Source organism: Micromonospora sp. NPDC048999, assembly GCF_040649295.1.
Taxonomy (GTDB): Bacteria; Actinomycetota; Actinomycetes; order Mycobacteriales; family Micromonosporaceae; genus Micromonospora.
Map to the genome: position 1 here is coordinate 57,672 of NZ_JBEZFI010000003.1, position 56,184 is coordinate 113,855.

The window sequence follows — 56,184 nt, forward strand, 5'->3', positions numbered from 1 at the left end:
AGTGGCCTCGGCGGCCAGGTGCCGGTCGGCGCGGCGATGGTGGCGCACTGGGACCCGCAGCATGCGTTCCTGCTGCCCCGCGACTCCGGTGAGGACGATCAGACCACGCCGCTGCTCGACCAGGTGGCGGCATGACCGCGCTGGCGCACGTACCGACCGGGTCGGGGCAGCCGGCTGCGCCGCCGGCGTCCCGGCGGGGGCGGTCCCGGCTGCTGCCGTACCTGCTGCTGCTGCCCGGCGCGGCCTGGCTGGCGATCTTCTTCGCCCTGCCGCTGCTCCAACTGGCGGCGGCCAGCCTGTACGACTCGGACGGATCGCTGGCCACCGGTTACGACATGACCTGGGCCTTCGGCAACTACCCGGAGGCGTTGCAGGCGTACTGGCCGCAGTTCGTCCGGTCGTTGGTCTACTCGGCGATCGCGCTGGCGCTGGCCCTGCTGATGGGCTACCCGCTGGCGTACGCGATCGCGCAGAAGGCCGGCCGCTGGAAGAACCTGCTGCTCGTCGCGGTGGTCGCGCCGATGTTCACCAGCTTCCTGGTCCGCACGCTGGCCTGGAAGACGATCCTGTCGGACAACGGCTGGGTGGTCGAGCTGCTGCGCGACGTGCACCTGCTCGGGCCGGACGGCCGGCTGCTGGCCACCCCGGCCGCGGTGGTGCTCGGCCTGACGTACAACTTCCTGCCCTTCCTGGTGCTGCCGCTGTACGCGAACCTGGAGCGGCTGGACCCCCGGCTGTTGGAGGCGGCGAGCGACCTGTACGCGAGCCCGCTGCGGGCGTTCCAGAAGGTCACCCTGCCGCTGTCCATGCCCGGGCTGATCGCCGGCACGCTGCTCTTCTTCATCCCGGCCACCGGTGACTACATCAACGCCCAGCTGCTCGGGACCCCGAACGAATACATGATCGGCAACGTAATCGACTCGGCGTTCCTGGTCCGGCTGGACTACCCGCAGGGCGCGGCCCTGTCGTTCCTGCTGATGGCGGCGATCCTGGCGATCGTCTTCGTCTATCTGCGTAAGGCCGGCACGGAGGAGGTGCTGTGAAACTGTCCCGTTGGCTGGCCGACCGCTGGGTGATGGGGGTCGCCCTGCTGGTCCTCGGCTACCTGTCGCTGCCGATCATGGTGGTCGCCGGTCTCTCCTTCAACCGGCCGGCGAACCGGCTGTCCTACGACTTCAACGAGTTCACCCTGGACAACTGGCTCCAGCCCTGCGCCACCTCCGACATGTGCGACGCGGTGGGCCGGAGCATGCTGATCGGCCTGATCGCCACCGTGGTCGCCACCGTCCTCGGCACGCTGATGGCGTTCGCCCTGGTCCGGCACGGCTTCAAGGGGCGGGCCGGGATCAACGGCCTGATCTTCCTGCCGATGGCCACCCCGGAGCTGGTGATGGGCACCTCCCTGCTCGCTCTTTTCGTGGCCGCCGGGGTGCCGCAGGGCTTCTGGACCATCGTCATCGCGCACGTGATGTTCTGCGTGTCGTTCGTGGTGGTCACCGTGAAGGCCCGGCTCGCCGGCATGGACCGGCGGCTGGAGGAGGCCGCCATGGACCTGTACGCCAGTGAGTGGCAGACCTTCCGGCGGATCACCCTGCCCCTGGTGCTGCCCGGCATCGTGTCAGCCGCGCTGCTCTCCTTCTCGCTGAGCTTCGACGACTTCATCATCACGAACTTCAACGCCGGCACCACCGTCACCTTCCCGATGTACGTCTGGGGTGCCGCCCAGCGGGGCATCCCGCCGCAGGTCAACGTCATCGGCACGGCGATGTTCGCGATCGCGCTGCTGCTGGTCGGGGCCAGTTCGCTGCAGGGCCGGCGGGCCCGACGGGCCGCCCTCGCGGCCACCGTGCCGGCCAGGCAAACGGCGAAGAGCGGGTCATGAAACTCCCGCATACCGGCCGGGCGCTGGCCGACGCCGCGCCCGTCCCGTACTGGCTGGACCGACCGGAACGCCCCGACCCGCTGCCGCCGCTGACCGGTACGCACGACGCCGACCTGCTGGTGGTCGGCGGCGGGTACTCCGGGTTGTGGACCGCCCTGCTCGCCAAGGAGGCCGACCCGGACCGGGATGTGCTCCTGGTCGAGGCGGGCACCTGCGGCTGGGCGGCGTCGGGGCGTAACGGTGGGTTCTGCGCCGCCTCGCTCACCCACGGCCTGGCCAACGGCGTCGACCGGTTCCCCGGCGAGATCGACGAGCTGGAACGGCTCGGCCGGGAGAACCTGGACGCCATCGCCGACACGATCGACCGGCACGGCATCGACTGCGACTTCGAGCGGACCGGCGAGCTGGCGGTGGCCGTGGAGCCGTACCAGCTCGCCGGGCTCGCCGAGGATGCCGAGTTGGCCCGCCGGTACGGCCACGACGTGCGCCTGCTCGACCGGGACGAGGTACGCGCCGAGGTGGACTCGCCGACGTACCTCGGCGGGATGTGGGACCGGGATCGGGTGGCCATGCTCGACCCGGCGAAGCTCGCCTGGGGGCTGCGCCGGGCCGCCCTCGACCGGGGCGTACGCCTGCACGAGCACACCCGGGTCACCGGCCTGCGCCCCGACGGCGGCGCGCTACGCGCGACGACGGCCGGCGGCCCGGACGGGGCATCCGGCACGGTCCGGGCCCGGCAGGTGGTGCTCGGCACCAACGCGTTCCCGCCGCTGCTGCGCCGGCTGCGCGCCTGGCTGGTGCCCGTCTACGACTACGCGCTGATGACCGAGCCGCTGTCGGAGGCGCAGCGCAAGGCGATCGGCTGGGCGAACCGGCAGGGGCTGGCCGATCTCGGCAACCAGTTCCACTACTACCGGATCACCGCCGACGGTCGGATCCTCTTCGGCGGGTACGACGCGGTCTACCACTACGGCAACCGGATGGCTCCCGGGCTGGAGCAGCGGGAGGCCACCTTCACCGCCCTGGCCCGGCACTTCTTCACCACGTTTCCCCAGCTGGACGGCCTCCGGTTCAGTCACCGCTGGGGCGGCGTCATCGACACCTGCACCCGCTTCTGCCCGTTCTTCGGCACCGCCTACGACGGTCGGCTGGCGTACGCGGCCGGGTTCACCGGGCTCGGCGTCGGGGCCACCCGGTTCGGTGCCCGGGTGATGCTCGACCTGCTCGGCGGCGAACACACCCCGCTGACCCGGCTCGACCTGGTCCGCAGCAAGCCGCTGCCGTTCCCGCCGGAGCCGTTCCGGGCCACCGGCATCAATCTCACCCGCTGGTCGCTGGCCCGCGCCGACGAGCGTGAAGGCCGGCGCAACCTGTGGCTGCGTACTCTCGATCGTTTTGGTTTGGGGTTTGATTCCTGATGCGTATCCTGCTCGTCGGCGCCGGTGGCGTCGGTTCCGCCGCCGTCGCCATCGCAGCCCGCCGTTCCTTCTTCGAGACCATGGTGGTCGCCGACCACGACCCCGCCCGCGCGTCGCGGGCGATCGCCGGGCGCGATTCCCGCTTCGTCGCCGCGCAGGTCGACGCCTCCTCGACGGAGGCCGTCGCCGCGCTCTGCCGGGAGCACCGGATCACCCACGTGTTCAACGCGGTCGACCCGCGCTTCGTCATGTCGATCTTCGACGGCGCCTTCGCCGCCGGGGCCGACTACCTGGACATGGCGATGTCGCTGTCCCACCCGCACCCGACCGCGCCCTACGCCGAGACCGGCGTGAAGCTCGGCGACGACCAGTTCGCGGCGGCCTCCGCCTGGGTGAAGGCCGGTCGCCTCGCGCTCTGCGGCATCGGCGTCGAGCCCGGCCTGTCCGACATATTCGCCCGCTACGCCGCCGACGAACTGTTCACCGAGATCGACGAGATCGGGGTACGCGACGGCGCCAACCTGACCGTCGACGGCTACGACTTCGCCCCGTCGTTCTCCATCTGGACCACCATCGAGGAGTGCCTGAACCCGCCGGTGATCTGGGAGGCCGACCGGGGCTGGTACACCACCCCGCCGTTCTCCGAGCCGGAGGTCTTCGAGTTCCCCGAGGGGATCGGCCCGGTCGAGTGCGTCAACGTGGAGCACGAGGAGGTGCTGCTGATCCCGCGCTGGGTGAAGGCGAAGCGGGTCACCTTCAAGTACGGCCTCGGCGACGAGTTCATCGAGGTGCTCAAGACCCTGCACAAGCTGGGCCTCGACGCTGTTTCCCCGGTGCGGGTGCGGGGCGTCGAGGTCTCCCCGCGCGACGTGGTGGCCGCCTGCCTGCCCGATCCGGCGACCCTCGGCGACCGGATGCGCGGCAAGACCTGCGCCGGCACGTACGTGACCGGCATCGGCGTCGACGGTCGGCCCCGAAAGGTCTACCTCTACCACGTGGTCGACAACGAGTGGTCGATGCGGGAGTACGGCCACCAGGCGGTGGTCTGGCAGACCGCGGTCAACCCCGTCGTCGCGCTGGAACTGCTGGCCACCGGCGCCTGGTCCGGCGCTGGCGTGATCGGCCCGGAGGCGCTGCCCCCGGTGCCCTTCCTCGACCTGCTGACCGACTACGGCTCGCCGTGGGGGATGGAGGAGCGATGACCCGCTACGGCCCGATGTTCGGCCCCGACGTCACCTTCCTCGGGGTGGACCGCTGTGCGCTGGACGAGCCGTCCTCCTTCGCCGACGCGGACGTGGTGATCGTCGGTGCGCCCTTCGACGGTGGCACCTCGCACCGGCCGGGCACCCGATTCGGCCCGTCCGCGATCCGCCAGGCCTGCTACCTGCCGCACGACGGCTCCCGCCTCTCCCTGGCCCTGCGCGTCGACGGACTGCAGGACCTGCAGGTGTACGACGCCGGCGACGTCGAGATGTTCTCCGGCGACATCGAGCGGTCGTTGGCCGCCCTGGAAGACGCCGTGCACACGGTCGCATCCGCCGGGGCGATCCCGATCGTGCTCGGCGGCGACCACTCCATCGCCCTGCCCGACGCCACCGGGGTCGCCCGCCACCACGGGCTCGGCCGGGTGTCGCTGGTGCACTTCGACGCGCACGCCGACACCGGGGACATCGAGTTCGGCTCGCTGCACGGCCACGGCCAGCCGATGCGCCGGCTCATCGAGTCCGGCGCGGTACGCGGCGACCGCTTCCTCCAGATCGGCCTGCGCGGCTACTGGCCCGGCCCGGAGACGCTGTCCTGGATGGCCGACCAGCGGATGCGGTCGTACGAGATGACCGAGATCGTGGCTCGCGGCCTGGATTCCTGTCTCTCGGAAGCGTTCGGGATCGCCACCGACGAGTGCGAGGGCGTCTTCCTCTCCGTCGACGTGGACGTGGTCGACCCGGGCATGGCACCCGGCACCGGCACCCCCGAGCCGGGCGGTTTCACCTCGCGGCAGCTCCTCGACGCCGTGCGCCGCTGCTGCTACGAGCTGCCCGTGGTTGGGGTGGACGTGGTCGAGGTCGCGCCGCCGTACGACCACGCCGACATCACCGCGTACCTGGGGAACCGGGTGGTCCTGGAGGCGTTGTCCGCGATCGCCCGCCGCCGCCGGGACGCGGCCGGCGGCCCACCCTGGGACCCGCGCCAACCTCTCCTCGACGATCGCTGATCGGGCCGGATGATCCTCGCCTTCCTGGGCTTCGCACGATTGAGGTGGACCACCACCGGCTGACCCGGAATCGTGACGGGCAGAGCGTCAGCCCAGGGAGAGGTGGTCCGTCATGCCGCCGGAGGAGACCGCCACGTGGACCGACGGGCCGGTCTCCGGCGCGGTGCGTGCCCCGCGCCGGCTGCGCCACCCGGGCCGGTTCCGCGCCCGCTACGGCCCCTGGGCGCTCGTCACCGGCGCGTCGTCCGGCATCGGGCGGGAGATCGCCGGGCTGCTGGCCGGTGCTGGGCTGCACCTCGTCCTCGTCGCCCGGCGGCGGGACCTCCTGTGCGCCCTGGCCGACGAGCTCACCGCCCGGTACGGCGTACAGGTCCGGGTGGTCGATGCCGACCTCGCCACACCGGCCGGGGTGGACGCCGTCGTCGCCGGCAGCACGGATCTCGACGTGGGGCTGCTGGTGGCCGCCGCCGGGTTCGGCACCTCCGGGGCCTTCCTCGACGCCGACCCGGCGGTTGAGGCGGACATGCTGGACGTCAACTGCCGGGCGGTGCTGGCACTGACCCAGCGGTTCGGGCGGCGACTGGCCGCGCGCGGTCGCGGGGGCGTGGTGCTGCTGGCCTCGCTGATGGGCTTCCAGGGCACCCCGCACGCCGCCTCGTACGCGGCCACCAAGGCGTATGTGCAGGCGCTCGCCGAGGCGCTGCACGTGGAGTGGAAACGCCTCGGCGTAGACGTGCTGGCGGCGGCGCCCGGCCCGGTACACACCGGCTTCGCGGCCCGCGCGGGGATGCGGATGGCGCTGGCCGCCCGCCCCGCCGACGTAGCGGCACCCGTCCTCAACGCGCTCGGCCGTCGCAGCACGGTGCTGCCCGGCGGCCTGGCGAAGCTGCTCACCTGGTCGCTGCGGCCGCTGTCGCGCCCCCTGCGGGTCCGAATGATGAGCGTGGTGATGCGCGGGATGCTCGACGAGGGTCAGCCGAACGCTGCCTCCAGGATGTCCAGGCCCCGGGCCAGTTCGTCGTCGGAGATGACGAGCGGGGGCAGGAAGCGCAGCACATTGCCGTAGGTGCCGCAGGTCAGGGTGAGCAGGCCGGCGGCGTGGCAGGCCGCCGAGATCGCCCCCGTGGCGGCCGGGTCCGGGGTCAGCGTCCCGGGCTGCACGATCTCCACGGCGAGCATGGCGCCGCGACCGCGTACCTCGGCGATGCGCGGGTCGCGGGCGGCGATCGCGCGCAGCCGGTCGCCCAGCACCGAGCCGATCCGTCGGGCGGCGGCGGCCAGGTCCAGCTCGTGCATGGTCTCGATCGCCGCGAGCGCGGCCGCGCAGGCGATCGGATTACCGCCGTACGTGCCGCCGAGGCCGCCCACGTGCACCGCGTCCATCAGCTCCGCCCGCCCGGTCACCGCGGCCAGCGGAAGCCCGCCGGCGATGCCCTTGGCCAGGGTGATCAGGTCCGGCTCGACGCCCTCGTGCTGGCAGGCGAACCAGTCCCCGGTCCGGCAGAAGCCGGTCTGGATCTCGTCGGCGATGAAGACCACCCCGGCCGCCGTCGCCCACTCGCGCAGCGCCGGCAGGAACCCCTCGGCGGGTACGACGAAACCGCCCTCGCCCTGGATCGGCTCGATCAGCAGCGCGGCCACGTTCTCCGCGCCGACCTGCTTCTCCACCATCTCGATGGCCCGGGCGGCGGCGGTCGCCCCGTCCAACCCACCGTCGCGCAGCGGGTACGACATCGGCACCCGGTAGATCTCCCCGGCGAACGGCCCGAACCGGTGCTTGTACGGCATGTTCTTCGCGGTCAGCGCCATGGTCAGGTTGGTCCGGCCGTGGTACGCGTGGTCGAAGACCACCACCGCCGGCCGCCCGGTGGCGTGCCGGGCGATCTTGACGGCGTTCTCCACCGCCTCGGCACCCGAGTTGAACAGCGCCGAGCGCTTCTCGAAGCTGCCCGGGGTCAGCGCGTTGAGCTGCTCGCAGACCGCCACGTACGACTCGTACGGTGCGACCATGAAGCAGGTGTGAGTGAAGCGCTCGACCTGCGCCCGGACCGCCTCGACCACCTTCGGCGCGGAGTTGCCCACGTTGGTGACCGCGATGCCGGCGGCGAAGTCGATCCACTCCCGCCCGTCGACGTCGGTGATGGTGCCGCCGCCCGCGTGGTCCACGTACGCCGGAATGACGCTGCCCACGCCACGGGCGACCGCCGCGCCCCGCCGCTTGTGCAGCTCGTCGGAAGAAGTCATCGGTATCAGCCCTCGATGTTGTGCATGACGTGCTTGATCCGGGTGTAGTCCTCAAGGCTGTAGACCGAGAGGTCCTTGCCGTGGCCCGAGTGCTTGAAGCCGCCGTGCGGCATCTCGGAGATGAACGGGATGTGGGTGTTCACCCAGACGCAGCCGAAGTCGAGCCGGCGGGTCATCCGCATGGCCCGGCCGTGGTCCCTGGTCCAGACCGAGGCGGAAAGACCGTAGTCGACGCCGTTGGCCCAGCGCACCGCCTCGTCCTCGTCGGAGAACCGCTGCACGGTGATGACCGGCCCGAACACCTCCTGCTGGATGACCTCGTCCTGCTGACGCACTCCGCTGACCACGGTGGGGGCGTAGAAGTAACCCCGCGTGCCCTGCTGGGATCCCCCGGTCTCGACGTTCGCGTGGTCCGGCAGGCGGTCCACGAAGCCACGTACCCGGGCGAGCTGGTTGGCGTTGTTCAGCGGGCCGTAGAGCACGTCCTCGTCGTCCGGCGCGCCGGTCTTCGTGTTGCGGGCCTGCTCGGTGAGGGCGGCGACGAAGTCGTCGTAGACGCCGGGACCGGCGAGCACCCGGGTGGCGGCGGTGCAGTCCTGGCCGGCGTTGAAGTAGCCGCCCACCGCGACCGCCTCGGCCGCCGCCGCGATGTCCGCGTCGTCGAAGAGCACCACCGGGGCCTTGCCGCCCAGCTCCAGGTGGGTCCGCTTCAAATCCGGGGCCGCCGCCGCGGCGACCTCCATGCCGGCCCGGGTCGAGCCGGTGATCGACACCAGCTGCGGGGTGGGGTGGGAGACGAGGGCACGTCCGGTGTCCCGGTCGCCGCAGACGACGTTGAACACGCCCGGCGGGAAGAACTCGGACGCGATCTCGGCCAGCAGCAGCGTCGAGACCGGGGTGGTGTCCGACGGCTTGAGCACCACCGTGTTGCCGGCCGCGAGGGCCGGGGCGATCTTCCAGACCGCCATCATCAGCGGGTAGTTCCACGGGGTGACCTGGGCGCAGACGCCGATCGGCTCGCGCCGCACGTACGAGGTGTGGCCCGCCAGGTACTCGCCGGCCGAGCGGCCCTCAAGCAGCCGGGCGGCACCGGCGAAGAAGCGGAACTCGTCGACGGCCGGCGGCAGCTCCTCGTCGGCGGTGAGCTGGCGGGGCTTGCCGGTGTTGCGCACCTCGGCGTCGACCAGGTCGGCGGCGCGGGCCTCCACCGCGTCGGCGAGCTTGAGCAGGGCTTTCTGCCGCTCGGCCGGGGTGGTGTCCCGCCACGTCTCGAACGCCGTGGCGGCGGCCTTCATCGCCGCGTCCACGTCCGCGGCTCCGGAGACCGGCGCCTGGGCGAAGACCTCGCCGGTGCACGGGTCGATCAGGTCGGCGTAGCCGCCGTCCACCGGGTCGACGTACTCGCCGTTGACGAAGTTGCGCAGCTGCTGCTGATCACTCATCAGAATGTCTCCGAGGGTGGCCGGGGGGAAGGTCTGCGGAGGTTATCGCAATCTGACTGCCATCTTGGCCACTGAATCCGTAACAGACAAGGGTTGAAGCAACTGTTTCCGCGCGGGCCTGCGTCGTCTACGCTGCCGATCGTGGAGCCGAGAGCCTTCTTTGTCGCCGGTCGCCCCGCCCACGGCGAGGGCGAGCTGACCGTCACCCACCCGTACGACGGCCGGACGGTGGGGCGTACCACCCTCGCCACGGCCGACCAGGTCGAAGCCGCCGTCGCGGCAGCCACCGGCGTCGCCGCGGCGGCCGCGGCCCTGCCCGCGCACGCCCGGGCGGCGGCCCTGGACCACGTCTCCCGGCGGCTCGCCGAACGTGCCGACGAGGTCGCGGCCCTGATCACCGCCGAGAACGGCAAGCCGGTCAAGTGGGCGAAGGCCGAGGTGGGCCGGGCAGTCTCCACGTTCCGGTGGGCGGCCGAGGAGGCCCGGCGATTCTCCGGCGAACTGCAGCGGCTGGACACCGACCCGGCGGCCAACGGGCGGATCGCGCTGGTCCGGCGGGTGCCCCGGGGCCCCGTGCTGGGGATCGCGCCGTTCAACTTCCCGCTCAACCTGGTCGCGCACAAGGTCGCCCCGGCCATCGCCGTCGGCGCGCCGATCGTCGTCAAGCCGGCCCCGGCCACCCCGCTGTCCGCGCTGCTGCTCGGCGAGATCCTCGCCGAGACCGAGCTGCCCGAGGGGATGTTCTCGGTGCTGCCGCTGCCCAACGAGCGCGCCGCCGAGCTGGTCGCCGATCCCCGGCTGCCGGTGGTGTCGTTCACCGGCTCCGGGCCGGTCGGCGCGGCCATCCGCCGGGCCGCCCCGGACAAGCACGTCACCCTCGAACTGGGCGGCAACGCGGCGGCGGTGATCTGCGAGGACTGGTCGTCCGACGAGGACCTGACCTTCGCGGCGCACCGGATCGCCACCTTCTCCAACTACCAGGCCGGGCAGTCGTGCATCGCCGTGCAGCGGGTCTACGTGCACGAATGGCTCTACGACGGCTTCCTGCCCCGACTCGTCGCCGCAGTGCAGGAACTGCGGACCGGGGACCCGGCCTCGGAACTGACCGACGTCGGGCCGCTGGTCTCCGTCGAAGCGGCCCAGCGCGTCGAGGCGTGGGTCGACGAGGCGGTCGCCGCCGGTGCCACCATCGAGGTCGGCGGACGGCGGGAGGGCGCTACCTACCCGCCGACGGTGCTGTCCGGCGTGCCGTCATCCGCGAAGGTCTGCCGGGAAGAGGTCTTCGGGCCAGTGCTGGTGGTCAGCCCGATCGCAGACGACCAGGCCGCGTTCGCCGCGGTCAACGACTCGGCGTACGGGTTGCAGGCGGGGATCTTCACGCACAACCTGCAGACCGCCTTCCTCGCGTCCCGCACCCTGGAGGTCGGCGGGGTGATCGTCGGGGACGTGCCGTCGTACCGGGCCGACCAGATGCCGTACGGCGGGGTCAAGGGTTCCGGTGTCGGGCGGGAAGGGCTGCGCAGCGCGATGGACGACTACACCGAGCCGCGCGTCATGGTGCTGACCGGGCTGGTGCTGTAGCCGCCTGGCCCGTTCGACAGGCTGGGCCGATGGAGTCAGCGTGGGATGAGGTAGCGGCGGCGGTCGCCGCCGCGCCGTACCTGGTCGAGGTACTGCCGGCCGAACCGGCCCGAGCGGCCGCCTGCCTGGCTGCCTTGGAGATCACCACCCGGTCCTGGCTCGGCGCGGTGGCCGCCAACACCGGTGGGCTGTAAATCCGTCGCGAAAGCTACAGAGGTTCGAATCCTCTACGCGCCACCGGGTGCGACAAGGCCCGTGACCAGCAGAGATGCCGGTCAGGGGCCTTTGTCGGCTCTTCGAACTTGAGCGGGGTTCGCGGCTGAGTCGACCCGAGAGTGAAGCGCTCGCAGCTCGTCAGTGATCATCTGAGTGTCTAGTTCGGATGGTCACAAGTGAAGAGCTGCGAGCATGGTCAACGATACGACCCGGCTGCTGGGCCTGGACGGCCGCCGCCGCATGACCCTGACCCAGCGGGGGCGCCGCGGTCGCGGCAGCGACCCGGAATGGGGATGCGTAACCGGCTGACCCGCTCGGCCGCCCGCATGCCCGGCAAGCACGTCGACCACCTCGTCGACACCCTCGAAGCCCTACCCGCGGCGATCGGCGCTCCGATCCTGACCGCGTGGAACGCGAAAGAAGACCTGCTTGACCTTCTCGCGACCGCCCGCACTCAGCCCAACCGGGAAGACGTCCACCGGCTGCTGCACCGCTTCTACACCCGCTGCGCCGCCTCTGACCTGCCCGAACTCCACCGGCTCGCCACCACGATCGAGACTTGGTGGCCACAAATACTGGCGTTCCTGGCCACCGGCATCACCAACGCCGGCTCGGAAGGAACCAATCGGGTTATCGAGACCATCGCCCGCGACGCCTACGGCTTCCGAAATCCCGAAAACCAACGCCTACGCACCCGCACCGCCACCACCCGACGACACCGCGGACACCTCAACCCCGCTTAAGTTCGAAGAGCCCCTTTGTCGTGGGTCTCGCTGAATCTCAGGTTTAGCCACTTAATCCCGCGCCGCGGAGTCCATGGGCCACGTCATCGGGAAACGGCCAGGATGGTTGACGGCTTTGCGGCTCTGGGCGCCACTCGGCGGAGTAGGCGAGGTGGGACCCCGGAAGCACGTTGAAGTGCACCAGGAAATTGATGCAGGAATCGCAGGGCAGCCCCGCCAGCATGCCATCCGAGGAATCAGCGGAATCTAGCGAGGAATCCCGGCCGTTTAGGTTTAGGGCCGGGAGGAATCGCGTTACGGACCTGGACGCTTCTGGTTGGCGATGTATTGCTTGACGGTTTCCAGCGGGGCTTCGCCGCAGGACGCGGCGAAGTGGGACGGTGACCACAGGCGGCCGTGCATGAGGTGCCGGTTGATGTGGCCGGTGAACTCTTTGCGCAGGTAGTGGGCGGACACGCCTTTGAGGGAGTTGACGAGTGTGGAGATCGCTAGCTTCGGGGGGTGGCGCACAAGCAGGTGCACGTGATCGTCCTCGCCGTTGAACTCGGCCAGGTCAGCCCCCATGCCGGCGCAGACGTCGGCCATGACCTGCTCGCACCGGGTGAGCATCGCGTCGTTGAGTACGTCGCGACGGTACTTGGTGATGAAGACCAGATGCACGTGCAGATCGTGGACAACGCTGCGGCCCCGCCGAATATCCGGGTCCGAGGTCCATCCCGGTGACACAGGCCGGACGGTAGACTGTGGACGGTGAAGATCGTTGTGCAGGTGCGCCTGTTTCCTGACGTCGGCCAAGAGGCGGCGTTGCGGGACACGCTGACCTTGTGCAACGAGGCCGCGAACCTCGTCTCCGCCGAGGCGTACCGGACGCGGGTGTACGGCAAACAGTCGTTGCAGCGGCTCACATACGGGCGGCTGAAGGGAATGGGCCTGTCGGCTCAGCCAGCGATCCACGTCGCACGCAAGGTCGCTGGCACGTACACCGCCCTGAAATCCAGCATCCTCGCCGGGAACCTCGGCAAGCCCGGGTCGAAACGCCGCCGCAAGGCCGAGGCAAAGCCGATTGCGTTCCGCCGGGATGCCGCACAGCCGTTCGACGACCGCTGCCTATCGTGGCAGATAGCCGACCGCACGGTGTCGATCTGGGCCGTCGGCGGCCGGTTGAACCGAGTTCGGTTTGCTTGCTCCGAGCAGCAGTACTCCACGCTGGTCACCCACCGTAAGGGCGAGTCCGACCTGGTGCACCGTGATGGCAAGTGGTACCTGTACGCCACCTGCGACATCCCTGACGCCCAGGTGAAGCAGCCTGACGGGTTCCTCGGTGTGGACCTGGGCATCGCGAACATCGCCACCACCAACGACGGCACCCGACACAGCGGCAAAGGCTTGAACCGGGTGCGCCACCGTAACCAGCGGCTGCGGGCAAAACTTCAGCGGATCGGCACCAAGTCCGCCAAGCGGCTGCTGAAAGCCCGCCGACGTAAGGAAGCCCGGTTCGCGACCGACACCAATCACCGCATCGCCAAGCAGATCGTGGCCGAGGCCGAACGCACCGGCCGCGGGATAGCCCTGGAAAACCTCACGGGCATCCGCGACCGGGTACGGCTCCGACGGCCCCAGCGGGTCACACTGCATTCGTGGGCGTTCCACCAACTCGGCCAGTTCATCGCCTACAAAGCGAAACGGACCGGAGTGGCGCTCGTCCACGTCAACCCGGCGTACACCTCGCAGGGCTGCTGCGCCTGCGGGCACATCGCAAAGGCGAATCGCCTCAACCAATCCACCTTCCGATGCACGTCGTGCGGCTTCGCTGAGCACGCCGACGTCAACGCAGCCCGCAACATCGCCACCCGCGGTGCCGCGGACTGGGCAGCCGTCAGCCTGCCAAACGCGGCGTGACCGATGCAGCCAGCACCGAGCACGATCTGCAAGCTCGGCCCCCTCGGGGCGGAGAAGTTGACCTGTCTCGACTGCACCGCTTTACGACACCTGGACGCACGGCTGGCCGCAGGTCTCCGCGTCGCGTACCTTCGACGGCTACCTCCACGGGGACGTCCGCAGTCCCGTGAACGGCGAGGAGGACGGGCCGCGCCGGGTCGAGGAGGTCCCCGGCGGGCGGTTCCAGAAGCTCTGCGCCGACGTCGACCCGGCAACCGACCTCGGGGCAGCAGCTGGTCGAACGCGGCTACCCGGACCTGCACGGGCAACTGTTGGCGGGTGGCCACGGCTGCTACGCCTTCCTCATCACCGCTTGGCTGGGCGGCGCATCACACGCCTGGGTGGCGCTGTGCGCCGGACGTTCGTGATGTTCGAGGAGCAGTTGCGGCAGGCCGGCGACCCCGGCGCCGACCCGACCATCGCGACCGGCTGACGGCGGGAGGACGGATATGCGTTGCGAGCGGCGGGGCGGTGGGCGAGGGTCCCGGCATGACTGACGCGCGTACCAGCACCGACCACCCCACACCCCAGTTCGCCTGGTCGAACATGTTTGTCACGCCGGAGGACGATCCGCGCTCCGACGGCGGCTTCGACGACGAGCGGTCCACCCTCGTGGGATATCTCCGGGATCAGCGCCTCACCGTCGAGCTCAAGTGCGCGGATCTCGACGCCGAGCAGTTGGCCCGCCGCTCCGTACTCCCGTCGAAGATGTCGCTGCTTGGCCTGGTGCGGCACCTCGCGGAGGTGGAGCGCAGCTGGTTCCGTCGGGTGCTGGCCGGCCAGGACGTGCCGAAGCTCTACTCGCCCCCGGGCGAGCGGGACGGCGCCTTCGACGGAGCGGTCGCGGATCCGGCGGTGGTGGCGGAGGCGTGGGCCACCTGGCGGGCGGAGATCGCCTTCGCCGACGAGTTGGTGGCGGCGACGCCGGACCTGGGCATCCGGGCCCGGATGCCCGACGGGGAAGAGATCAGTCTCCGCGAGTTGCTGGTGCACATGATCGAGGAGTACGCCCGACACAACGGCCACGCCGATCTGCTGCGTGAGCGGATCGACGGCCGGGTGGGCCAGTAGCCGAGGACGGTGACCCGGGTGATGCCGTACCAGCCGCCGGCCGACGTCGCGGAGGCGATGCGCGTACAGGAGGAGCTGCGGTCACGGGTGGATCTGGTCGGGCCGGGTCCGACCGCGCCCACGACGGTGGCCGGCCTCGATGTCGCGTACGCGGAGAGCGGTGACCGGCTCGCGGCGGCCGTCACGGTGCTGGACGCCACCACTCTTTCCGTGGTCGACGAGGCGGTCAGTGTCGGGCGACCCGCCTTCGGGTATGTGCCAGGGCTGTTCGCGTTTCGCGAAATGCCCGCGCTGCTGGCCGCCCTGGACCGGTTGACCGTGCGCCCCGAGTTGCTGGTCTGCGACGGCCACGGGCTCGCGCACCCGCGTCGGTTCGGGCTGGCCTGCCATCTCGGCCTGGTCACCGGTCTGCCCGCGATCGGGGTGGGGAAGACGCCGCTGATCGGCGAGTGGGCGGAACCGGGACCGGAGCGGGGCGCCTGGACGCCGCTGTGCGACGGCGGTGAGGTGGTCGGTCGGGTGCTGCGTACCCGGGACGGGGTGAAGCCGGTGTTCGTCAGCGTCGGTCACCGGATGAGCCTCGCCAACGCCGCCGACCGGGTGCTGGCGTTGACGCCCCGGTACCGGCTGCCGGAGACCACTCGGACGGCCGACCGGTTGTCCCGGCGGGCGCTGGCCGCCGCACCGGCCTGACCGTCGCCCGGCGTGTCGCGGCGCACATGTCGAGCGCTCGATGGGCGGGTACCACTCCGCGCCGGTAGTAGCCTGACCCGGCGCACCCCGTCGGGGTGGGAACGGTGAGGTGGAGATGTCGATGAGGCGGCACGCGGCGCGGTTGGCCACGGTCGGTGTGATGCTGTGCGGCCTGGTGGCCGTGGGGGCGTCCCCGGCGCTGGCCGCCGACGACCGGGTGAACGTTCGTTCGGCCCGCAGCTTCACTGCCGGTGGGTCATCGGAAACGGTCGCGGTCGAGGTGCGCAAGCGCACCGGCGGCTGCGTGCAGCTGCGCACCGGTCTGGGGCTGCGGCTCGACGGTGTTCGGGCCGACCAGGTCCGGGTGGAGGTCAACAGCGGTGGGCGGTGGCTGCCCGTCGGGCTCTCCGGTGGCGACGGCGCGGTCGCTACGGCCGCCACCGCACCGGACAAATCGACCGTCTGCAAGGGCAAGGGGATGACGGTTCGTTACCGGGTCGCCTTCCTGGCTGGCGCGCCGGGTGGTCGGCTGACCGTGGTCGGCGTCGCGAGCACCGCCGCCGGTCGGCTTCTCGGCCAGGCCGACACCTCCGCTCGCGTGGTGGGCGGGGCGAAGGCGGCGAGCCCTTCGCCGACGCCGACGCGGAAACCGTCCCCGACCCCGAGCGCCGTCGTCACCCCGTCGTCGGACGACGACGATCCGCCGACCGCCATGGCGGCCTTGGCCGCCCCGGCCGTCGGGTCCCGCGCCGATGCGCATTCGTCCTCCGGAGGTTCCCCAGTCATGTGGTTCGGCATCGGCCTGGTGCTCGTCGGCGTCGCCCTGATCGTGCTGCTGGTCCGGCGCAACCGCGCGGACCGGTCCGACGGGCACGCGGTCGCCTACCCGCAGGTCCCGTCGGCCCGCGGCGCGGGTGGCACCACCTACCGCTCCGAGGCGCCGGCGGGACGGGTGTACGGGCAGAAGCCGCCTACCCCGACCGTCTATGGCGGGGGTTCGTCGCCCCGTCCGGCTGGCAACGTGTACGGCGCGGCCGCGGCGAACCGGCCGGCCGGCGAGTCGCCGGCAGCCCCGGGTGGCGACGCGACCAGCGTGCTGCCCGACGGGCCCGGCTGAGCCGGAGCCCGGCCGCCCATCCGGAGTTACGGTGACGGTGTGTGGCGGCGACCCGACGCGAGTTGGTGCCACGGTGACCGGTGAGCGTGGAAACCGGCGGATGATCCCCGCTGCGTGACGCGGCTTCCGTACCGGTTCGCCGCTAAGATCGCGTGCGCCGGTCGGTGCCGCCGACCGGTCAGACCGCATACGTGGAAGGAGCCGCGACGTGGCCCTGGACCCGCAGTTGCTCGAGATCCTCGCCTGCCCGGACACACACCACGCTCCGCTCGACTACGACCCGCAGGCCCAGACACTCACCTGCACCGAATGCGGTCGGATCTTCGAGGTCCGCGACGACGTGCCGGTGCTGTTGCTGGACGAGGCGCGCGGTGGGCCCGCGGCGGACGACGCGCGCGGCGGCTCCGCGCCGCAGCGATGATGGAGGGTGCGGCTGGGGTCAGCGGGCACCGGCACGCCGACGAGTCGCTGCTGGACAACCCCGACCTGCTGACCGAGCGGGATCCGGGTGGCATGCTCCGGTTCACCGCCTCCGCCGGTGCCCAGGTGCGCGAAGCGGCCGCGCTGACCGCCGAGGCGAATCTGAGCGTGCTCGCCGACGAGGGCCGACCGCGCGCGGTGGTCATCGCCGGTATCGGCACCGCTGGGCGGACCGGGGACGTGCTGGCGACGGTGGCCGGGCCGCGTTGCCCGGTGCCGGTGATCCCGCACCGCAGTGCCGGTGTGCCGGGCTGGGTGGGCGCGGCCGACGTGGTGATCGCGGTCAGCGCCTCGGGTCGCAGCCCGGAAGCGCTGGGTGCCGCCGAGGCCGCGCATCGGCGGGGCGCCCGTCTGGTCGCCGTCGGCGCTCCGGATTCGCAGCTCCAGTCGGTGGCCGAGCGGGCCCGGGCGCCGTTCATTCCGGTGCCCCGGCGCGCCCCGGCCCGGGCGAGCCTTTGGGCGCTCACCGTGCCGGTGCTGCTCGCCGCCCGTACGCTCGGGCTGGTGAAGGTGAACGAGGCGGACCTGGCCGAGACCGCGGCCCGGTTGGACGCGGACGCCGACCGCTGCCGCCCCGCCGCCGAGTCCTTCGTCAACCCGGCGAAGTCGCTGGCTCTGGGCCTGGCCGGGTCGATTCCGATCGTCTGGGGTTCGTCCCCGCTGGCCACCGTGGCCGCCCGCAGGTTCGGTGACACGCTTTCGGCCAACGCCCGCTATCCGGTGGTGACCGGGGCGCTGGGTGAGGCCGGGCGGGGCCGGGTCGGCCTGCTCGACGGGGTCTTCGGCGGGCTGGTTGAGGGGGAGCGGGACATCTTCGCCGACCCGGCGGAGGCCGACCCGGATGCCACCCGGTTGCGGTTGGTGCTGCTGCGTGACGGCGGGCTCACCGCGGGAGACGACACCGACGAGCCCCTCGCGGTGGAGGAGCGGCGGGCCGACGCGGTGCAGACCCTGGCCGAGCGGCGCGGGGTGCGCTGCGACGTGGTCACCGCCGAGGGCGGTTCCGCGCTGGAGCGGCTGGCTTCGCTGCTGGCGGTCCCGGACTTTGCCTCGGTCTACCTCGCCCTGGCGCATGGCCTGGACCCGATGGCCGTGCCGGCCGTCTCCGAGATGAAGGAACTGGCGAATCAGTGAGCGGGCGGAGCGGGGTGGCGGCGTGAGAGAGCGGAGAGAGGTGGTGGCGGCGTGAGCGCCGATGGCGGAACGAAGGCGATCGTCGCCGCCCTCGCGGCGAACGTCGGTATCGCCGTCACCAAGTTCGCCGCGTTCCTGCTGACCGGTTCCTCGTCGATGCTGGCCGAGGCCATCCACTCGGTGGCCGACTCCGGCAACCAGGGGCTGCTGCTGCTCGGCGGCCGGCGGGCCAAGCGGGAGGCGACGCCGCAGCACCCCTTCGGGTACGGCCGGGAGCGCTACATCTACGCGTTCATCGTGTCGATCGTGCTGTTCAGCCTCGGTGGCCTGTTCGCGCTCTACGAGGCCTACCACAAGTGGGCGCACCCGTCGCCGATCACGAGTTGGCAGTGGGCGCCGGTGGTCGTGCTGCTGGTCGCGGTCGGGATGGAGTCCTTCTCGTTCCGTACCGCGATGAAGGAGTCCAACAGGCTCCGGGGCAGCCAGTCGTGGGTGCGGTTCATCCGGCGGGCGAAGGCGCCCGAGCTGCCGGTGGTTCTGCTGGAGGACTTCGGCGCGCTGGTTGGTCTGGTGTTCGCGCTGGTCGGCGTGGGGATGACCCTGGCCACCGGTAACGGCAGGTGGGACGCGTTCGGCAGCGCGATGATCGGTTTGCTGCTGGTGACCATCGCGATCATCCTCGCGGTCGAGACCAAGAGCCTGCTGATCGGGGAAGGCGCCGAGCCGAAGGAGTTGGCCGCGATCGAGCAGGCCGTCACCGGCGGCCCGGAGGTCGAGCGGATCATCCACATGAAGACGCTCTACCTGGGCCCGGAGGAGCTGATGGTGGCCGCGAAGGTCGCGGTGGCGGCCTGTGAGACGGCCGAGGAGGTGGCCCGGGGCATCGACGCGGTCGAGGCGCGGATCCGCAGCGCGGTGCCGATCGCCCGGGTGATCTACCTGGAGCCGGACATCTACCGCGCGGCGGCCGACCGGGCGGGTACGGGTACCGCGTCCCGTCCGGCGGTGAGGGAGTCGGATGCCGGGTCCGACGGAGTGCCCGGGCGGACCGGGGGCTGACCGTGGAGCTGTTGCAGGGCCGGATCCGGGATTACGCCTGGGGCTCTCGTACGGCGATCGCACAGCTACAGGGACGCCCGGTGCCGAGCGACGGGCCGGAGGCGGAGCTGTGGCTGGGCGCCCACCCGGGTGCCCCGGCCACGGTCGAGCGAGCCGGTGCCCCGGTCAGCCTCACCGAGTTGCTGGTAGCCGAGCCGGACCACTGGTTGGGTGAGCGGCTCGTCGGCCGGTTCGGCATCCGGTTGCCCTTCCTGCTGAAGGTGCTGGCCGCGGACGCTCCGTTGAGCCTGCAGGCCCATCCGGACGCCGAACAGGCGCAGGCGGGGCACGCGGCCGACGCGGACCGGGTCAACTACGTGGACCCGTACCACAAGCCGGAGTTGCTGGTCGCGCTGTCGGAGTTCGACGCGCTCTGCGGGTTCCGCGACCCGGCGGTGTCGGCGGCGGCGCTCGCCGCGTTCGGCGTACCGGCGCTGGAGCCGGTGGTGGCGGCGTTGCGGGCCGGGCCGGCGGGGCTGCGGGAGGCCGTACGCCTGCTGTTGAGTTGGCCGGAGGCGGAGCGGCCCGGGCTGGTGGCGGACGTGCTGGCGGCGGAGGCCGGCGGGCCGGACGCGACGTTGGCCCGTGGCCTGGCGGTCGACTATCCGGCTGATCCGGGGGTGCTGGTGGCGTTGCTGCTGCACCACGTCCGGCTGGCGCCGGGCGAGGCGATCTGGATGCCGGCCGGCAACCTGCACGCCTACCTGTCGGGCACCGGCGTGGAGATCATGGCGGCCAGCGACAACGTGCTGCGCGGTGGCCTCACGCCGAAGCGGGTCGACGTGCGCGAGTTGCTGCGGGTGCTGCGGTTCGAGGTGCTCGACGAGCCGGTGGTCGCGCCGGTGCCGGTGGCGCCCGGGGTGGTGACCTGGCCGGTGCCGGTCGAGGATTTCGCCCTGCACCGGGTTGAGTTGACGGCCGACGGCCGGGGGGCGTGGCTGGCGCTGCCGGGGCCGCGGGTGGTGCTCTGCCGGGCCGGCCGGCTCACCGTCGACGACGGGGTGGGCACGGTGGTTCTTGAGCCGGGGCAGGCTGCGGTGGGGTCCGCGGCGGCCGGTGGTCCGCTGGTCATCGGCGGCGAGGGCGAGGCGTTCGTCGCCACCTGCGGCCTGCGTTGATCCCGGGATGAGCAGCCGGAGGAGTCCGACTTTCCCGAAATGGCTTGACGCGGCCTTTGCTCAGTGTGAGCCTTTGAGTGCGCAGCGTTGTCGCGATGAAGGTCTCGGTAACGCGCGGGGAACCAAACCGGGGGGATGCACGGGGCGGCCGGGCCGTGGGCGGAGAGTCTGTCCACGACCGACCGCCCCGTGCGCTGTCCGCCGACCGGGTCGGGCGTCATCGGACAACCGGGCATGGGTGGAGAAGGCCACGCGCGTAAGCTGAAGGGCTGCGCGGCACTTCGTTCGACGTTCGACAGGAGCTTCCATGACCAGTACCCTCCCGGCGGCCACCAGTGGCGCGTCGTCCGGAGCCCGGCCGAGCACCCTCGCCGGGGGCGACTACAAGGTGGCGGATCTGTCGCTCGCCGAGTTCGGGCGTAAGGAGATCCGGCTCGCCGAGCACGAGATGCCCGGGCTGATGGCGATCCGACGCGAGTTCGCCGAGGCGCAGCCGTTGGCCGGCGCCCGCATCACCGGTTCGTTGCACATGACCATCCAGACCGCCGTCCTGATCGAAACCTTGGTCGCGCTGGGCGCGCAGGTCCGCTGGGCGTCGTGCAACATCTTCTCCACCCAGGACCACGCCGCCGCCGCGATCGTCGTCGGCCCGAACGGCACTGCCGAGGCGCCGGCCGGTGTTCCGGTGTACGCGTGGAAGGGCGAGAGCCTGGAGGAATACTGGTGGTGCACCGAGCAGGTGCTCGCCTGGCCCGACGGGCAGGGCCCGAACATGATCCTGGACGACGGCGGGGATGCCACTCTGCTCGTGCACAAGGGCGTCGAGTTCGAGCGGGCCGGCGTCGTGCCGCCGGTGGAGTCCGCCGACTCGGAGGAGTACGGGGTGATTCTCGGGCTGCTGCACCGTTCGCTGGCCGAGGACGGCCAGCGCTGGACGCGGATCGCCGCCGGCATCAAGGGTGTCACCGAGGAGACCACCACCGGTGTGCACCGGCTCTACGAGATGAACCGGGCCGGCACCCTGCTCTTCCCGGCCATCAACGTCAACGACTCGGTGACCAAGAGCAAGTTCGACAACAAGTACGGCTGCCGGCACTCGCTGATCGACGGCATCAACCGGGCCACCGACGTGCTGATCGGCGGCAAGATGGCGGTCGTGCTCGGTTACGGCGATGTGGGCAAGGGCTGCGCCGAGTCGCTGCGTGGCCAGGGCGCCCGGGTGGTGGTGACCGAGGTCGACCCGATCTGCGCGCTCCAGGCGGCGATGGACGGCTACCAGGTCTCGACGCTGGACGACGTGGTCGAGCAGGCCGACATCTTCATCACCGCCACCGGCTGCTTCGACGTCATCAGCAACGAGCACATGGCCCGGATGAAGCACCAGGCCATCGTCGGCAACATCGGCCACTTCGACAACGAGATCGACATGGCCGGCCTGGCGAAGCGCTCGGACGTCACCCGGGAGAACATCAAGCCGCAGGTCGACCTGTGGAAGTTCGCCGACGGCCACGCCATCATCGTGCTGTCCGAGGGGCGCCTGCTGAACCTGGGCAACGCGACCGGGCACCCGAGCTTCGTGATGTCGAACTCGTTCGCCAACCAGACCATCGCCCAGATCGAGCTCTTCACCAAGCCCGAGGAGTACCCGGTCGGGGTGTACGTGCTGCCCAAGCAGCTGGACGAGAAGGTCGCCCGGCTGCACCTGGACGCGCTCGGCGCGAAGCTGAGCACTCTCAGCAAGGAGCAGGCCGCCTACCTCGGTGTGTCGCAGGAGGGCCCGTTCAAGCCGGACCACTACCGCTACTGAGCCATGCCCGGGAGGGACCGGGGTCGACCGCCGCGCGGTCGTCCCGGTCCCTTTCGCGTACGTGGGGCGTTTGTCAACCGTCTCAGCGGGTGACGTTGTCGTGAACGACTTGACGCGACCCCTGATCGGGAGGAAGGTATGGCTGCCCTAACTTAGCCGAGGCGTGCCTAACCAGTTACGGAGTATCGATGTTCGCCACCTACCTGATCGGCCTGCGGGAGGGCCTGGAGGCGACCCTGGTGGTCAGCATCCTGGTCGCCTTCCTGGTCAAGTCAGACCGCCGCAACCGGCTGCCGCACGTGTGGCTCGGAGTCGGTCTGGCCGTGGCGCTGTCGGTCTTCTTCGGCTGGGTGATCGAGTACACCTCGAGCGCGCTGCTCAACACCTCGAAGCAGCGCGAGCTCTTCGACGCCGTCACCTCGGTCGCCGCCGTGGTCTTCGTCACCGGGATGATCTTCTGGATGCGCAAGGCCGCCCGGAGCATCGCCGGTGAGCTGCGCGGCAAGCTCTCCGAGGCGCTCGCCGTCGGCGCGTTCGCGGTGACCGGGATGGCCTTCCTCGCGGTCATCCGGGAGGGCCTGGAGACCGCACTGATCTTCTACTCCGCCGCCGAGAGCGCGGCCGGCGGCCTCGGCCGTGGCCCGCTGCTCGCCCTGGCCGGTGGTATCGCCACCTCCGTGGTGATCGGCTTCCTGCTCTACCGCAGTGCCCTCAAGCTCAACCTGGGCAAGTTCTTCACCTGGACCGGCGCGCTGCTGATCCTGGTCGCCGCCGGCATCTTCAAGTACGGCGTGCACGACTTCCAGGAGGCCGACGTGCTGCCCGGCCTCAACAGCCACGCCTTCGACATCTCCTCGGTGCTCGACCCGGGCAGCTGGTACGCGACCCTGCTGAGCGGCATGTTCAACATCACCGCGGCGCCGAGCGTGCTCGAGATGGTCGCCTGGGTGGCGTACGCGGTGCCGGTGATGGTGCTCTTCCTGCGCAAGCCAAGCAGCCCGAGCAGCCCGGGCAAGCCGGCCGCCCCGGCACGGCCGGCCACGACCCCCGCCACCACCCCCCAGAGCGCCTGACCGTCCCGCCTCAGAGGAGACCAGAACCGATGCGTACCAGTCGATTCGTCGTGCCCGCCGCCGCCGGGCTGCTCGCCGTCGCCGGACTGGCCGGCTGCGGGGGCGGTGGCGACAAGAAGGACGCGAAGGGTGGGCCGATCGCGGTCAAGGCCACCGACACCGTCTGCGAGGTCGGCGTCACCGAGATCGAGGCCGGCCAGGTGACTTTCACCATCACCAACTCCGGGTCCAAGGTCAACGAGTTCTACGTCTACGCCGCTGGCGACCGGGTGATGGGCGAGGTGGAGAACATCGCTCCCGGGCTGAGTCGCGAGCTGCGGGTCGAACTGGCCGCCGGGACGTACGAGACGGCCTGCAAGCCCGGGATGATCGGCCGGGGCATCCGGGGCGCGCTGAAGGTCAGCGGCACCGCCCCGAGCGTGGCGCCCGACGCCGCGCTGACCGAGGCCACCGCCAGCTACCAGCGGTACGTCAACAGCCAGACCGACGCGCTGCTGACCAAGACCGAGGAGTTCGCGGCCGCGGTCAAGGCCGGCGACGTGGCGAAGGCCAAGGCGCTGTACCCGGTGGCCCGCACCTACTTCGAGCGGATCGAGCCGGTCGCGGCGAGCTTCGGTGACCTCGACCCGAAGATCGACGGCCGGGAGGAGGTCATCGAGGAGGGCATGGAGTTCACCGGCTTCCACCGGCTGGAGAAGGACCTCTGGACGACTGGCGACATCAGCAAGGACGGCCCGATCGCCGACCAGTTGGTCGCCGACGTCAAGGCCCTGGTGGAGAGGGCCAACGCCGAGAAGCTCACCCCGCTCCAGCTCGCCAACGGCGCCAAGGGGCTCCTGGACGAGGTCGCCAGCAGCAAGATCACCGGCGAGGAGGAGCGCTACTCGCACACCGACCTCTGGGACTTCAACGCCAACCTGGAGGGCTCCAAGGCGGCCATCGCCGCGCTGCGCCCGGCGCTGGAGCAGCGTGCTCCCGAACTGGTCGCGCAGCTCGACACCGAGTTCGCCAACGTCGAGGCCGCCCTCGGCAAGCACCGGGTCGGTGACGGTTGGAAGCTGCACACCCAGCTCAGCAAGGCCGAGCTGAAGGAGCTGTCGGACAGCATCAACGCGCTGGCCGAACCGGTCAGCAAGGTCGCCGCGGTCGTCGCCCGGTGACGACCGGGCCGGAAGGTGAGGCGATGAGCGAGCAGGGCACCGAGGCGGCAACCGCCGGAGCGCCGCGCGGGGGCATCCTGTCCCGGCGGCGGGCCATCACCCTGGCCGGGGTCGGCGTTGCCGGCGTAGCCGGGGTGGCGGCCGGCGCGGGCGCCCTGATCGGCGACGGCACCCATGCGGCCGCCACCGACGCGGCCGCCGGGGCGGTGCCCTTTCACGGCGAGCACCAGGCCGGCATCACCACTCCCGCCCAGGACCGGCTGCACTTCGTCGCCTTCGACGTGATCACCAAGGACCGGGCGAAGCTGGTCGCGCTGCTGCAGGAGTGGACCGCGGCCGCGGCCCGGATGACCGCCGGCAAGGACGCCGGGCTGGTCGGCGCGGTCGGCGGTGTGCCGGAGGCCCCGCCGGACGACACCGGTGAGGCGCTCGGGCTGCCTCCGTCGCAGCTCACCCTCACCATCGGCTTCGGTCCGACGCTGTTCCGCGACGCCCAGGGTGTCGACCGGTTCGGCATCGCCGACCGGCGGCCCGCCGCCCTGGCCGATCTGCCGCACTTCGCCGGGGACGCGCTCAAGCCGGACGTCTCCGGTGGCGACATCTGCGTCCAGGCCTGCGCCAACGACCCGCAGGTGGCGGTGCACGCCATTCGTAACCTGGCCCGCATCGGGATGGGCGTGGTCAGCGTCCGCTGGTCGCAGCTCGGCTTCGGGCGTACGTCGTCGACGTCGCGGGACCAGGCCACCCCGCGTAACCTGTTCGGCTTCAAGGACGGCACCGCCAACCTGAAGGCCGAGGACGCGGGGCTGCTGCGCGAGCAGCTGTGGGCCCAGCCGGGCGACGGGTCGGACTGGATGACCGGCGGCTCGTACCTGGTCACCCGGAAGATCCGGATGTTGATCGAGACGTGGGACCGCAGCTCCCTGGCCGAGCAGGAGCAGATCGTCGGGCGGACCAAGGGCGTCGGCGCGCCGCTGGGCAGGGCCCGCGAGTTCGACGAGCCGGACCTCGCCGCCAAGGGCGACGACGGGCAGCCGGTCATCGCCGAGACCGCACACGTCCGGCTCGCCCACCCCAGCCAGAACGGCGGTGCCCACCTGCTGCGCCGCGGCTACAACTTCGTCGACGGCTCCGACGGGCTGGGGCGGCTCGACGCCGGGCTCTTCTTCATCGCCTACCAGCGCGACCCGCGCCGGCAGTTCGTGCCGATCCAGACCCGGCTCGCCCGCCACGACGCGATGAACGAATACCTGCGGCACGTCTCCAGCGGGCTGTTCGCCTGCCCGCCGGGCGTCCGCGACGCCGCCGACTGGTGGGGCAGCACGCTCTTCTCCTGACCGGCCCGCCCACGTCCGGGGGGTCTGACCAGGGCAGTGACTCGGGGTGAGGTGGCGGCGGCGACGCGCTCGGGGGATCATGGTGGCACGACCGGTCCTGTCGAACCCGCGCCCGACGCAGCAGGTCCGGACGGTCGGCGGTGGTGCGGGCCCGCCGGCCGCGGGTACCGTGCCCGTGATGACGCCGAACCCTTCGAACCGAACGGGGATGGAACGATAAACCCCATGAGAGCCCGGGTACTGGTGGTCGACGACGACCCCGCGCTCGCCGAGATGCTCGGCATCGTCCTGCGCAGCGAGGGTTTCGTGCCCTCATTCGTCGCGGACGGGGAACGGGCGCTGGCCGCGTTTCGTGAGAGCCGACCCGACATCGTCCTGCTCGACCTGATGCTGCCCGGGATGAGTGGCATCGACGTGGCCCGGTCGATCCGGGCCGAGTCCGGCGTGCCGATCGTCATGCTGACCGCCAAGAGCGACACTGTCGACGTGGTGCTCGGGCTGGAGTCGGGGGCCGACGACTACGTGGTGAAGCCGTTCAAGCCCAAGGAGCTGGTGGCCCGGATGCGGGCCCGGCTGCGCCGAGGCGAGGACGTGGCGCCGGAGCTGCTCACCATCGGCCCGCCCGGCAACCAGATCTCGATCGACGTGCCGGCGCACACGGTCAGCCGGGACGGCGAGGAGGTGAAGCTGACCCCGCTGGAGTTCGACCTGCTGGTCGCGCTCGCCCGCAAGCCGCGTCAGGTCTTCACCCGCGAGGTGCTGCTGGAGCAGGTCTGGGGCTATCGGCACGCCGCCGACACCCGCCTGGTCAATGTGCACGTCCAGCGGCTGCGCGCCAAGATCGAGCCAGATCCGGAGCGACCCGAAATCATCCTCACCGTGCGCGGCGTGGGATACAAGGCGGGCACCGGATAGCCTGGTTGTCACTGTGGTGACCTCCCCGCCCCCCGCCTCGCCGACCATCGCCGCCCGCTGGCTGCGAGTGGCGCGGTTGCTGCGTCGCGGCCTCGCCGCCCTGGCGTCCCGGCTGACCTCCGGCGTGCACAGCGCATGGCGGCGGTCGCTCCAGCTTCGTGTGGTGACCATCACGCTGGTGGCGTCCAGCCTGTTGGTGGGCGGTTTCGCGTATCTGATCGCCGACAAGATCACCGGCATCCTGCTGGAGAACGCCGAGACCGACGTCAGGTCGCGGTTGACCAACGGCAGCGAGTACGCCTCGAAGCAGTTCAACCTCTACAGCCGGGCGGAGGAGGCTCAGCTCCAGGACACCATCGGCGGCACGGTCAACTACCTGGCCGGCGGTGACCCGACGCAGACCAGCGGCGTGGTGGTGGCGATCACCGGGGACAACAACATCGGGTCCATCGCGCCGCGCAGCTCCCCGGAGGTCGAGGTGGGCGCGCTGATCGGTGCGGAGCTGCGGTCGTCCGTCGCCGCCGGCAACGTCGCCCACCAGATCCGCACCGGGGTCCTGGGCGGTCAACGCACCAAATACCTGGTGTACGGCTCCCCCGTGCCGACCCGGTTCGGGCAGCTGGAGCTCTACTACCTCGTACCGCTGGCCCGGCAGGACGCCACCGCCGCCGACGCCCGGGCCACCGTGGTCGCCACCGGTGTCGCCCTGGTGCTCCTGCTCGGCCTGCTCGCCGCCCTGGTCACCCGGCTGGTGGTGACCCCGGTACGGGTGGCCGCCCGGACCGCCCAGCGGCTCTCCGCCGGGCTGCTCGACCAGCGGATGGCGGTCAACGGCGAGGACGACCTGGCCCTGCTGGCCGCCTCGTTCAACCAGATGGCGACCAACCTGCAGCGGCAGATCCTCCGGCTGGAGGAGATGTCCCGGTTGCAGCGCCGCTTCACCTCCGACGTCTCGCACGAGCTGCGTACGCCGCTGACCACGGTCCGGATGGCCGCCGACCTGATCTTCTCCGAGCGGGACGAGTTCGACCCGGCGGTGGCCCGCAGCGCCGAGTTGCTCCAGGCCGAGCTGGACCGGTTCGAGGAACTGCTCACCGACCTGCTGGAGATCAGCCGGTTCGACGCCGGCTTCGCGGTGCTGGACGCCGAGCCGACCGACCTGGTGCCGGTGGTGCACCGGGTGACCGAGCGGCTGGCCGGGTTGGCCGAGCGGGTGGGCGTCACCATCGACCTGGTCCTGCCGGACACGCCGGTGATCGCCGAGGTGGATCCGCGCCGGGTGGAGCGGGTGCTGCGCAACCTGGTCGGCAACGCGGTCGAGCACGGCGAGGGCAGGCCGGTGCGGATCACCCTGGGGATGGACGAGAGCGCGGTGGCGGTCACCGTGCGGGACCACGGCGTGGGGCTCAAGCCGGGTGAGGAGAAGCTGGTGTTCAACCGCTTCTGGCGGGCCGACCCGTCCCGGGCCCGGCAGACCGGTGGCACGGGTCTCGGCCTGTCGATCAGCGTGGAGGACGCCCGGCTGCACGGTGGCTGGCTGGAGGCGTGGGGCGCGCCCGGGCAGGGCGCCCAGTTCCGGCTGACCCTGCCGGCGCGGGCCGGCGACCGGCTGACCACCTCGCCGCTGCGGCTGGTGCCGGCCGACGCCCCGGTGCCCTTCGGCGGCCCGCGCCACGGTGGGCTACTGGCCATCGGGCCGGTCGAGAATGTCGGCCGGGCGGAGGTGATCTCATGAGGCGTGAGCTGGTGGCCGTGCTGCTGGCTGGGGCGTTCCTGCCGGTGGGGCTGGCCGGCTGCGGCATCCCCGGGCAGACCGAGGTGCACGTGGACGGCCGCCCCTCAACGGCGGCCGAGGCCGGCCCGCTCAACGGCCGAGCCGCCTACCCGCCCACCCGGACCGCCAGCAGCGACCCCAGCCAGTTCATCCTCAACTATCTCGCCGCTGCCGCCGGCGAGCGCGAACAGGCGTACGCCCGGGTCAAGGAGTTCATTGCGAAGGACTACCAGCCCCGGCTGCGGGAGAAGCAGAGCAGCGAAGTCGAGCTGACCGTGGTCCGGCTGCGGGAGAAGGCGGAGGTGACTTTGAACAACGAGGGCACCTGGGAGGTCACGGTGCCCGTGCAGCAGGTCGGTGTGCTGCGCCCCGACGGCACCCTGACGCCAACGGGCGGCGACACCGAGTACGTGTTCAAGCTCCGCCCGGCCGACGACGGCCACAACGGGTTGTTCATCACTGAGATGCCGAACGTGCTGCTGCTCAGTGACGACGCCCTACGCAGCTACTACGGCATCCACCCCATCTACTTCTGGAGCGCCGACCAGAACCGGCTGGTGCCCGACCAGCGGTACCTGCCCTCGACGGTGCCCAACGAGCGCCGGGTCACCGAGGTGGTCAAGTGGCTCGCCTTTGGTCCGCCCGAATGGCTCGCGCAGGGGGTGACCCGGCTGCCCGATGGCACCGCTCTGATCAACAACGCCACCGGTGGGGACGATCGCTGGGAGGTCAACCTGACCATGCCCGGTGCGAACGACCTCAAGCTGGCCAAGCTCGCCACCCAGCTGGCGTGGTCGTTGCCGGATGTCAAGGGCAAGCTTCAGCTCAAGATCCAGAATCAGAACCGGCGCACCGTCGACCTCGATCCGGAGCGGAAGAAGACCGAGTTCGTGCTGCACCCCACCGCCGGGATGCCCGAGCGCTTCTGCGTCTATGACGGCGTGATCCACTCCGTCTCCATCGCCGGTGAGCCGGCCGGCCCGGTGCCGGTGTTTGACAAGGCCAACAAGGGCGTCGTGTCGGCGGCGCTCAGCCGCGCCGGCGACGAGGTGCTGGCCGCGCTGGTGGTCACCCGGTCGGACCGGCAGCGGCTCATGGTCGGCGCCGACCCGGCCCCGGTCACCTTGTTCACCGCCAGCGAGAAGTCGTACGGCTCGATCGGTCGCCCGACCTGGCTCCGCTCGCCGGACCAGGATCATCCGTCCGGCCTGGTGGTGGCCGACGGTCGGCTCTACCGGTTCGACAGCATGGCTGTCATGACCCCGATCACGCTGGGCGCGCCGGGTGCGGTCACCGCGGTCGCCGGCTCCTACGACGGGCACCGGATCGCGCTGATCATCGGTGGCCAGCTCTGGGTGGCCTCGGTGAGCTTCGACGGGGGAGTGGTCACGGTGAATCAGCCCCGTCGGCTGGTCACCCGGCTCACCGGTCTCACCGCCGTCGACTGGTACGCGGAGAACCAGCTGGTCTTCGCCGGTAATGAGGCGGGCCGGCCGGCGATCTACCAGACCTACGTGGACGGCGGGCTGGAGACCGCGCTCAGGCGGGAGGTCGGCGCCGAGGTGACCCAGCTGGCCGCGTACCCGGGCGGTCCGGTCGGCGTGCTGCCGTCCTTCTCCTACATGTACGAGGCGAACAAGGTGGCCTACAAAAACAACTCGTTCGAGCCCATCAAGCCGGATCAGGTGCAGGACGTGACACCGCCGACGCCGGGCGGCAAGGCCTTGAACCCGACGGCACCCTTCTTCCTCTACTGAGTTGCCGGTGCGGGGCCTGGGCGGACTCTGGTCGGACCTGACCGACCTGGTGCTGCCGGCCGGCTGCGCCGGCTGCGCCGACCGGGTTGCGCGCCTGTCGCAGGGCTTCTGTCCGCGCTGCGTCGGCGAGCTGGAGGCGCTGCGCCCCGCGCCGGCCCGCCCGGATCCGGCCCCGCCCGACCTGCCGCCCTGCGTCGCCCTCGGCCCGTACGCGGGCGCGCTGCGGGAGGGGCTGCTGGCGTACAAGGAGCGGGGCCGGTACGGGTTGGGGCGGCCGCTGGGCACGTTGCTCGCCGAGGTGGTGGCTGCGGCGGTGGGCCCGGCCCGACCGGTGACCCTGGTGCCGGTGCCGGACACCGCGCGGGCGGCCCGGGCCCGCTACGGCGACCACCTGGACCGGTTGACCCGCCACGCGGCGCGCCGACTGCGGGCGGCGGGGTGGCCGGTGCGGGTGCTCCGGCCGTTGCGGGCGCTGCCCCGGCCGGATTCGGTCGTGCTGGACAGCGTCGGGCGCGCCGCGGTGGCCGAGGAGGCGTTCCGGCTGCGCCGGGCCGGCGGGATGCCGGCGGACGGCCCGGTAGTGCTGCTTGACGACATCCTCACCACCGGTGCGACGTTGGCGGCGGTGAGCCGGATCTTGCGCTCTGCGGGAATGACACCAAAGGCCGCGGCGGTGCTGGCCGCAACGCAAAAGCGACTCTTTCGGTGACGCTCGGTGTCTTCGTTTCGCCCCTTCGTGTACGAGCTGCGGGAATTCGGGGGCAGTCTCGACGACAAGGGGTGACGGTTGGGGGAACAGGAGTTAGCGTTCTCGTGTCGGGGGTAGGAGCTTCCCAAGCCGCCCGCGATGTGGGAAAGGAGGCGTAGCCGTACCAATCCGGTCGACGCCGAGCGAATGCTCCCCGGGTGCGTCGGCCGAGTGCCGAACCAAACGACCGTCCGAACAAGGGAGGTCACGTGGACATCGTGGTCAAGGGCCGTAACGTCGAAGTGCCGGATCACTACCGGGTGCACGTAGCCGAAAAGCTCGCGAAGATCGAGCGTTACGACCACAAACTCATTCGCGTGGATGTCGAGTTGTTCCACGAGCGCAATCCGCGCCAAGCCGATCACTGCCAGCGGGTGGAAATCACCTGCGTGACGCGGGGCCCGATAATTCGGGCCGAGGCCTGCACGAGCGACTTCTACAGCGCGCTGGACACCGCCATCGCCAAGCTGGACACCCGGTTCCGCCGCGCGGCGGACCGGCGTCGGGTCCACCGCGGGCGGCACGCACCGCTCTCCGTCGCCGCGGCCACCGCGGGCCTCCCGGTCGCCGACCTGGACGGCCCGGGGCTGACGGCGCTGAACGAGGTGGCGACGGCCACCGCGGTCGCCGAACGTCCCGACGAGGACGCCTACCAGGAGTACGCCGACGACCAGCCGTGGCACATCGCGCGGGAGAAGGTGCACCCCGCGGAGCCGATGACCGTCGACGACGCGCTGTTCCAGATGGAGTTGGTCGGCCACGACTTCTACCTGTTCCAGGACAAGGAGTCCGGCCGCCCGAGCGTGGTCTACCGCCGACACGCCTACGACTACGGAATCATCTCGCTCGACACCACCTTCTGACCCCGAAGGAGGGGCCCCTGCTCAACGCCTGAGGTGGAGCAGGGGCCCCTTCTTAACGTGGCAGGTCCGAGGCGAGCAGGCCGTAGCGGACCGAATCGGCGCGGGTGCCGTCCGGGCCGGGGAGCCAGCCGCGCAGCAGCCGAGCGGCCGGCCACGGTGTCCGCGACGTCGTCGAGGCGGGACGGGGCCGCAGCCGCACCCCGTACGCCTCGATCGTCTCCGGTGTCACCGCAGGTCGCCGGGGAGCAGGGCGGCCACCCAGACGTCCGGCCGTTCGTTCCGCTGCTGGATGCCGGCCCGGGTGGTGCCCTCGAAGACGAATCCCGCCTTCTCAGCCACTCGGCGGGAGGCGGTGTTGCCCACGTTGGCCCGCCACTCGATCCGGGCCAGGCCGAGCGTGGTGAATCCCCAGGCGCAGAGCGCGGCCAGCGCGGCGGGCATGTACCCGCGACCCCGGCCGTGCGGGGCGGTCATGAAGCCGACGTCGGCGACGAGTGGGTCGGCGGGGGAGATGCGCAGGTCGATCGAGGCGACGTAGCGGTCGGCGGGGTCCGCGACGGCGTAGGAGGCGCTGGTGCCCCGGGCCCAGGCGGCCTGGATGATGTCCAGGAAACCCTCGGCGTGCTCCCGCTGGTAGGGGTGCGGCACGCTGGTCCAGCGCACGGTCTGTTCGTCCTGGCAGGTCGCCACGACCGCGTCCAGGTCGCGTTCCTCCAGCGACCGGAGCCGCAGCTCGGCGGCCTCTGCGGTGGCGCCGGCGGTGGCGGTGGCGAACAGGACGGGCTGCGGGCGGCCGAACACGGCGGCCCGGCGGGCCTCCAGGGTGTCCGGGCCGGCGGGACCGGGTTCGCCGGGCGCGGGCACCTCGCCGGGGAGCAGCGAGCCGAGCCAGCCCTCGCGTCGACCATCGGGCGCCGGGTCGGCCAGCCGCAACTCGCCCTCGATTCGGAAGCCGGCGCGCAGCGCGACCAGCCGGGAGGCGTGGTTGCCGATCTCGGCCTGCCAGATCAGCCGGCGCAGCTTGCGTACGTCGAAGGCCCAGCGGGCGACCGCCCGGGTGGCCCGGACCGCGACGCCCCGGCCCCGCGCCCACGGCGCGGTCCAGTAGCCGACCTCGGCGCTCCCCAGGCCCGGGTCGATCGAGACCAGGCCGCAGGAGGCCAGCAGCTCGCCGGTGGCGGCGTCGCAGACCGCGAACTCCGCCCCGGTGCCGGCGGCCCAGGCCGTCGGGCTGCTCCTGGTGACGAAGTCGAGGGCGTGCTCGGGCAGGTACGGGCGGGGTACGCTGGTCCAGCGCTGGATGTCCGGGTCCTGGCAGGCGCGGTACACCGCGTCGGCGTCCTCAGCCCGCCAGGGGCGCAGCATCAGGCCGTCCTCGATGATCTCCACAGGCTCCACCCGAGCATCGTGCCGGATCGTTCGCGCTGGGCGTAACCCGATTACCGCCGCTCGCGTGTGTCGGCCAGGTGTTATGTCGGGTTCGTCGGCCCGGACCACCGCCACCAGTGACCATGGCGGCGATGCAGCGCCTACGATGGTTCGAGACCGTCTAGGGGAGCGTTGATCCGTGTCGATTCTGGAAAAGGTCCTTCGCGCCGGCGAGGGTCGCATGGTGCGTCGGCTCAAGGCCATCGCCGCCGCCGTCAATTCAATCGAGGACGACTACGTCAACCTCACCGACGATGAGCTGCGCGCCAAGACCGACCAGTTCAAGGAGCGGCTCGCCGACGGGGAAACCCTCGACGACCTGCTGCCCGAGGCGTTCGCGGTGTGCCGTGAGGCGGCCGCGCGGGTGCTCGGCCAGCGGCCCTACGACGTCCAGGTCATGGGCGGCGCGGCGCTGCACTTCGGCAACATCGCTGAGATGAAGACCGGTGAGGGCAAGACCCTGACCTCGGTCATGCCGGTCTACCTCAACGCCCTCGCAGGCAAGGGCGTGCACGTGATCACCGTGAACGACTACCTGGCCCAGCGCGACGCCGCCTGGATGGGGCGGGTGCACGAGTACCTGGGCCTCACCGTCGGCGTCGTCCTGCCCAACCGGCCGTCCTCCGAGCACCGGGCCGCGTACGAGTGCGACATCACCTACGGCACCAACAACGAGTTCGGCTTCGACTACCTGCGCGACAACATGGCGTGGTCGAAGGACGAGCTGGTCCAGCGCGGCCACTTCTTCTCGGTGGTCGACGAGGTCGACTCGATCCTCATCGACGAGGCCCGGACCCCGCTGATCATCTCCGGCCCGGCCGAGCACTCCGCCCGCTGGTACCAGGAGTTCGCCACCGTGGTGGCCCGCCTCCAGCCGGGCACCGACGGCGAGGGCGACTACGAGGTCGACCACTCCAAGCGCACCATCGCCATCACCGAGCGCGGCGTGGCCAGGGTCGAGGACCGGATCGGCATCGACAACCTCTACGAGTCGGTCAACACCCCGCTCGTCGGCTACCTCAACAACGCGATCAAGGCCAAGGAGCTCTACAAGCGCGACAAGGACTACATCGTCAGCGAGGGCGAGGTCCTGATCGTCGACGAGTTCACCGGCCGTATCCTGCACGGCCGCCGCTACAACGAGGGCATGCACCAGGCGATCGAGGCCAAGGAGGGGGTGGAGATCAAGCAGGAGAACCAGACCCTGGCCACCATCACCCTCCAGAACTACTTCCGGCTCTACGAGAAGCTCTCGGGCATGACCGGTACCGCCCAGACCGAGGCGGGTGAGTTCAACAAGGTCTACAAGGTCGGCGTGGTGACCATCCCGACGCACCGGCCGATGGTCCGCCTCGACCGCCCGGACGTGATCTACAAGACCGAGAAGGCCAAGTTCAACGCCGTGGTCGAGGACATCGCCGAGCGGCACGAGCAGGGCCAGCCGGTGCTGGTCGGCACGGTCTCGGTGGAAAACTCCGAGATCCTCTCCCAGTTGCTGCGCCGCCGCGGCATCCCGCACTCGGTGTTGAACGCGAAATTCCACGCCAAGGAGGCGGAGATCGTCGCCCAGGCCGGGCGCAAGGGCGCGGTCACCGTCGCCACCAACATGGCCGGCCGTGGTACGGACATCCTGCTCGGCGGCAACGCCGAGTTCCTCGCCGCCAACGAGCTGCGTCAGCGCGGCCTTGACCCGGTCGAGCAGCCGGAGGAGTACGCCAAGGCGATGGAGGAGGTCCTGCCCACGTGGAAGCAGGCCTGTGACACCGAGGCCGAGGAGGTCGCCGCCGCCGGTGGTCTCTACGTGCTGGGCACCGAGCGGCACGAGTCCCGCCGGATCGACAACCAGCTCCGCGGTCGCGCCGGCCGGCAGGGTGACCCGGGCGAGTCCCGTTTCTACCTGTCCCTGCAGGACGACCTGATGAAGCGCTTCCGGGCCGGTGCCGTCGAGGCGGTGATGGAGCGGTTCAACATCCCGGAGGACGTGCCCATCGAGTCGAAGATGGTCACCCGCCAGATCAAGGGCGCGCAGGCCCAGATCGAGGGCCAGAACGCCGAGATCCGGAAGAACGTCCTCAAGTACGACGAGGTGATGAACAAGCAGCGCCAGGTGGTCTACGCCGAGCGCCTCCGGGTGCTCAACGGCGAGGACCTCTCCGAGCAGGTCCGCAACATGATCGACGACGTGTCCACCGCGTACGTCACCGGCGCCACCAGCGACGGCTACGCCGAGGACTGGGACCTCGACCAGCTCTGGGCCAGCCTCAAGCAGCTCTACCCGGTGGGCGTCACCGTCGCTGAGCTGGAGGAGGAGGTGGGCTCCCGGGCCGGCCTCGACCAGGATTTCCTGCTCGCCCGCCTGAAGGAGGACGCGCACGCCGCGTACGACCGGCGCGAGGAGCAGCTCGGCGAGGAGGCGGTACGCCAGTTGGAGCGGATGGTCCTGCTCCAGGTGATCGACCGCAAGTGGCGCGAGCACCTCTACGAGATGGACTACCTCCAGGAGGGCATCAGCCTGCGGGCGTACGCCCAGCGCGATCCGGTCATCGAGTACCAGCGCGAGGGCTTCGACATGTTCGCCACCATGATGGACGGCATCAAGGAGGAGACGGTCGGCTTCCTGTACAACCTCGAGGTGCAGGTCGAGGAGCCCGAGCCGGAGGCCGAGGAGGTGCAGCTGCTGGAGAAGCCGGTGGAGATCCACGCCAAGGGCCTCAACCGCGCGCCGCAGCAGCAGGGCCTGCAATACTCCGCGCCGGCCGTCGACGGCGAGGCGGGCCGGGGCGCCCCGGTGATCGAGCGCGCCGAGCAGCAGGCGCCGGCGCTCGGCCTCGGTCGCACCGAGGCGCCGGAGCGTCCCGCCGCGTCGACCCCGCGCCGCTCGGCTCCGGGGATGACCGGCCAGGCCGTCGCGGCCGGCACCGCCCGGCGCGGCGCGCCGGGCCAGGTGGACGCCGGTGAGGGCCCGTCCCGCAACGCGCCCTGCCCGTGCGGCTCCGGCCGCAAGTACAAGCGCTGCCACGGCGCGCCCAACGGCGGCAACTGACCCCGCCCGCCCCAGCGCGACACCGGGCCCCGGCCGACCACGGCCGGGGCCCGCCCGCATCTACGTCCCTTAAGCGTCGCCGTCGGCAGCGAGGCAGCAGTTTCCCCGAAGTTGTCGCTCCCCGGCGACGCGAGGCAGCAGTTTCCCGAAGTTGTCGCTCCCCGAGGACCCGAGGCAGCAGTTTCTCTGAAGTTGCGCGGCCAGCGGCTGGCGGCAGGCGGTCGGGTGGGGCGGCGCGGCAGGAGTTGGGCGGGGGTCAGAGGACGTCGAGGACGGTGCAGAGCCAGCTGCCGCGGCGGTGTTCCAGGCGCAGGGCGATGGCCCAGCTCGTACCGGCAGCGCCGGCGAGCACGGCGGCGGCCTCGACCGCGCCGGCGAGGGGCTCGCAGACCCGCAGCCGGCGGAGCTGAAGCGCCGGTCGGGCGGTGCGGCGGCGCGCCGGGACGACCCGGCGCGCCGGGACGACCCGGCGGGCCGCCCGGGCCAGTTCGGTGGTCACCTGGGCCGCGGCGTCGGGCAGGCAGAGCGGCCGGAGCTGGCCGGGCGGCCGGTAGCCGTTGACGATCTCCAGGAAGGTACGGACGAACCGGTGGGCGGCGCGGGTCGCCTCGGGGGTGGCGGTGGCCAGGGCGGCCGCTGGTGGGCCACCGGTACGCCGCCCCGGGCCGGCCGGTGCCGGCCGGACGTCCACGGGTCGGCCGGCGGGCCGGCCGGGATCGCGGCGGCGGGAGCCGAACAGGTCGAGCTGGTCGATGTCACCCCAGGGTGAGCCCTCGTCGACGCAGGGCGGGTCGATCGGCGGGGCGGGGCGAAGCCGGACCGGGGGACGCGGTGCCAGCGGGCGGCGGCTGTCGACCATCCTTAACCCCTGTTCGTTACGTTTGCCTTTGTTTGCCTCCGACAGGGCCTCATTCTCGGGCAGGGCAGCGTCGGTCGTCAATGGCGTAACGCCATCTCGCGGTCACTCCGCGTCGCGTTCGGTGAGTGGGTTGCCGCGTACCCACTCGGCGGTCTCCGCGTACTTGCGCTGGATGTACTCCTCCAGCCGGGCGCGTTCGACCCGCCACTGCCCGCGGCCGCCGATCTTGATCGCGGGCAGCTCACCGCTGCGCACCATGTGGTACACCTGCGAGTCCGAGACGTTGAGCTCGGCGGCCACGTCGGACAGCAGCAGGAACCTCGGCTCCACGGTGACTCCCCGGGTCGGCTTCGTTTGCCTCAGTTTGCCATCTGGAGCCGCTCCGCCCCAGCCACCGTCGCGGCGATCCACGGCGGGACACACCGGTGGGAAACTTCTCCCCGGCGGGTGCGAGGTGTATGACGGTCACGGCGTACGGCATGATCGCGCCCGGAGCCGGCATCCGCCGGCCGGGCCTGAGCAGGGGAGAGACCGGTGGCCGACGAGCTTGTCCGGGTGTACGTGCCGGCGACCACCCCGATGCTGGCGCGGCTGCGCGAGCAGGGGCTGGCGGTCGACGAGGCGCACGCGGTTACCCCGGAGCTGCGCGAGTGGTACGCCGAGGGCGACGAGGAGGAGCTGGAGTACGTCGCCTTCACCCGGGCCGCCCAGGACGCGCTGCTGTTGCTGCGGGCCGATCCGGCCGCGCCCCGGCGGCGGGCGGTCGTCTCGGCGGACCTGCCGGCGCGGTCCGTCGGCCGGGTCGACGGCGAGCTCGGTTCCAGCGTCGTCCGGTTGGCCGGGCCGGTGCCGGTGGCCGCGGTCGCGGCGATCCACGTCGACGGTGCGGAGGCGGTCGGCGATGTGGTAGCCGCCGCTGAGGTGGCCGCCGACGCCCGGGCCGGCGATCCGGACGCCCAGTTCACCGTCGACGGTGCCGAGGACCACGAGCTGGAGTGGTACGACGTGACCGAGCTGGACCTGCTGCTGCGCGAGGTCTCCTGACCGCCCGACGGCGGGTCAGGCGGCCAATTCCTCGGCGGGCTCGTCCTCGGCAGGCTCGTCCGCGACGGCACGCGGGCCGAGGGTGCGGCCGAACGCCACGAGCGCGGTGAGCGCCCCGACGAAGAGCACCCAGATGCCGTTGTCGACGCGGGAGGTGCCGAGGGAGGTCTGCGCCACCTGGTCGGCCTCGCTGAGGGCGGCGGCCAGGTTCAGCAGGTCGCGCCCGCCGATTCGGATGATCACCTCGGTGAGCAGCAGGAGCAGGCCCGGCCCGGCCCCGGCGACCAGGTACGCCGGCCAGCGCAGTTGCTGCGACAACGACCCGCTGCGGCGCGCGGCGCGGCGGCGGGCCCAGGTCAGGTAGCCGAAGGCCAGCAGGCCCGCGATCAGCCCGACGAGCAGCGACTCGGTGCGGGACACCCACTTCGCGGCGTCGAGGATCGACTGCTGGGTCTCCCCGGCCCCGAACAGGTCGGACAGCGGGTCCCGGGCGCGGCTGAACAGCACCACGAAGACCTGGGCGGCGAGCGCGGCCGTGGCCAGGGCGCCGACCACCCGGGCGTTGCGGGCGCCGGCCATCGCGCCGCCGATGATCGCCGCCGCCGCGGTGGTGCCGGCGATGGTGTTGGTGGTCGCGTTGTCGGCGTACGTCAGGTTGATCGCCACCGCGGCGGCGATCCCGACCAGCAGGCCGGTGCCGACGGCGGCGAGGAAGCGCAGGGTGACCCGGCGGAGCGGGTTGGTCGCCGCCAGGGCGACCGCGGCCCCGGCGATCAGCGCGGCGGTGATGACGCCGGGCAGCGCGTACGCGGAGAGACTGATCGCGGTGACGCCGGCCGCGGCGCTGTCGATCGCCGCGCGGGTGGACCAGAGCATCGCGGCGAGCCAGCCGATCGCCAACAGTGCCAGCACCATCGCGCCGGGAGCGTACGCCGGTCGGCCCGGCGTCGCGGTGGCCTCGTCGACCGGGGCCGGCTGCTCCGACACCTCGGGGGCGGCCTCGGGCTGGTCCGGCTCCGCGGCCGTGGAACTGCCGGGCTGCTTGCTCATCCTCTTCCCTTCGACGGACGCCGGATCGGCCGCGACGGGCCGGGCAGGTCACGGTCATCCAGCGTACGCGTCGCCCCCGGAAACCCTTGCGAACCCGCCTCGCGGGCCCGGCGTGCCCGGCGGCGGCCGACAGCGCCCGGCGGCGCCCCGACGGCCCCCGGCAGCGGCCGACAGGGCCGGAGGTCGACGAGCCTGCCGACGGATCGCAGGCCAGCGGAGGATCTGGCTGATGGTTCGTCGGATCGAAGCCCGTTTCGGCCTGCGGTCCGATGTCTGCCCGTGTGTCCGATCTTTTCGCGACCTGCCGTGCCGAGGCGGGCCGGACGAGGGGCGGCGAGGGTGGGCCGGGGGCACCGCATGAAAGAATCGGCCCAGGTCCCGCCGCCGCGACCGGTCCGCCGCGCGGTGCCCGGGCATCCGGCCGTCCAGTCGGTGCCTGCGGGTCCGGTTTCGCCATCGCCGTCGAGATCGCACAGGAGCCTGTGATGGACGCCGTGTTCTCCGTACCCGAGCCGCGCAACGAGCCGGTCCACAACTATGAGCCCGGCAGCGCCGACCGGGAGCGGCTCCAGCGGCGGCTGACCGAGCTGGCCGCCGCGCAGATCGAGCTGCCGATGACCATCGCCGGCGAGCAGCGGATGGCCGGCGGCGCGTCGATCAACGTGGTCCAGCCGCACAAGCACGCGCACGTGCTCGGCGTCACCGGGCACGCCACCCACGACGACGCCCGCGCGGCGGTCAAGGCCGCCAAGGACGCCGCCCCGATGTGGCGGGCGCTGCCGTTCGAGGAGCGCGCCGCGATCTTCCTGCGCGCCGCCGACCTGCTCGCCGGTCCCTGGCGGGACACCCTCAACGCGGCCACGATGCTCGGCCAGTCCAAGACGGCCGTCCAGGCCGAGATCGACTCGGCCTGCGAGTTCATCGACTTCCTGCGGTTCAACGTGTACTTCGCCCGCAAGCTGCTGGCCGAGCAGCCGATGTCCTCGCCGGGCGTGTGGAACCGCTTCGACCACCGCCCCCTCGAAGGGTTCGTCTACGCGATCACCCCGTTCAACTTCACCGCGATCGCGGGCAACCTGCCCTCGGCGCCGGCCCTGCTCGGCAACACCGTGGTGTGGAAGCCGGGCCCGACCCAGCAGTTCGCCGCGCACTTCACCATGCGGCTGTTCGAGGCGGCCGGCCTGCCGCCCGGTGTGATCAACATGGTCACCGGGCGCGGCGAGGAGGTCTCCGACGTGGTGCTCGCCGACCCGGACCTGGCCGGCATCCACTTCACCGGGTCGACCAAGGTGTTCCAGCACCTGTGGCGGACCGTCGGCGAGAACATCGCTGGCTACCGGGGCTACCCGCGCCTGGTCGGCGAGACCGGTGGCAAGGACTTCGTGGTCGCGCACACCAGCGCCGACGTGGACGCGCTGCACACCGCCCTTCTCCGGGGCGCGTACGAGTACCAGGGGCAGAAGTGCTCGGCCGCGTCCCGGGCGTACGTCCCGCGGTCGATCTGGGAGGGTGGGCTGCGGGACCGGCTGGCCGCCACCGCCGACTCGCTGACCTACGGCGACGTCACCGACTTCCGCAACTTCGGCGGCGCGGTGATCGACGACAAGGCGTTCAGCCGGCACACCGCCGCGCTGGAGCTGATCAACGGTGACGACAGCTGCCGGATCCTGGCGGGCGGCACTGCCGACGACTCGGTCGGCTACTTCGTCCGGCCGACCCTGTTCGAGTGCTCCGACCCGGCGCACGAGACCTTCACCACGGAGTACTTCGGGCCGATCCTCGGCGTGCACGTCTTCGACGACGCCCGCTTCGACGAGGTGGTCGCGCAGGCCGAGTCGATCGCGCCGTACGCGCTGACCGGGTCGATCTTCGCGAACGACCGCCGGGTGGTCGACCAGGTGGCCGAGAAGATGCGGTACGCGGCCGGCAACTTCTACATCAACGACAAGCCGACCGGCGCGGTGGTCGGGCAGCAGCCGTTCGGTGGGGCCCGGGCCAGCGGCACCAACGACAAGGCGGGCTCCTGGCACAACCTGATCCGCTGGATGTCGCCGCGGACGATCAAGGAGACCTTCGTCCCGCCGACCGATCACACCTACCCGCACATGGGCTGACGTGTGAGGAGGGGCCCCTTGTCAACAAGGGGCCCCTCCTCACATCCGGACGGGCGGGTCCCGGTAGGCGGCGGACTGTCGTCGGCCGACAGTGCACATCGGACGACTCATCGGGTGGCGAAAACGGCAAATCCTGGACGCAGGGTCGGGCAAAGTGGCAGCTTAGAGGGCATGGCGGAAACCGGAGTCAACCCGACGGCGGCGGCCCTGCTGGGTCTGCTGCACGAGGGTCCCATGACAGGCGGCCAGCTCATGGCCGCCGCCGAGCGCCGGCTGGCGCCGTACTGGTCGATGACGCGCAGTCAGGTCTATCGGGAGCTGCCGGTGCTGGCGGAGAAGGGCCTGGTGCGGCTCGGCAAGCCCGGGCCGCGGATGAGTCAGCCGTACGCGATCACGGCTGTCGGAAAACGGACATTCTCCCGCTGGCTGGCCGAAAACCCCGGCAAGGACACGATCCGTAACCCGGTCGCGCTGCGGATCGCCTTCGGCGGCCTGCACTCGGCGAGCCAGCTGAAGAACCTGTACTCCACGGCGAACGAATACCACACCGAGGCCCTCGCGGCGGCGCGTGAGCAGGTCAAGAACGCCAAGAAGGAAGGCGCCAACTACGACGCCGGCGCGCTGGAGTTCGCGGTCGCCTATCACCGGGCCGCCCTGTCCTGGCTCAAGACCGCGCCGGTCGCCGAGTGATCCACGGGCGGATCGGGCCGCTGCGGCGGAGCAGCCGCCCGCTGGCACCGCGCTGACTTTTCGCCGGTGACCGCGGGGCTCGCAAGCTCACTCCTCTCCCGCGCAGTAGGCTTGTCTGTCGTGACCGCTGCCGATTACGCCGAACAGCTCAAGGACCTCGACGCCACCCTGCGCAACATCGAGGCCGTCCTCGACCTCGACAAGCTGCGCGAGCAGAAGGCCCGCCTGGAGCAGGAGGCCTCCGCGCCCGACCTCTGGGACGACCAGGCCAAGGCGCAGGTGGTGACGTCGCAGCTGTCGTACGTCAACGGCGAGATCACCAAGCTCTCCGAGCTGCGCTCCCGGCTCGACGACGCCGGGGTGCTGTTGGAGCTCGCCGAGGCCGAGGCCGATCCCGGCACGCTCGCCGAGGTCGAGTCGGAGCTCGCCGGGCTGGCCAAGGCCATCCAGGAGATGGAGGTCCGCACCCTGCTCTCCGGCGAGTACGACTCCCGGGAGGCGCTGGTCGCGATCCGGGCCGGCGCCGGTGGCGTGGACGCGGCGGACTTCGCCGAGATGCTGCTGCGGATGTACCTGCGTTGGGCCGAGCGGCACGGCTACCCGACCGAGGTCTACGAGACCTCGTACGCCGAGGAGGCGGGCCTCAAGTCGGCGACCTTCACGGTCAAGGTGCCCTACGCGTACGGCACGCTCAGCGTCGAGTCCGGCACCCACCGGCTGGTGCGGATCAGCCCGTTCGACAACCAGGGGCGCCGGCAGACCAGCTTCGCCGGTGTGGAGGTGCTGCCGGTCGTCGAGCAGACGGACCACATCGACATCCCCGAGAACGAGATGCGGATCGACGTCTACCGTTCCTCGGGCCCGGGTGGGCAGAGCGTCAACACCACCGACTCGGCGGTGCGGATCACCCACATCCCGACCGGCATCGTGGTCACCTGCCAGAACGAGAAGTCGCAGCTGCAGAACAAGGCCTCCGCGCTGCGGGTGCTCCAGGCCCGGCTGCTGGAGCGCAAGCGCCAGGAGGAGCAGGCCAAGCTCCAGGGCCTGAAGACCGAGGCCGCCGGATCGTGGGGCGACCAGATGCGCTCGTACGTCCTTCACCCGTATCAGATGGTGAAGGATCTGCGTACCGAGCAGGAGACGGGCAATCCGTCCGCGGTCTTCGACGGTGAGCTGGACAGCTTCATCGAGGCCGGTATCCGCTGGCGCAAGCAGCGGCAGCTCACCGCTGACGGTGCGTGACAGATCTCCGACGCAGCGCGTCATCGATCTCTGCCCGAGCGGCTGAATCGATGACGCGCCTCGCATCGCCGGGGCGGGGGGCTTGGCTCCCCGGTTACACCGCGTAGACTCTCGACCCGTGATTCAGCTTGAGCAAGTGACGAAGACGTACCCGAAGGCGTCCCGGCCTTCGCTCGACAACGTGTCCGTCTCGATCGAGAAGGGCGAGTTCGTCTTCTTCATCGGTCCATCCGGCTCCGGCAAGTCCACGATCATCAAGCTGCTGCTGCACGAGGTCGCGCCCAACAAGGGGCGGGTCGTCGTCAACGGCAAGGACGTCACGTCGATGCGGTCCTGGAAGCGACCCCACTTCCGGCGTTCCATCGGCTGTGTCTTCCAGGACTTCCGCCTCCTGCCCAACCGCACCGCCTACGAGAACGTGGCGTTCGCCCTTGAGGTGATCGGCAAGACCAAGGCGGTCGCCCGCCGGGTCGTGCCGGAGGTGCTGGAGCTGGTCGGCCTCGGCGGGAAGGAACACCGTTACCCCCACGAGCTCTCCGGTGGTGAGCAGCAGCGGGTGGCGGTGGCCCGGGCGTTCGTGAACCGGCCGCTGATCCTGTTGGCGGACGAGCCCACCGGAAACCTGGACCCGGACACGTCGATCGAAATCATGCGCCTGCTGGACCGGATCAACCGCACCGGCACAACCGTCGTGATGGTCACGCACGACTCCAACATCGTGAACCAGATGCGCCGCCGGGTCGTCGAGATCGAGAGCGGTCGTATCGTGCGCGACCAGGCTCGTGGCGTCTACGGCTGAGCCGTCCGCGCTGACGATCCGTAGATCCTGACGACGAACACCTCACGCCGGAGAGCCGGAGGAATTTCCCGATGCGGATGAAATATGTCCTGTCCGAGGTACTGGTCGGGCTGTGGCGCAACGTGACGATGTCCATCGCGATGATCATCACGATGGCGGTATCGCTGTTCATGCTGGGCGGCGGCGGCCTTCTTTACCAGAAGGTCGGGGACATGAAGGACCTCTACTACGAGAACGTCGAGGTCTCGATCTTCCTCAAGACCGACGTCACCGCGGAGCAGCGCACCGACCTGGACACCAAGCTGCACAGCGACGCCCTGGTCAAGGAGGTCACGTACGTCGACAAGGAGGAGGCGTACAAGCGCTTCCAGAAGATGTACGCGGACGCTCCCGACCTGGTGAACGCCGTCAAGCCGGACCAGCTGCCCGAGTCCTTCCGGCTCAAGCTGAACAACCCGGAGCAGTACAAGGACATCTATGACCAGTACAAGGACTCCGAGGGGGTCGAGGAGATCGTCGACCAGAGCAAGTTGCTCGACAAGGTCTTCGGCGTCCTCACCGGGGTTCAGAACTTCGCGCTGGCCATCGCGGTCTGGATGGCGATCGCCGCGCTGCTGCTGGTCGCGAACACCATTCAGGTGGCCGCGTACAGCAAGCGCCGCGAGGTGGCGGTCATGAAGCTGGTCGGTGCCTCCAACTGGTTCATCCAGGCCCCGTTCGTGCTGGAGGCGGTGGTCGCCGGCCTGATCGGCTCGATCCTCAGTATGGTCGCGATGGTGGCCTTGAAGATGGTGGCGGCTCGCGGGTCGCTGGCAGCCCTGGAGGGTCTGATCACGCCGGTCTCCTGGTCCGACATCTTCCTGACGTTCCCGCTCATGGCCGGCGTCGGTGGCCTGATCAGCGCCGCCACCGCCTGGGTCACGCTCCGCTTCTACCTGCGGGTCTAGTTACCGCGACAGCTCTCCCAGGGGCCCTCCCGCGTCGGAATAAACCACGCGGGAGGGCCCTTGTCATTCGGGTAGCATGCGTGGCCGGTGGTCGCGGACGGAGCGGAAGGAGGTGGCGCCGATGCCACGGGAGAAGGGGCGCAAGGTGGTCGCCTCCAACAAGAAGGCGCGCCACGACTACGCCATCCTCGACACGTACGAGGCGGGCATGTCGCTGACCGGCACCGAGGTCAAGTCGTTGCGGGCCGGGCGGGCGTCACTGGTCGACGCGTTCGCCCAGGAACGCGACGGCGAGCTCTACCTGCACGGCATGCACATCCCGGAGTACACGCAGGGCACCTGGACCAACCATGAGCCCCGGCGTACTCGGAAGCTGCTGCTCAAGCGCCTGGAGATCGACCGGCTGATCGGCAAGACCCGGGAGAGCGGTCTCACCATGGTGCCGTTGCAGATCTACTTCTCCGACGGCTGGGCGAAGGTGGAGATCGGCCTGGCCCGGGGTAAGAAGTCGTACGACAAGCGCCAGGACCTGGCCAAGCGGGACGCCGATCGGGAGATCGCCCGCGTGGCGGGCCGGCGAGGCAAGGGCATGGACGACTGAAATGACCGGTTTGTCCGAGTGTTGGTCGCTGGCCGACCTCGGGATGAATCCGGTTGCGCCAGGCGTTAGGCTTGGTGGAGCTGCCGACAGGGGCAGCCGTCGAGGGGGTGACTGGTTTCGACTTCGTACGTTGCGGCAGGGGAAGCGAGCCGAGGAAGCCGACGTCGTCTCGAGAATCGTTCGTCGGAAACCAATAAGCGCCAAGAACAATCGCGCTGACTTCGCTCTCGCCGCCTGAGGCGAGTAGTGAGTCTGTCGGCCTGGGAGCGCCTTCGACCCAGTTAGCCGGCATCAGCTAGAAGGCTGGCCAACCGGACCCGGTCGCGGGGTCCGTGCGGCGAGATCAATCAGCGACTGGGCCCGTCACACCGACTCGCTCGCGTGATCGGAGGGGCCGAGTAGAGGCACAGCGAGCTGCGCTCGGAGAAGCCCTGGCAAGGCGGCGAAGGACCCGGGTTCGATTCCCGGCACCTCCACCGATCGAGGCCCTGAGAGTGTTCCGACACTCTCAGGGCCTTTCTTCATGTCTGACCAACCCCGGTCTACGCTGCCGCGTGTGACGAACGAGAGGATCACGCTGTCCGTGGGCGCCGGGCCGGGCCAGCGCGCCTTCGCCGTGGTCGGGGGTGTCGTGTTCACCGCGTTCGGTGCGGTCTTCGTGCTCCTGCCGATGATCGCCGATCGCCTGCTGGCCAGGCTGACCGGCTACGGCGACCCGTTCCCGTCGTACGAGGAGGCGCGGGACCTGCCGCCCGGCATGCTGCCGTCGGGTCTGCACGACACGGCCGTGCCGGAGCCGTTCCGGCTCGTCGGGCTGTGCGGCCTTCCGTTCGTCCTGCTCGGGCTCTATCTGCTGCTGCGGGTGCTGCGCACCGCAGCCTGGCTGGAGGGGACCCGGGCCTCCGTACGCGGCGCGCTCGGCACCCGCACCGTCGACCTGGCCACCGCCGAAGTCCAGGGCGGGGCGGTCGCCTACCGGGCCGGCGGGGACGCGGTGGTGCGGGTGCCGACGGTGGTCGCCCGCGACCGGGACACCGGCCGTCAGGTGACCATCCCGTTGCAGGGCATGGGGCTGGCCGCGCTGCCGCCGTACGAGCTGCGGGCGCTCGCCGACGCGATGACCACGGGCCGGCCGAACAGCGGCCGGGACGCCGACGCGCACGCCCTCGCCGGCCGGTTGCGCATCATGGCGGACGATCCGCTGGGTCGGTAGAGGCTGCTGCGCCGCCCGGGACAGCTGGGGCGAATGAGGCGTCGGTGGGGCCTGGACAGCCCGGCCGTACGGGTTCACCATCGCGGTTAGCGCAGCAGTGCGGGAGGTGCCCATGGTTACCGGCGACGTGCACGCCCTCGCCCGGGCGCTCGCCACGTCGACCGGGGAACCGAGCTGGCGGGAGCGGCTGATCCGTCACCTCGGCCCGGTCCGGCAGGGCTTCGCCGAACAGGTCCGGGTCACCGAGGGCCCCGCCGGCCTCTACGCCGCCCTGCTGCACGAGGCGCCCCGGCTGGATCGCGGTGTGCGACTGCTGACCGGCGAGCACGCCGCCATCGCCGCGGCGATCGTCGCTCTGCAACGGGCGGCCGCCCTGCCCGGCGTGTCGGCCGAGGAGCTGAGGGAGCGGGTCGGGCGCCTGCTGAGCGCCCTCGACCGGCACCGCCAGCACGGCGCCGACCTGCTGTGGGAGGCGTATCAGGCCGACCTGGGCGGGGAGAACTGACCCGAAGCCCTCAAAGGATGCGCGGCACCTCGGTGCTGATCGACACCGGCAGCACGGTCGGCCGGTCGGCGGTCAGCGCGGTGTCGAGCGCGGCACCGAGGCCGTCCAGCGACTCCACCACCTCCGCCGCGCAGCCGTAGCCACGGGCGATCGCGGTCACGTCCAAGCCGGGCAGGTCCAGCGCGGGCACCCCCGGCGTGTGCTTCAGCTCGGCGAACGCCTTGAGGATCGCGTACTGCTGATTGACCGGGACCACGACGGCGAGCGGCAGGCGCAGCTGCGCGCCGGTCCACAGCGCCTGCACCGAGTAGTGGAACGAGCCGTCGCCGATCACCGCCACCACCGGCCGGCCGCGCCCGGTGTCCCGCTCGGCCAGGGCGATCCCGACCGCCGCCGGCAGGCCGAAGCCGAGGCCGCCGCTGGCCATCGTGAAGTACGAGCGGGGCCGGCTGATCCGCAGCCGGCGGCGCAGTGCGGCCAGGTTGGACGGTGACTCCTGCACCAGCACCCCGTCGGCCGGCCAGTGCCGGGCCAGCTCGGCGAAGAGAGCATCGGCGGTGGGCGGGCTGGTCGTTGCGGAGGGCTCCGGAACGGCGTGGGCGGACGGGGCCGGCCGGTCAGCCGACGGCACCAGCTCCAGCAGGCCGGTCAGCGCCAGCCCGGCGTCGCCGAGCAGGCTCTCCCCAACCGGGGCGCGGGCCGCCTCGTCCGGGTCGTCGGTGACGTGCAGCAGCCGCGCCTCGGCCGGCAGGTAGTCGCCCGGCACGTGCGGGTAGTAGCGGAACACCGGGGCGCCGACCACCAGCACGGTGTCGTGGCCGCGCAGCGCCTCGGCGAGCGGGCCGATCGCGTACGGCAGGACGCCCCGGAACTGCGGATGGTCCTCGGGGAAGACGGCCCGTTCCGGCGCCGGCGCGGCCCAGACCGGGGCGGCCAGCCGCTCGGCCAGCGCCACGGCCGCCGGCCAGGCGTCGGCCCGGTCCACCGCCGCGCCGAGCACCAGCACCGGGGCGCGGCTGGCCGCGAGGGTGGCGGCGAAGCCGCGTAGCCGGTCCGGGTCGGGGGCGAACCGGGTGGCCACCGTGCGCACGTGTGGGGGAGGGTCGGCGGGCTGGTCCCAGTCGTCCATCGGCAGGGAGAGGAAGACCGGCCCGGCCGGGGGCTGCACCGCCGTGGCGTACGCCCGCATGAAGGCCGCCGGGATGTCCTGCGCGCGGGCCGGCTCGTGGGCCCACTTGACGTACGGCTGGGCCAGCTCGGCCGCCCGGCGGCTGGCCAGTCGGGGCTCGATCAACAGCATCTGCCGGGTCTGCTGGCCGGCGGTGACGATCAGCGGGGTCTTGTTGTGCCAGGCGGTGACCAGGTTGCCCATCCCGTTGCCGGTGCCCGGCGCGGTGTGCAGGTTGACGTGCGCGGGGCACCCGGTGGCCTGGGCGTACCCGTCGGCCATGCTCATCGCCGACGCCTCCTGCAACGCGTGCACGTAGCGGAAGTCGGCCGGGAAGTCCCGCAGGAAGGGTTCCTCGGTGGAGCCGGGGTTACCGAAGACGGTGGTCAGGCCCAGGCCGCGGAGCAGGTCGTACGTCGTGTCACGGACCGTCGCCATCAGCCGAATCTATCGGGCATCAGCCGACTTTTCGGGTGCTTCCTGGGCTTCGCGGCGGCGGGGCGGTCAGGGCAACTGGAAGGGCAGCTTGATCCCGTCGAGCGCGTGCCCACACGGGCAGTCCCGCTCGGCGGGCAGCGCGGCGATCGCGTCCAGCAGCACCTCGCGTAGCCGGTCGGTGTTCTCCGCGAAGACCCGGAAGACCTCCTCCTGGGTGACCGTCTCGCCGGCCTCGACCCCCGCGTCCAGGTCGGTGACCAGCGCGATCGAGGTGTAGCAGAGAGCCAGCTCGCGGGCGAGCACCGCCTCCGGGTGGCCTGTCATGTTGACCACCGTGCCGCCGATCGAGGCGAACCAGCGCGACTCGGCCCGGGTGGAGAAGCGGGGCCCCTCGACCACCACCACCGTCCCGCCGTCCACCGCCGGCACGGCACGCCCGGCCGCCGCGTCGAGCAGCGTCCGCCGCCCGACCGGGCAGTACGGGTCGGCGAACGGTGCGTGCACCGCGCCCTGGTCGTAGTAGGTCTGGGTGCGCCCGCTGGTGCGGTCGATGAGCTGGTCCGGCACCACGAACGTGCCCGGGCCCAGCTCCGGCCGCAGCCCGCCCACCGCGCAGGGTGCGAGCACCTGGCGTACGCCGAGCGACCGCAGCGCCCACAGGTTCGCCCGGTACGGGATCAGGTGCGGCGGGTGGCGGTGGTCGCGTCCGTGCCGGGGCAGGAACGCCACCCGCCGGCCGCCCACCTCGGCGATGGTGACCGCGTCCGACGGCGGCCCGTACGGCGTGTCCAACACATGCTCGGTGGCGCCGTCGAGCAGGGCGTAAAGGCCCGACCCGCCGATCACCGCCAGTTCGGCCGTGGGACCCATTTCCGGTCCTCCCTCGATCCGTCGCGATCATCCGTGGGTCAGACCTTAGTCACCGGGGCGGCTGCAAGCTATCGTGCGTGACATGGCGTTGACAGCGTGGCTGGTCGACGGCGTCGGATCGGCAACACCGGCGTGTGGTTGACGGGTGTCGGACATGCAGAGTGACGGACAGACGGTCGGTGGCCGAGCCATGGAGTCGATGACCGGGCGGCTGCTGGTGGCGACTCCGGCGTTGAAGGACCCGAACTTCGACCGTACGGTCGTGCTGCTGGTAGCGCACGAGCCCGGCGGTGCGCTCGGCGTGGTGTTGAACCGGCCTACCGAGGTGCCGGTCGCCGACGTCCTGGGCGACTGGAGCGACCTGGCCCGAGACCCCGCGGTGCTCTTCGAGGGCGGCCCCGTGCAGCCCGACTCGGCCATCTGCCTGGCCCGGATGCGCCACCCGGTCAAGCCGGTGAAAGGCTTCCACCGGGTCACCGGCGCGGTGGGCACCATCGACCTCTCGGTCGACCCCGAGCGGCTGCGGGACGCGATTGGCGGGATCCGGGTCTTCGCCGGCTACTCCGGCTGGGGCGCCGGGCAACTGGAGCACGAGATCGATGAGGGGTCCTGGTTCGTCCTGGACGCCCTGCCCGGGGACGCCTTCGTCGACCGGCCGGACGATCTCTGGCCGATGGTGCTGCGCCGGCAGGGTGGGATGCTGGCAGCGGTCGCCCACTTCCCGCCGGACGTGGCTTTGAACTGATCCCACACCGGGGACCCGCGATATGACCATGCGGGCCGGCGTGTGTATAGTTCTCTCCGTGCCCGGGCGACCGGGGACGACAGCAAGGGGCCGTGGCGCAGCTGGTAGCGCACCACACTGGCAGTGTGGGGGTCAGGGGTTCGAGTCCCCTCGGCTCCACCCGAGCGAAACGCCCTGGTGAGGGAGATAATCCCACACCAGGGCGTTTATCATTTCACCTGCTCTCAGGCCGCTACGTGCCTGAACCGTGTCACGGCGGCGTAGGTGCTGGAATGCCTGATGGGCGCCATCAACTCCTTCAACTTCGCGCCGCTCTGCGCCGACCATGTGCTGCCGGAGTGCCGCAGGTCGTGCAGGTGCAGCCCGAGGCCATCAGGGATGCCGGCAGCGGTCAGCGCCCGTCTTGCGCGGAGGCTTGAGCGAGCGTCGACTCGGTCGAACTTGAACGTTACCGTGATCATATGGATCTGAATGATCACGAGCCGGAGAGTGGACGTCAGACCGCCCTACCCGTGCCGGAAGCTGCGGCATCCAGCGGCTGGGCACTGCTGGCCGTCGCCGTTGGCGCAGTGGCCAGTCTCCTGATCACATGGCGTCGCAGGCAGCAGCGGGGCCAGCGGGGTTGAAGTGGCCGCGCTCCCGAGGGAGCAGCGTGCCAGTTCCATGCCAGGTCGGTAGGTCGCGGTAGGCGGTCCGGCAGTGATGCGCGCCCAGCTCGACCACCTTGACCGGTTGCTCACCGAGCGGCCGGAGCAGATCGAGATCCGGGTCATGCCCTTTGGCGCCGGGGCACACCCCGCGCTCGGCGGTCCGTTCCAGATCCTGTCGTTCCCGTCGCCCCGGCTGCCCGACCTCGTCTGGCAGGAGGTGCTCACCTCCAGTGACATCATCGACCAGTCCGCCCGGGTCGCGGACTACGCGATCACCTTCGCCGAGGCGCGGGAACGGGCGTTAAGCTCGGCGGAGTCGCTGGCGCTGATCCGGCGGATCGCCAAGGAGATGACCTGATGGCTCGCCCCACCCCCGATCGTGGCTGGTTCAAGTCGTCCCGTAGCTCGGACAACGCGGCCTGTGTCGAGGTGCGGTTTGTTGGTGGCGCGGTGGACGTCCGCGACACCAAGGACCGCACCGGCCCGATGCTCAGCTTCGACGGCCGTTCCTGGGCCACCTTCCTGACTGGGCTCAAGGCCGGTTCGGCGAGCTGACGGCCCGCCTCGACGGCACAACGCCGGTGGCGGGGTTGGCCGCGCGGATCGCCTGGGTGTCCAACACGACTGCGGAGATTGGTGTTCGACAAGCCCCACGCGTCACCTGAGCGGCGGTACGGGCTGCCAGACCGAGTCCTCGGCGGGGCTGATATCTGTTCTCTTTGCCAGCCACAGCTGAAAGTCAGAGTGGCGGATATAGTAGCCGGGCATGTTCACCGACTCAAAACCCATCGGGCAGTTTCCCGACCAGCAGCCTCCGTCTTGATAGAAGAAGCTTGCGTCCTGGCGGAACAACAAACTGCCGTCGTTCGGCTGCAGCTTGAGACGGTAATTCTGGTGACGAAGGAAGTGGCCGGGGTAGTTGATCGACTCCAGACTCACGGCAATTTCCCGAGCGTCATCGGAATATCCGGGAGCTTGTTCTCCCTTCCTGATCAACGCCTGACGCACGACAAAAGATGAGTCCGACTTGTCCAGATCATTTGTGACCGGTGTCACCTCGCCCAGCTCATTGCGATGGCGGATGAAACGGCCGGGAAAGTTGCGCGATTCGAACGACAGCGTACCGGGCGGCACGTTAACGGTAGGTGGTGGCAGACGTCGCCAGGTGGAGTCTTTCTGGAACGACTCACTGCCGTCATCCTTCGCCAGCCAGAGTTGGAAGTTGGCATGGCGAACGTAGTGGCCAGGGTAGTTTACGGACTCGAAGCGCCTATGCGCAAAGACACCTTGGCGGTAGGTCTTGAACGATGCGTCCCTGTGGAAGAGGTTACTGCCGTCATCCCTCTGCAGCTTGATGCGGAAGTTTTGGTGCCGCAGGTAATGGCCCGGAAAGTTGATCGATTCGAAGCTCACCGCGTCCCGTGTGCCATCCAGGGCTGATACCTCTCTGAGGGTGGCGTCCGCCCGATCCAGCGCACTACTGACTGTTGTCAGATCGCCCAAATAATTCCGGTGGCGCATCAAGTGGCCTGGAAAGTTGATCGACTCGAAAGCTCCGACGCTGGCGGGGAGTTGCGGACTTTCCTGTTCGGTCGGTGGCGCCGACGGCTGTGACGATTCCGGTGCCGGCGGCATCGTCGTTACGCTCGTGTATCCGGTGCCGGCCTCGTCTGAACACACGCGATTGTAGTCATAAACAGCGCAAACGCGGTAGTTGTATGTGGTGCTGGGGGTCAGCCCGGTAATGGTCCATGTGCGTTTGTCGCGGTCGGGCGTCCAGTATGCAGGCGGCGACTGTTGCTCAACCACAAACCAATAAACGCCTTCGCCGCTGTGGTTCCACGTTATGGTGATCGCGCCGGGCGCATTAGGAAATGCTTCAACATTGACCGGACGCTCGGTTCCTGGCATGAAACCTCCCAAGCTGTTGCGTTCCGTGGGAGGGTACGTTCGCGCTGTTGGCTCGTGCTGTCTGGTTCTGGCGAGTGAAGCGTCGCATTGCGGACCGTCTGCGATGACCTCGCCCGCAGCTCAATACCTGCTGAGAAAGCCCCATTCGCGCGCCAGAGTGGTCAGCGCCACATACGACACGAGCCCCATCGGCAGGGCTACGAACAGCCTCACGTACACCGGGCCCCAGGTGTCCGGCCCGGCGATGGTGGCCCGCTTGTGCGGGCGCGCTGCGTCGTGGCAGACCCGCACCGGTGCGCCCTCCTCGTATCCGAAGGCGCCCGGCCGATCCTTGAACTCAACGGTCTCGCCGCGGACGTACGGAAAGCGAAGGTGAACTCGGGGTGAGAGTTGCTGGCCCCCGAGCTTGTGCTGGCGCTACGGACCAGCTGTCGCCGTGCACACCACCCCTGGGCCCGTTCACCGCGCAGCACCAGGCGGACGATGATCAGCACCCGGCGCAGGAACAGGAGGCACGTCGCCCCCACACCCCAGGCCGGCGATCAGGAAGATGCTTTCCATCGTGGTCACAGCGCCACCTTCTTGTTGTGCCTCGATCGGTGTGAACGACGGTCAGCATCGTGCCATCAAGGTTGGTCTGTCATGAGTGACGAATGAGAGAGTTGGACCGTGCGGGTGGGCATCCTTGGGCCGTTGGAGGTCCGCGACGGCGACCAGGTTGTCGAGGTGGCCGGTACGCGCCTGCGCGCGCTGCTGATCCGGCTCGCGCTGGACCCGGGCCGCCCGGTGGGCGTGAACGCGCTGGCCGACGCGCTGTGGGGCGACACACCGCCCACCGACACCGCGAACGCCGTGCAGTCGCTCGTGTCGCGACTGCGCCGGGCCGTACCCGGGCTCGGCGTGCTGTCCGGACCGGCCGGCTATCGGCTCGACCTCGGCCCCGACGACGTCGACGTCAAGCGGTTCGAGCGGCTCACCCGCGCGGGCCAGGAGGCGTTGCGTGGTGGTGACGCCGGCCCGGCCCTCGCCACCCTGCGCGAGGCGTTGGCGCTCTGGCGTGGCCCGGCCCTGGTCGACGTCGCAGACGCCGCGTACGCGATCGCCGCCGCAGGTCGGCTGAACGAGCTGCGCCTCACCGCGCAGGAGGGCCGCATCGAGGCGGAGCTACGCCTCGGTCACCCCGCGCAGCTCGTTGCCGAGCTCGACGAGCTGACCGCCGCCCACCCGTTGCGGGAACGGCTCGCCGCGCTGCACATGCGTGCGCTGGCCGCCGCCGGTCGGCCGGCCGAGGCGCTCACGGCGTACGAGCGGATCCGCCAGCGGCTCGCCGACGAGCTGGGGGTCGATCCCTCGCCCGAGCTGCGCGCCGCCCACCTCGCCCTGCTCCGTGGCGAGGCCGCGCCGCCGCCGGCCGAGGCCACCGCCGCGCCACGTGGCAACCTGCGCGCCGCGCTCACCACCTTTGTCGGCCGCGACGAGGATCTGCGCCAGCTCACCAAGCAGCTCGCCGAGAACCGGCTGGTCACCCTGGTTGGGCCGGGCGGCGCCGGCAAGACCCGGTTGGCGAGCGCCGCCGCCGGCATCCTGTCCGACGGCATCGCCGGTGGCGCCTGGCTCGTCGAGCTGGCGTCGATCACCGACCCGGCCGACGTGCCGCGCGCCGTCCTCGACACGCTCGGCCGCCGCGATCGGGCGCTCGAAGCCGCCCGCCTCACCCCGCGCGACACCATGGGCCGCCTGGTCGACGCGCTGTTCGCCGACGAGACCCTGATCGTGCTCGACAACTGCGAGCATGTCATCGACGCCGCCGCCCAACTGGCCGACGAGCTGCTCGGCCGCTGCCCGGGGCTGCGCATCCTGGCCACCTCCCGCGAGCCGCTCGGCATCCTGGGGGAGGCGCTCGACCCCGTGCCGCCGCTGCGGCTTCCGCCGGCGGACGTGACCCCGGTCGAGGCGCTGGCGTATCCGTCCGTACAGCTGCTGCGCGACCGGGCCGTGGCCGTACGTCCCGGCTTCGCGGTGACCGATGGCAACGTTGGGGACGTCGTGGAGATCTGCCGTCGCCTCGACGGCCTGCCGCTCGCCATCGAGCTGGCCGCGGCCCGGCTCCGGACGCTCTCCCCGCGGCAGGTCGCCGCCGGCCTCGACGACCGGTTCCGGCTGCTGACCGGGGGCAGCCGGACGGCCCTGCCACGCCACCGGACGCTGCGCGCGGTGGTCGACTGGAGTTGGGGGCTGCTCACCGACGGCGAGCGCCGGCTCACCGAACGGCTCGCGGTGTTCCCCTCGTCGGTCACCGCCGACTCGGCGGCCGGCACGGCCGGCAGCGACGCTGCGGCGCTGCTCGACGCGCTGGTCGACAAGTCGCTGCTGCAGATCGTCGGCGACGGACGGTTCCGGATGCTGGAGACCATCCGCGAGTACGGCCTGGAACGGCTCGCCGAGGTCGGTGGTGTCGCGGCTGCCCGCGCCGCCCACGCCGCGTACTTCCTGCACCTGGTGCAGACCGCCGACCCGCACCTGCGCACCGCCGGTCAGCTGCCCTGGCTGCGGCTGCTGGAGGCGGAGCGGGACAACATCGTGGGCGCGCTGCACTTCGCCTGCGATGCCGGTGACGCCGACACCGCGCTGCGCATCGGCGCGGCGCTCGCACTGCCGCTGGCGATCTGGGGCGACGGCCTCGGCGGCGACGTGCTCGTCCGCGCGCTCGCGCTGCCCGGGCCCGCCCCACTGGGCGAGCGCGCCGTCGTGCTCGCCATCGGCATGATCACGGAGGCGCTCGGCGCTGCCGTCATGCCGGAGGCGGCGCAGGTCGCGGAGCTGGCCTCGGCCATCCGCGCGGCGCAGGGGTCGACCAACCCGTACGTGCCCCTGCTCGAACCGGCCCTGGCGGTCTTCACCGATGACACGAGCGGCGGCATCGCCGCGGTCGACCGGGCGCGGGGCCACGCCGACCCGTGGACCGACGGGACGCTGCTCGCGATGCGTGGCCAGATCAGGGAGAACGACGGCGACGCCGAGGGCATGCTTCGTGACCTGACCCAGG

Annotated in this window: 53 protein-coding genes, 1 tRNA gene, 1 other RNA gene and 2 pseudogenes (2 of these 57 running past the window's edge); 44 read left to right on the forward strand and 13 right to left on the reverse strand. The window is 71.0% G+C overall.

Going from position 1 to position 56,184, the window contains the following annotated elements:
• The 7 genes from AB0C02_RS06735 to AB0C02_RS06765 all read left to right on the forward strand — a co-directional run.
• Positions 1 to 135, forward strand: partial view of an ABC transporter ATP-binding protein gene (locus tag AB0C02_RS06735; RefSeq protein WP_357542366.1) — the 3' end only. It extends 1,011 nt beyond the left edge of the window; only the last 135 of its 1,146 coding nucleotides appear in the window; the start codon falls outside the window, past its left edge; its stop codon occupies positions 133 to 135.
• The gene (locus AB0C02_RS06740) at positions 132 to 1,043 is read left to right on the forward strand and encodes an ABC transporter permease (protein ID WP_357541937.1); all 912 of its coding nucleotides are present in this window, start codon (positions 132 to 134) and stop codon (positions 1,041 to 1,043) included. The genes AB0C02_RS06735 and AB0C02_RS06740 overlap by 4 nt, the downstream gene beginning before the upstream one ends.
• Positions 1,040 to 1,882 (forward strand): ABC transporter permease, encoded by an 843-nt coding sequence (locus AB0C02_RS06745; protein ID WP_357541939.1) that lies wholly within the window; start codon positions 1,040 to 1,042, stop codon positions 1,880 to 1,882. The genes AB0C02_RS06740 and AB0C02_RS06745 overlap by 4 nt, the downstream gene beginning before the upstream one ends.
• Positions 1,879 to 3,300 (forward strand): FAD-dependent oxidoreductase, encoded by a 1,422-nt coding sequence (locus AB0C02_RS06750; RefSeq protein WP_357541941.1) that lies wholly within the window; start codon positions 1,879 to 1,881, stop codon positions 3,298 to 3,300. Before AB0C02_RS06745 ends, AB0C02_RS06750 begins: the two co-directional genes overlap by 4 nt.
• A complete protein-coding gene (locus tag AB0C02_RS06755; RefSeq protein WP_357541943.1) occupies positions 3,300 to 4,502 on the forward strand; it encodes a saccharopine dehydrogenase C-terminal domain-containing protein in 1,203 nt (400 codons plus the stop codon). The genes AB0C02_RS06750 and AB0C02_RS06755 overlap by 1 nt, the downstream gene beginning before the upstream one ends.
• Positions 4,499 to 5,512, forward strand: a complete 1,014-nt coding sequence (speB, locus tag AB0C02_RS06760; RefSeq protein WP_357541945.1) for an agmatinase — start codon at positions 4,499 to 4,501, stop codon at positions 5,510 to 5,512. Before AB0C02_RS06755 ends, speB begins: the two co-directional genes overlap by 4 nt.
• A 112-nt stretch (positions 5,513 to 5,624) precedes the next feature.
• Entirely contained in the window at positions 5,625 to 6,578 is a 954-nt protein-coding gene (locus AB0C02_RS06765; protein ID WP_357541947.1) for an SDR family NAD(P)-dependent oxidoreductase, read from the forward strand.
• Here the strand turns inward: AB0C02_RS06765 and gabT are convergent.
• Positions 6,485 to 7,756, reverse strand: a complete 1,272-nt coding sequence (gabT, locus tag AB0C02_RS06770; protein ID WP_357541949.1) for a 4-aminobutyrate--2-oxoglutarate transaminase — start codon at positions 7,754 to 7,756, stop codon at positions 6,485 to 6,487. The genes AB0C02_RS06765 and gabT overlap by 94 nt on opposite strands.
• Positions 7,757 to 7,761: 5 nt before the next feature.
• The gene (locus AB0C02_RS06775) at positions 7,762 to 9,198 is read right to left on the reverse strand and encodes a gamma-aminobutyraldehyde dehydrogenase (RefSeq protein WP_357541951.1); all 1,437 of its coding nucleotides are present in this window, start codon (positions 9,196 to 9,198) and stop codon (positions 7,762 to 7,764) included.
• Between the two features lie 141 nt (positions 9,199 to 9,339).
• On the opposite strand from AB0C02_RS06775, the gene AB0C02_RS06780 reads away from it, so the two are divergent.
• The 3 genes from AB0C02_RS06780 (at position 9,340) to AB0C02_RS06790 (ending at position 11,738) form a co-directional block, all read left to right on the forward strand.
• Positions 9,340 to 10,779 carry an aldehyde dehydrogenase family protein gene (locus tag AB0C02_RS06780; RefSeq protein WP_357541953.1) on the forward strand — a complete coding sequence of 480 codons (1,440 nt, stop codon included), beginning with the start codon at positions 9,340 to 9,342 and terminating at the stop codon, positions 10,777 to 10,779.
• Positions 10,780 to 10,808: 29 nt separating this feature from the next.
• Positions 10,809 to 10,973: a DUF2625 family protein gene (locus AB0C02_RS06785; protein ID WP_357541955.1), complete on the forward strand. Its 165-nt coding sequence runs from the start codon at positions 10,809 to 10,811 to the stop codon at positions 10,971 to 10,973.
• Positions 10,974 to 11,288: 315 nt separating this feature from the next.
• On the forward strand, positions 11,289 to 11,738 hold the full coding sequence (locus AB0C02_RS06790) for a transposase (RefSeq protein ID WP_357541957.1): 450 nt from the start codon (positions 11,289 to 11,291) through the stop codon (positions 11,736 to 11,738).
• A 294-nt stretch (positions 11,739 to 12,032) separates the two neighbouring features.
• Here AB0C02_RS06790 and tnpA read toward each other — a convergent pair whose 3' ends face one another.
• Positions 12,033 to 12,464, reverse strand: coding sequence for an IS200/IS605 family transposase (tnpA, locus tag AB0C02_RS06795; protein ID WP_357541959.1), 432 nt, complete (start codon positions 12,462 to 12,464; stop codon positions 12,033 to 12,035).
• 36 nt (positions 12,465 to 12,500) lie between these two features.
• Here tnpA and AB0C02_RS06800 point away from each other — a divergent pair, with 36 nt between their 5' ends.
• From AB0C02_RS06800 to raiA, 18 genes are all read left to right on the forward strand, one after another.
• A complete protein-coding gene (locus AB0C02_RS06800; RefSeq protein WP_357541961.1) occupies positions 12,501 to 13,637 on the forward strand; it encodes a transposase in 1,137 nt (378 codons plus the stop codon).
• A 272-nt stretch (positions 13,638 to 13,909) separates the two neighbouring features.
• Complete coding sequence (locus tag AB0C02_RS06805) at positions 13,910 to 14,044, forward strand: toxin glutamine deamidase domain-containing protein (RefSeq protein ID WP_357542368.1); 135 nt, start codon at positions 13,910 to 13,912, stop codon at positions 14,042 to 14,044.
• 121 nt (positions 14,045 to 14,165) lie between these two features.
• Positions 14,166 to 14,747 (forward strand): DinB family protein, encoded by a 582-nt coding sequence (locus AB0C02_RS06810; protein WP_357541963.1) that lies wholly within the window; start codon positions 14,166 to 14,168, stop codon positions 14,745 to 14,747.
• Positions 14,748 to 14,768: 21 nt separating this feature from the next.
• The gene (gene nfi / locus AB0C02_RS06815; protein WP_357542370.1) at positions 14,769 to 15,440 is read left to right on the forward strand and encodes a deoxyribonuclease V; all 672 of its coding nucleotides are present in this window, start codon (positions 14,769 to 14,771) and stop codon (positions 15,438 to 15,440) included.
• 121 nt (positions 15,441 to 15,561) lie between these two features.
• Entirely contained in the window at positions 15,562 to 16,557 is a 996-nt protein-coding gene (locus AB0C02_RS06820; protein ID WP_357541965.1) for a hypothetical protein, read from the forward strand.
• Positions 16,558 to 16,765: 208 nt separating this feature from the next.
• Positions 16,766 to 16,978 (forward strand): Trm112 family protein, encoded by a 213-nt coding sequence (locus AB0C02_RS06825; protein ID WP_089009243.1) that lies wholly within the window; start codon positions 16,766 to 16,768, stop codon positions 16,976 to 16,978.
• Positions 16,975 to 18,171, forward strand: coding sequence for an SIS domain-containing protein (locus AB0C02_RS06830; protein WP_357541968.1), 1,197 nt, complete (start codon positions 16,975 to 16,977; stop codon positions 18,169 to 18,171). Before AB0C02_RS06825 ends, AB0C02_RS06830 begins: the two co-directional genes overlap by 4 nt.
• Before the next feature lie 51 nt (positions 18,172 to 18,222).
• A complete protein-coding gene (locus tag AB0C02_RS06835; RefSeq protein WP_357541970.1) occupies positions 18,223 to 19,230 on the forward strand; it encodes a cation diffusion facilitator family transporter in 1,008 nt (335 codons plus the stop codon).
• Between the two features lie 2 nt (positions 19,231 to 19,232).
• Positions 19,233 to 20,387: a mannose-6-phosphate isomerase, class I gene (gene manA, locus AB0C02_RS06840; protein WP_357541972.1), complete on the forward strand. Its 1,155-nt coding sequence runs from the start codon at positions 19,233 to 19,235 to the stop codon at positions 20,385 to 20,387.
• A gap of 307 nt (positions 20,388 to 20,694) precedes the next feature.
• The gene (gene ahcY / locus AB0C02_RS06845) at positions 20,695 to 22,194 is read left to right on the forward strand and encodes an adenosylhomocysteinase (RefSeq protein WP_357541974.1); all 1,500 of its coding nucleotides are present in this window, start codon (positions 20,695 to 20,697) and stop codon (positions 22,192 to 22,194) included.
• Between the two features lie 188 nt (positions 22,195 to 22,382).
• The gene (gene efeU, locus AB0C02_RS06850) at positions 22,383 to 23,267 is read left to right on the forward strand and encodes an iron uptake transporter permease EfeU (RefSeq protein WP_357541976.1); all 885 of its coding nucleotides are present in this window, start codon (positions 22,383 to 22,385) and stop codon (positions 23,265 to 23,267) included.
• A 29-nt stretch (positions 23,268 to 23,296) separates the two neighbouring features.
• A complete protein-coding gene (gene efeO, locus AB0C02_RS06855) occupies positions 23,297 to 24,427 on the forward strand; it encodes an iron uptake system protein EfeO (RefSeq protein WP_357541978.1) in 1,131 nt (376 codons plus the stop codon).
• Positions 24,428 to 24,450: 23 nt separating this feature from the next.
• Entirely contained in the window at positions 24,451 to 25,764 is a 1,314-nt protein-coding gene (efeB, locus tag AB0C02_RS06860) for an iron uptake transporter deferrochelatase/peroxidase subunit (protein ID WP_357541980.1), read from the forward strand.
• 225 nt (positions 25,765 to 25,989) lie between these two features.
• A complete protein-coding gene (gene mtrA / locus AB0C02_RS06865; protein WP_357541982.1) occupies positions 25,990 to 26,679 on the forward strand; it encodes an MtrAB system response regulator MtrA in 690 nt (229 codons plus the stop codon).
• A gap of 46 nt (positions 26,680 to 26,725) precedes the next feature.
• On the forward strand, positions 26,726 to 28,414 hold the full coding sequence (gene mtrB, locus AB0C02_RS06870) for an MtrAB system histidine kinase MtrB (RefSeq protein ID WP_357542372.1): 1,689 nt from the start codon (positions 26,726 to 26,728) through the stop codon (positions 28,412 to 28,414).
• The gene (locus AB0C02_RS06875; RefSeq protein ID WP_357541984.1) at positions 28,411 to 30,210 is read left to right on the forward strand and encodes an LpqB family beta-propeller domain-containing protein; all 1,800 of its coding nucleotides are present in this window, start codon (positions 28,411 to 28,413) and stop codon (positions 30,208 to 30,210) included. The genes mtrB and AB0C02_RS06875 overlap by 4 nt, the downstream gene beginning before the upstream one ends.
• Before the next feature lie 7 nt (positions 30,211 to 30,217).
• The gene (locus tag AB0C02_RS06880; protein ID WP_357541986.1) at positions 30,218 to 30,919 is read left to right on the forward strand and encodes a ComF family protein; all 702 of its coding nucleotides are present in this window, start codon (positions 30,218 to 30,220) and stop codon (positions 30,917 to 30,919) included.
• Between the two features lie 248 nt (positions 30,920 to 31,167).
• Complete coding sequence (gene raiA / locus AB0C02_RS06885; protein WP_357541988.1) at positions 31,168 to 31,821, forward strand: ribosome-associated translation inhibitor RaiA; 654 nt, start codon at positions 31,168 to 31,170, stop codon at positions 31,819 to 31,821.
• Between the two features lie 52 nt (positions 31,822 to 31,873).
• Here raiA and AB0C02_RS06890 read toward each other — a convergent pair whose 3' ends face one another.
• Complete coding sequence (locus tag AB0C02_RS06890; RefSeq protein WP_357541990.1) at positions 31,874 to 32,050, reverse strand: hypothetical protein; 177 nt, start codon at positions 32,048 to 32,050, stop codon at positions 31,874 to 31,876.
• Positions 32,047 to 33,219: a GNAT family N-acetyltransferase gene (locus AB0C02_RS06895; protein WP_357541992.1), complete on the reverse strand. Its 1,173-nt coding sequence runs from the start codon at positions 33,217 to 33,219 to the stop codon at positions 32,047 to 32,049. Before AB0C02_RS06895 ends, AB0C02_RS06890 begins: the two co-directional genes overlap by 4 nt.
• Positions 33,220 to 33,388: 169 nt before the next feature.
• Here AB0C02_RS06895 and secA point away from each other — a divergent pair, with 169 nt between their 5' ends.
• Positions 33,389 to 36,292 (forward strand): preprotein translocase subunit SecA, encoded by a 2,904-nt coding sequence (gene secA / locus AB0C02_RS06900; protein ID WP_357541994.1) that lies wholly within the window; start codon positions 33,389 to 33,391, stop codon positions 36,290 to 36,292.
• Positions 36,293 to 36,548: 256 nt separating this feature from the next.
• Here the strand turns inward: secA and AB0C02_RS06905 are convergent, their stop codons facing one another.
• Both AB0C02_RS06905 and AB0C02_RS06910 read right to left on the reverse strand, forming a co-directional pair.
• The gene (locus AB0C02_RS06905; protein WP_357541996.1) at positions 36,549 to 37,151 is read right to left on the reverse strand and encodes an Rv3235 family protein; all 603 of its coding nucleotides are present in this window, start codon (positions 37,149 to 37,151) and stop codon (positions 36,549 to 36,551) included.
• A gap of 102 nt (positions 37,152 to 37,253) precedes the next feature.
• A complete protein-coding gene (locus AB0C02_RS06910) occupies positions 37,254 to 37,481 on the reverse strand; it encodes a helix-turn-helix domain-containing protein (protein WP_357541998.1) in 228 nt (75 codons plus the stop codon).
• A gap of 204 nt (positions 37,482 to 37,685) precedes the next feature.
• Here AB0C02_RS06910 and AB0C02_RS06915 point away from each other — a divergent pair, with 204 nt between their 5' ends.
• Positions 37,686 to 38,195, forward strand: coding sequence for a hypothetical protein (locus AB0C02_RS06915; protein ID WP_357542000.1), 510 nt, complete (start codon positions 37,686 to 37,688; stop codon positions 38,193 to 38,195).
• 15 nt (positions 38,196 to 38,210) lie between these two features.
• Here AB0C02_RS06915 and AB0C02_RS06920 read toward each other — a convergent pair whose 3' ends face one another.
• Positions 38,211 to 39,245, reverse strand: coding sequence for a hypothetical protein (locus tag AB0C02_RS06920; protein WP_357542002.1), 1,035 nt, complete (start codon positions 39,243 to 39,245; stop codon positions 38,211 to 38,213).
• Positions 39,246 to 39,730: 485 nt separating this feature from the next.
• Here AB0C02_RS06920 and pruA point away from each other — a divergent pair, with 485 nt between their 5' ends.
• The 9 genes from pruA (at position 39,731) to AB0C02_RS06965 (ending at position 47,356) form a co-directional block, all read left to right on the forward strand.
• A complete protein-coding gene (pruA, locus tag AB0C02_RS06925) occupies positions 39,731 to 41,359 on the forward strand; it encodes an L-glutamate gamma-semialdehyde dehydrogenase (protein WP_357542004.1) in 1,629 nt (542 codons plus the stop codon).
• A 171-nt stretch (positions 41,360 to 41,530) separates the two neighbouring features.
• Positions 41,531 to 42,049, forward strand: a complete 519-nt coding sequence (locus AB0C02_RS06930; protein WP_357542006.1) for a PadR family transcriptional regulator — start codon at positions 41,531 to 41,533, stop codon at positions 42,047 to 42,049.
• A 120-nt stretch (positions 42,050 to 42,169) separates the two neighbouring features.
• On the forward strand, positions 42,170 to 43,291 hold the full coding sequence (gene prfB, locus AB0C02_RS06935) for a peptide chain release factor 2 (protein WP_357542008.1): 1,122 nt from the start codon (positions 42,170 to 42,172) through the stop codon (positions 43,289 to 43,291).
• 118 nt (positions 43,292 to 43,409) lie between these two features.
• Positions 43,410 to 44,090 (forward strand): cell division ATP-binding protein FtsE, encoded by a 681-nt coding sequence (ftsE, locus tag AB0C02_RS06940; protein ID WP_357542010.1) that lies wholly within the window; start codon positions 43,410 to 43,412, stop codon positions 44,088 to 44,090.
• A 71-nt stretch (positions 44,091 to 44,161) separates the two neighbouring features.
• Complete coding sequence (ftsX, locus tag AB0C02_RS06945) at positions 44,162 to 45,037, forward strand: permease-like cell division protein FtsX (RefSeq protein ID WP_357542012.1); 876 nt, start codon at positions 44,162 to 44,164, stop codon at positions 45,035 to 45,037.
• Positions 45,038 to 45,158: 121 nt separating this feature from the next.
• Positions 45,159 to 45,638, forward strand: a complete 480-nt coding sequence (gene smpB / locus AB0C02_RS06950; RefSeq protein WP_357542014.1) for an SsrA-binding protein SmpB — start codon at positions 45,159 to 45,161, stop codon at positions 45,636 to 45,638.
• A 103-nt stretch (positions 45,639 to 45,741) separates the two neighbouring features.
• Positions 45,742 to 46,117: a transfer-messenger RNA gene (ssrA, locus tag AB0C02_RS06955) on the forward strand.
• Positions 46,118 to 46,194: 77 nt separating this feature from the next.
• Entirely contained in the window at positions 46,195 to 46,851 is a 657-nt protein-coding gene (locus AB0C02_RS06960) for a hypothetical protein (RefSeq protein WP_357542016.1), read from the forward strand.
• A gap of 112 nt (positions 46,852 to 46,963) precedes the next feature.
• Complete coding sequence (locus tag AB0C02_RS06965; protein WP_357542018.1) at positions 46,964 to 47,356, forward strand: hypothetical protein; 393 nt, start codon at positions 46,964 to 46,966, stop codon at positions 47,354 to 47,356.
• Positions 47,357 to 47,366: 10 nt separating this feature from the next.
• On the opposite strand, the gene mdlC is transcribed toward AB0C02_RS06965, so the two are convergent.
• Together mdlC and AB0C02_RS06975 are read right to left on the reverse strand one after the other, a co-directional pair.
• Positions 47,367 to 48,962, reverse strand: coding sequence for a benzoylformate decarboxylase (gene mdlC / locus AB0C02_RS06970; protein WP_357542020.1), 1,596 nt, complete (start codon positions 48,960 to 48,962; stop codon positions 47,367 to 47,369).
• A 66-nt stretch (positions 48,963 to 49,028) separates the two neighbouring features.
• Positions 49,029 to 49,832, reverse strand: coding sequence for an S-methyl-5'-thioadenosine phosphorylase (locus tag AB0C02_RS06975; RefSeq protein ID WP_357542022.1), 804 nt, complete (start codon positions 49,830 to 49,832; stop codon positions 49,029 to 49,031).
• Positions 49,833 to 49,986: 154 nt separating this feature from the next.
• Here AB0C02_RS06975 and AB0C02_RS06980 point away from each other — a divergent pair, with 154 nt between their 5' ends.
• Together AB0C02_RS06980 and AB0C02_RS06985 are read left to right on the forward strand one after the other, a co-directional pair.
• Positions 49,987 to 50,577 (forward strand): YqgE/AlgH family protein, encoded by a 591-nt coding sequence (locus AB0C02_RS06980; RefSeq protein WP_357542024.1) that lies wholly within the window; start codon positions 49,987 to 49,989, stop codon positions 50,575 to 50,577.
• An 86-nt stretch (positions 50,578 to 50,663) separates the two neighbouring features.
• Positions 50,664 to 50,736 (forward strand) — tRNA-Ala (locus AB0C02_RS06985).
• A gap of 65 nt (positions 50,737 to 50,801) precedes the next feature.
• Here AB0C02_RS06985 and AB0C02_RS06990 read toward each other — a convergent pair.
• The gene (locus AB0C02_RS06990) at positions 50,802 to 51,056 is read right to left on the reverse strand and encodes a hypothetical protein (RefSeq protein ID WP_357542026.1); all 255 of its coding nucleotides are present in this window, start codon (positions 51,054 to 51,056) and stop codon (positions 50,802 to 50,804) included.
• Between the two features lie 217 nt (positions 51,057 to 51,273).
• Here AB0C02_RS06990 and AB0C02_RS06995 point away from each other — a divergent pair.
• Positions 51,274 to 51,585, forward strand: a pseudogene (locus AB0C02_RS06995) (Scr1 family TA system antitoxin-like transcriptional regulator); the annotation flags it as partial.
• Positions 51,585 to 51,782, forward strand: a complete 198-nt coding sequence (locus tag AB0C02_RS07000) for a DUF397 domain-containing protein (protein ID WP_357542028.1) — start codon at positions 51,585 to 51,587, stop codon at positions 51,780 to 51,782. The pseudogene AB0C02_RS06995 and the gene AB0C02_RS07000, both read left to right, overlap by 1 nt.
• A 102-nt stretch (positions 51,783 to 51,884) precedes the next feature.
• Here the strand turns inward: AB0C02_RS07000 and AB0C02_RS07005 are convergent, their stop codons facing one another.
• Both AB0C02_RS07005 and AB0C02_RS07010 read right to left on the reverse strand, forming a co-directional pair.
• Positions 51,885 to 53,138: an AbfB domain-containing protein gene (locus tag AB0C02_RS07005; protein ID WP_357542030.1), complete on the reverse strand. Its 1,254-nt coding sequence runs from the start codon at positions 53,136 to 53,138 to the stop codon at positions 51,885 to 51,887.
• A 120-nt stretch (positions 53,139 to 53,258) separates the two neighbouring features.
• Positions 53,259 to 53,507: pseudogene (locus AB0C02_RS07010) on the reverse strand (hypothetical protein); the annotation flags it as partial.
• 324 nt (positions 53,508 to 53,831) lie between these two features.
• Between AB0C02_RS07010 and AB0C02_RS07015 the strand changes: the two are divergent.
• On the forward strand, positions 53,832 to 56,184 hold the 5' portion of the coding sequence (locus AB0C02_RS07015) for a BTAD domain-containing putative transcriptional regulator (RefSeq protein ID WP_357542032.1). The gene runs 776 nt beyond the window's last position; the window shows 2,353 of its 3,129 coding nt (coding positions 1-2,353); its start codon is at positions 53,832 to 53,834; the stop codon falls past the right edge of the window.

What these genes read in the sequence shown, in the direction of transcription:
- speB (WP_357541945.1), top strand. Translation starts at nt 4,499, where the DNA reads ATGACCCGCTACGGCCCGATGTTCGGCCCCGACGTCACCTTCCTCGGG.
- AB0C02_RS06975 (WP_357542022.1), bottom strand. Translation starts at nt 49,832, where the DNA reads ATGGGTCCCACGGCCGAACTGGCGGTGATCGGCGGGTCGGGCCTTTAC.
- AB0C02_RS07000 (WP_357542028.1), top strand. Translation starts at nt 51,585, where the DNA reads ATGGCTCGCCCCACCCCCGATCGTGGCTGGTTCAAGTCGTCCCGTAGC.
- gabT (WP_357541949.1), bottom strand. Translation starts at nt 7,756, where the DNA reads ATGACTTCTTCCGACGAGCTGCACAAGCGGCGGGGCGCGGCGGTCGCC.
- AB0C02_RS06785 (WP_357541955.1), top strand. Translation starts at nt 10,809, where the DNA reads ATGGAGTCAGCGTGGGATGAGGTAGCGGCGGCGGTCGCCGCCGCGCCG.
- AB0C02_RS06905 (WP_357541996.1), bottom strand. Translation starts at nt 37,151, where the DNA reads ATGGTCGACAGCCGCCGCCCGCTGGCACCGCGTCCCCCGGTCCGGCTT.
- AB0C02_RS06810 (WP_357541963.1), top strand. Translation starts at nt 14,166, where the DNA reads ATGACTGACGCGCGTACCAGCACCGACCACCCCACACCCCAGTTCGCC.
- AB0C02_RS06790 (WP_357541957.1), top strand. Translation starts at nt 11,289, where the DNA reads ATGCGTAACCGGCTGACCCGCTCGGCCGCCCGCATGCCCGGCAAGCAC.
- mtrA (WP_357541982.1), top strand. Translation starts at nt 25,990, where the DNA reads ATGAGAGCCCGGGTACTGGTGGTCGACGACGACCCCGCGCTCGCCGAG.
- ftsX (WP_357542012.1), top strand. Translation starts at nt 44,162, where the DNA reads ATGCGGATGAAATATGTCCTGTCCGAGGTACTGGTCGGGCTGTGGCGC.
- efeB (WP_357541980.1), top strand. Translation starts at nt 24,451, where the DNA reads ATGAGCGAGCAGGGCACCGAGGCGGCAACCGCCGGAGCGCCGCGCGGG.
- AB0C02_RS06740 (WP_357541937.1), top strand. Translation starts at nt 132, where the DNA reads ATGACCGCGCTGGCGCACGTACCGACCGGGTCGGGGCAGCCGGCTGCG.
- AB0C02_RS06765 (WP_357541947.1), top strand. Translation starts at nt 5,625, where the DNA reads ATGCCGCCGGAGGAGACCGCCACGTGGACCGACGGGCCGGTCTCCGGC.
- efeO (WP_357541978.1), top strand. Translation starts at nt 23,297, where the DNA reads ATGCGTACCAGTCGATTCGTCGTGCCCGCCGCCGCCGGGCTGCTCGCC.
- AB0C02_RS06930 (WP_357542006.1), top strand. Translation starts at nt 41,531, where the DNA reads ATGGCGGAAACCGGAGTCAACCCGACGGCGGCGGCCCTGCTGGGTCTG.
- AB0C02_RS07005 (WP_357542030.1), bottom strand. Translation starts at nt 53,138, where the DNA reads ATGCCAGGAACCGAGCGTCCGGTCAATGTTGAAGCATTTCCTAATGCG.
- AB0C02_RS06965 (WP_357542018.1), top strand. Translation starts at nt 46,964, where the DNA reads ATGGTTACCGGCGACGTGCACGCCCTCGCCCGGGCGCTCGCCACGTCG.
- pruA (WP_357542004.1), top strand. Translation starts at nt 39,731, where the DNA reads ATGGACGCCGTGTTCTCCGTACCCGAGCCGCGCAACGAGCCGGTCCAC.
- AB0C02_RS06755 (WP_357541943.1), top strand. Translation starts at nt 3,300, where the DNA reads ATGCGTATCCTGCTCGTCGGCGCCGGTGGCGTCGGTTCCGCCGCCGTC.
- AB0C02_RS06830 (WP_357541968.1), top strand. Translation starts at nt 16,975, where the DNA reads ATGATGGAGGGTGCGGCTGGGGTCAGCGGGCACCGGCACGCCGACGAG.
- mdlC (WP_357542020.1), bottom strand. Translation starts at nt 48,962, where the DNA reads ATGGCGACGGTCCGTGACACGACGTACGACCTGCTCCGCGGCCTGGGC.
- AB0C02_RS06920 (WP_357542002.1), bottom strand. Translation starts at nt 39,245, where the DNA reads ATGAGCAAGCAGCCCGGCAGTTCCACGGCCGCGGAGCCGGACCAGCCC.
- AB0C02_RS06820 (WP_357541965.1), top strand. Translation starts at nt 15,562, where the DNA reads ATGAGGCGGCACGCGGCGCGGTTGGCCACGGTCGGTGTGATGCTGTGC.
- AB0C02_RS06775 (WP_357541951.1), bottom strand. Translation starts at nt 9,198, where the DNA reads ATGAGTGATCAGCAGCAGCTGCGCAACTTCGTCAACGGCGAGTACGTC.
- AB0C02_RS06875 (WP_357541984.1), top strand. Translation starts at nt 28,411, where the DNA reads ATGAGGCGTGAGCTGGTGGCCGTGCTGCTGGCTGGGGCGTTCCTGCCG.
- nfi (WP_357542370.1), top strand. Translation starts at nt 14,769, where the DNA reads ATGCCGTACCAGCCGCCGGCCGACGTCGCGGAGGCGATGCGCGTACAG.
- smpB (WP_357542014.1), top strand. Translation starts at nt 45,159, where the DNA reads ATGCCACGGGAGAAGGGGCGCAAGGTGGTCGCCTCCAACAAGAAGGCG.
- ahcY (WP_357541974.1), top strand. Translation starts at nt 20,695, where the DNA reads ATGACCAGTACCCTCCCGGCGGCCACCAGTGGCGCGTCGTCCGGAGCC.
- AB0C02_RS06750 (WP_357541941.1), top strand. Translation starts at nt 1,879, where the DNA reads ATGAAACTCCCGCATACCGGCCGGGCGCTGGCCGACGCCGCGCCCGTC.
- AB0C02_RS06980 (WP_357542024.1), top strand. Translation starts at nt 49,987, where the DNA reads ATGCAGAGTGACGGACAGACGGTCGGTGGCCGAGCCATGGAGTCGATG.
- efeU (WP_357541976.1), top strand. Translation starts at nt 22,383, where the DNA reads ATGTTCGCCACCTACCTGATCGGCCTGCGGGAGGGCCTGGAGGCGACC.